This window comes from Sphingomonas faeni, assembly GCF_023195535.1.
Taxonomy (GTDB): domain Bacteria; phylum Pseudomonadota; class Alphaproteobacteria; order Sphingomonadales; family Sphingomonadaceae; genus Sphingomonas; species Sphingomonas faeni_B.
On sequence record NZ_JALPNF010000002.1, the window covers coordinates 113,299 to 170,704 of the forward strand.

The window sequence follows — 57,406 nt, forward strand, 5'->3', positions numbered from 1 at the left end:
ACATCAACGGCGCGGGGACCTTGTACAACGGGATGATCGCGCCGCTCGGACCGACGGCGCTCGCCGGGATCGCATGGTATCAGGGCGAGTCCGATACCGGCCTGCCCGGATACGAGACGCGGCTGGCCACCATGACCCGCGCATGGCGGCAACAATTCGGTCGGCCGACGATCCCGCTGGCGATCGCGCAGCTTGCCAATTACGGCACGCCCCCGATCGCGCCCGGCGAAAGCGGCTGGGCCAATGTCCGCGAGGCGCAACGCGTGATGGCACAGCGGGACGGTCATGCAGGGGTCGCGGTGACGATCGATCTCGGCGATCCGCTCGATATCCATCCCGGCGAGAAGCATGCCGTCGGACAGCGACTGGCGCGGGTCATCCGTCCGCTTGCCTATGCGGGCCGCGAGCCCGTCGGTCCGGGCATCGCGTGGGCAAGCCGCACCCCCGATGGCGGCGTGACGCTACGCTTCGCCGGGGTCACGGGCGCGCTGCATGCACGGGCGTCGGCACAGGCGATCGGCTTCGAACTGTGCGGAGCCGATGCCGGAAGCTGCCGCTATGCCAGCGCGGTCGCCCGCGGCGATCGGGTAACGCTCGCGCCCGATGGCAAGCCGGTCGTCCGCGTCCGCTATGCCTGGGCCGACAGCCCGGTGGTCAATCTGGCGGACGAGGCGCAACTACCCGTGGGACCGTTCGAGATCCCGCTTTCCTGAGGTACCGCAAGGGAGACCTGCGCTGCGGGCCTGTCAGGACTTGTGGCGCGGAAGCGTGGCGTTTGCGGCGATCGCATAGGCTTTCGCGGCGGTGGCCGGACCGACACCCGCACGACAGACGGCGCAAGCGCTTGCGCAGGATGCCGCGCATATGGACGAAATCGTTGCACGGCGCGCTTGCGCCGGCGCTCGCACCAATTTTCCGGAATCGACCCGCCACAGCGCCAACATGATCGTCTCGGCGCACGATCTGGAGCCATGAACGGCAGCGCAATCGATCTGCCCTGGGCCAAAGCCAATGCCGCGGCGATCGTCGAAGCTTGGTATCCGGGCCAGGCCGGTGGCCTTGCAATCGCGGAAATGCTCGCGGGGCCGATCAACCCTGCAGGCCGCCTGCCGCTGACCTTCTGCGATGGCGTCCTTCGCTGGCGTCACGGCGCCGATCGCGTTCGCAAAGTCGCGGCCGGGCGCTTCAAGGTCAGCGTGGGCGGCGGCCAAGCGAGGACCGGCACACCGATCCGATCGGCCGTGCTTGCCACCAAAAAGACGATCACGCTGCCGCGATGACCGACCTTGGGTGCGATCATGCTGCGGAGCTTTGGCCGAAACGTCGAATATCCCGCCAGTCGTCTTGCAAACGCGGTTGGTATGTCGGTAATGGTACCGCTACCGTTGTCAATCGGCGGAGGAGAGGACGTGCATGGTCGGTAAGCCCGGCCATAATGGAACACCGTGACGAGACAGCATGGACCGGTATGGCGTGCAAGGCATTGAAATGCCCCGCCCCCGGTCCGCCGCCGCTGCCCGTTGCTACCACCCTCCCCCGCCGCCGTCCTTTAGCCCGACCGAAACAGCCTTGCCGGAGATGTTGCCGTGACACTCGCTTTCGATACCCTCGACGCCCTTGGACCCGACTGGCGCACCGGTCGCTGGATCGGTCGAGTCGACCTCGGCAAAGGACCGACTCCCGTCATCGTATCGGACGGCACCGTCTACGATATGAGCCGGGTCGCGCCGACGGTCGCCGAACTCGTAGCGCGCGACTTGCTCGATCCGCATGCCGGGACATCGATCGGCGATCTCGACTCGCTTGGCCTGTCGACCGATGGCATGCCGCGATTGCTGAGCCCGATCGACGTTCAATGCGTTAAGGCGGCAGGCGTGACGTTTGCCGTATCCGCGCTCGAACGCGTGATCGAAGAACAGGCGCGTGGCGATGCCGGTGCCGCCACTGCGGTGCGGGCACGGCTGGAGCAGCGGATCGGGGGCGGACTGGCGCGCGTGGTTCCCGGTACGCCCGAGGCGGCCGCCTTGAAGGCCGCCTTGATCGAGGAAGGACTCTGGTCGCAATATCTCGAGGTCGCGATCGGCCCGGATGCCGAGATCTTCACCAAGGCGCCGTCTTTGTCGACGGTCGGATGGGGCGCGAAGATCGGTGTGCGATCCGATTCGACGTGGAACAACCCAGAGCCCGAGATCGTGCTGCTGGTTGCCCCCGATGCCCGCGTGGTCGGTGCGACGATCGGCAATGACGTCAACCTGCGCGACTTCGAAGGACGCTCGGCGCTGCTGCTCGGCAAGGCGAAGGACAATAACGCGTCCTGTTCGCTCGGCGCCTTCATCCGGCTATTCGACGACGACTTTACGATCGACGATGTTCGCCGTGCCGAAGTGGTGCTCCGCATCGAGGGCACCGACGGCTATGTCCTCGATGGCGCCAGCTCGATGAGCCAGATCAGCCGCGACCCCGAGGAACTGGTACGCCAGGCGCTCAGCGAGCATCAATATCCCGACGGCTTCGTCCTGTTCCTCGGCACCCTGTTCGCGCCGACCAAGGATCGCGACGATGCCAGCCGCGGCTTCACGCACAAGTCGGGCGATACCGTCTCGATCGCCGCGCCCGGCCTCGGTCGCCTCGTCAATACCGTCACCACCTCGAAGGCCGCACCGCCTTGGGAATTCGGCTTGGTAGCGCTGATGCGCAACCTCGCCGCGCGCGGGCTGTTGTCGGCATGACTTATTCGGAGAACAATGTGCTGCAGAAAACCGCCGGTCGCCACGAAGGCGCCGTCTATCCGTCGCTCAGGGACAAGCGCGTCATCATCACCGGCGGCGGATCTGGCATCGGCGCCGGGCTCGTCGAAGGCTTCGTGGCACAGGGCGCGAAGGTCGCGTTCGTCGACGTCGCGGAGGCAGACAGCCGCGCACTGATCGAGCGACTGTCGGACGGCGCCGACCACGCGCCGATCTTTCACGCGCTCGACCTGACCGATCTCGATGCGCTGAACACGGTGTTCACGACGATGATCGACCAGCTCGGCGGCGTCGATATCCTGATCAACAACGCCGCCAACGACGATCGCCATACGATCGCCGAGGTGACCCCGGCGTATTGGGATCAGCGGATGAACGTCAATCTCCGCCATCTGTTCTTCGCGGCACAGGCAGTGGTGCCTGCGATGAAGGCGGCGGGCCGCGGCGCGATCGTCAATTTCGGCTCGATCAGCTGGCACCTCGCGATGGAGGAACTGATCCTCTACCAGACCGCAAAGGCGGCGATCGAGGGCATGACACGCAGCCTGGCGCGTGACCTCGGCCGCGACGGGATCCGCGTCAACGCGATCATCCCGGGCAACGTCCAGACGCCGCGCCAGGAGAAATGGTACACTCCCGAAGGCGAGGCCGAGATCGTCGCATCTCAGTGCCTCGACGGCCGGATCCAGCCCTCGGATATCGCCGCTATGGCGTTGTTTCTGGCGTCGGACGATGCGCGGATGTGCACCGGTCATAATTATTGGGTAGATGCGGGATGGCGCTGATCGGTATCGTGGAACCGGTCCTTAGGGTCGGCGCGACCCTCGGCGAAGGGCCTTTGTGGCTCGACGATGCGCTGTGGTTCGTCGACATCAAGCAGCATCAGGTGCACCGGTTCGACCCCGTGACCGGCGACCACCAGCGCTGGACCGCGCCCGCGCAGGTCGGCTGGGTTCAGCCGCTGGCGGATGGCGGCATGCTCGCCGGTTTGCAGACCGGGCTTCACCGGTTCGATCCGGGCGACGGCAGCTTCACGCATCTCCACGTGGTCGAGCCCGACGCGCCGGGCAACCGCCTGAATGATTCGACCGTCGATGCCGCAGGTCGGCTCTGGTTCGGGTCGATGGACGATGGCGAGAGCGCCGTGTCGGGGCTGATCTACCGCGCGGATGCGGACGGCGTCGCGCCGGTGGTCGACGGGATCGTCATCACCAACGGCCCCGCGGTCTCGCCGGACGGCACGACCCTGTACCACTGCGACACGCTCGGCGGCACGATTCACGCCTGCACGATCGGCGCGGATGGCAGCCTGCTCGACACGCGCGTCTTCGCGGCGGTCGATGTCGCGACCCAGGGGTATCCCGACGGCCCGATCGTCGATGCCGACGGGTATGTCTGGGTATCGTTCTACGGCGGCTGGTGCGTGCGGCGCTATGCCCCCGGCGGCACGCAGGTCGCCGAGGTCCGGTTACCCGTCTCGAACGTCACCAAGATCGCGATCGGCGGCCCCGATGGCCGCACCGCCTATGCGACGACCGCGTCCAAGGGATTGAGCGACGAAGACCGCGCGCGACAGCCGCTCGCGGGCGACGTGTTCGCGTTCGATGCCGGGGTGGCCGGGCAACCGGCGCACCGTGTCGCGACGATTGCAGGCGATCGTATCGCCTGACCTGAGCACCACTGCAGATCAAGAAAAGGGCACCGCGGACCAATCCGCGGTGCCCTTTTTCGTGTGGCGATGTTCTGATCCTCCCCCGCCAGGGGGAGGTGGCTGGCGCTTGCCAGTCGGAGGGGGCGGTAAGGGATACGTCTGTTCCGTATCCTCCCCCTCCGTCACCTTCGGTGCCACCTCCCCCTTGCGGGGGAGGATCGAAGGTCAGCCGGTCATGTCCTCGAGTTCGCGACCGCGGGTTTCGTTGACCAGCGCCTTCACGAAGAAGAACGAGATCGCCGCGAAGAACGCGTAGCCGGCATAAGTTATGGCCAACCCCGGCGACACCGCCAGTGCGGGGAAGCTGACCGAGATCGCGGCGTTCGCGATCCACTGCGCGAAGCCCGCCACCGCGAGACCCGATCCGCGGATCTGGTTCGGGAACATCTCGCCGAGCATCACCCACATCACCGGGCCCCAGCTCGCATTGAAGAAGATGACGTACAGGTTGGCCGCGACCAGTGCGATCATGCCGTTATGACCGGGCAGCGACACCGCGCCGTCCGCGCCCGTCACTGCGGTCGAGAACGCATAAGCGACGACTGCGAGCGTGACGGCCATGCCCGCCGAGCCTACCAGCAACAGCGGCTTGCGGCCGATCTTGTCGACGGTCGCGATCGTGAACAGGCACGCCGCGATCGACAGCACGCCCGACAAGATGTTGATCTGCAGCGCGTTGTCCTCGGTGAAGCCGACCGCTTCCCACAGCACCGCGCCGTAATAGAACACGACGTTGATGCCGACGAGCTGCTGGAACACGGCGAGGCCGATACCGGCCCACAGGATCGGCCGGATCTTGCCGGTCGTCTTGTCGAGCAAATCGCTAAGCTTTGGCTTGTGATGATCCGCGGACAGCGAATTGCGGATCTCGACGACCTTGCGGTCCGCCTCTTCGCTGCCGAACAGACGCGTGAGGACGACGTGCGCCTCGGCTTCGCGACCCTTGGCGACCAGGAAACGCGGGCTTTCCGGGATCACGAGCAATGCGAAGAAATAGATCGCCGCGGGGATCGCCTGGAGCCAGAACATCCAGCGCCATGCCGGATAGCCGAGCCAGAAGTCGGCGGTCGAGCCGCCGGCATAGCGGGCGAGCGCGAAATTGGCGACGAACGCGCCGGTCAGGCCCGAGATGATCATGACCTGCTGCACGCTCGACAGGCGGCCGCGGATCGAGGCCGGCGTGACTTCGGAAATGTAGACCGGCGAGATGACACTGGCCGCCCCGACGCCAAGGCCGCCAATGATCCGTGCGAAGATGAAGATCCCCGATCCGGTCGCGGCACCGGCGAGCAGTGCGCTGAACAGGAACAGGCCTGCGGCGAGCATCATGACGTTGCGACGGCCGATCGCGTCGGCCATCCGCCCGGCGCCGAACGCACCGACCGCCGAGCCGACCAGGATCGCGCCGACATTGACGCCGATCCCGAGCCGCCCGAGACCGAACGCCGCCTCCAGGCCCTTTTGCGTGCCGTTGATGACGCCCGAATCATAGCCGAACATGAAGCCACCGATCGTCGCCACCGCAACGATCGCGGCGATGAAGCCGTGATTGACCGCGGCGCTTCCCTGTAATCCGGCCTGTAATCCCGCCCCCGGGTCTCCACTGTGCATATTCGCCATGATGTTCCTCTCCTGTACGCCGACCGTTGCGGCCTGGTGTTGTCTTTGCGTGTATTCGTCGAACCGGTCAGTGATTGTGCCGCGGCGTCCGCGCCGCGATACCGCGGTACTTCACCGCGAAGTCGAGTACCGCGCCATCGGCGAGCTGCCCCGTCTTCTCGCGGTACAGCTCCTCCCACGGCGTGTTGCTCGCCGGCACCGGTGGTGCAGGCTCGCCGCGCCGCCGCGCGATCTCGTCATCGTCGACCAGCGCATCGCACCGCCCCGCCTTCAGGTCGATGCGGATGATGTCGCCGGTCCGCAGCCATGACAAGCCGCCGCCAACCGCGCTTTCGGGGCTAGCGTTCAAGATCGACGGACTGTCCGACGTCCCCGACTGGCGCCCGTCGCCCAGCGTCGGCAGCGTCATGATGCCGCGCTGGATCAGGTGATCGGGCGGCTGCATGTTGACGACCTCGGCCGAGCCCGGCCAGCCGATCGGCCCCGCCCCGCGGATCACGAGGATGCAGTCCTCGTCGATATCGAGCGCAGGATCGTTGATCCGGTGATGATAATCGTCCGATCCCTCGAACACGATCGCCCGCGATTCGAACACGTCCTCGGCCCCCGACCGCTCCAGATAGCGCGCGCGGAACGCCGGCGAGATCACACTAGTCTTCATGATCGCGACATCGAACAGATTGCCCGACAGCACCAGGAACCCGGCCTGTTCCTTCAGCGGCGTGTCGTAGGCGCGGATGACTTCGCGGTCGGTGGCGACCCGGCCCGTGATGTTCTCCGCCAGCGTCCGGCCGGTCACGGTCAGGCAATCGCCGTCGAGCTTGCCGGCCGCGAGCAACTCGCTCAGCACCGCAGGCACGCCCCCCGCGCGGTGGAAGCGTTCGCCGAGGAACCGCCCGGCCGGCTGGACGTCGACCAGCAGCGGCAGGTCATAGCCGTGATCGGACCAGTCGGCCGCGGTGATCTCGATCCCCGCATGCTTCGCCATCGCGTGGATGTGCGGCTGCGCGTTCGACGACCCGCCGATCGCGGTCACGACGCGGATCGCGTTGAGGAAACTCTCGCGGCTGAGGATCTGCGACGGCCGCAGGTCTTCATACGCCATGTCGACAATCCGCCGCCCGGTCTCGTACGCGAACTGGCCACGCTCGCGGTAGGGCGCAGGAATCGCCGCGCAGCCGGTCAGCGACAGGCCGAGCGCCTCGGCGACCGCGTTCATCGTCGATGCGGTGCCCATCGTGTTGCAATGCCCGGCCGACGGCGCGCTGTCGGTCGCGCGCTGGAGGAATTCCTCCTCGTCGATCTCGCCGGCCGCGAGCTTGCGCCGCGAACGCCAGATGACCGTGCCCGAACCGACCAGCTCGCCCTCGTGCCAGCCATCGAGCATCGGCCCGCCAGACAGGACGATCGCGGGGATATCGACGGTCGATGCCGCCATGATCCCCGACGGCGTGGTCTTGTCGCACCCGGTGGTGAGAACCACCGCGTCGATCGGATAGCCGTACAGCGTCTCGACCAGCCCGAGATAGGCGAGGTTGCGATCGAGCGCGGCGGTCGGCCGACGGCAATTCTCAAAGATCGGATGGACCGGGAATTCCATCGCGATCCCGCCGGCGTCGCGAATGCCGTCGCGGACGCGACGCGCGAGATCGAGATGGATGCGGTTGCACGGCGAGAGATCGCTGCCGGTCTGGGCGATCCCGATGATCGGCCGTCCCGAGCGGAGTTCCGCGGGGGTCAGACCGTAGTTCATGAACCGTTCGAGGTAGAGCGCGGTCATGTCCGAGCGCGCGGGGTCCGCGAACCAGTCACGCGATCGGAAGGGCCGAACCGGTTGCCGTTGCACGCGATACTCTCCTATCGAGCCGTCGCCGATCGGCTGGCGGCATTCATTGCTGGTATCGCTACCATCTTCCCGGACGGCGTCAAGCATCTCGCGTTGCTGCCGGCCCTGCAAAAACTACGCCCCGCCGTCGCCTTTTAGCCGTGCTGCGCGCGCGGCCGCTGCCGCGGCGGCGCATCGGACTGGCGACGAATCAGCGTATAGTCGAGCAGACGATGGCGATCGCTCATAATCATGCCACTCGGGCGGCGGATCGTCGCAACCAACATCTCGACGGCGACTCGCGCCATGTCCGCGATCGGCTGGTAGATCGTCGTGAGCTCGGGCCAGATCGCGGTCGACAATGTGGTATCGTCGAATCCGCACACCGTAAGGTCCCCCGGCACGTCGAAGCCGCGACGATGCGCGACTGCGACCGTGGCAGCGGCCATGTCGTCGTTGGACGAAAAGATCGCAGTCGGCGGCTCGGGAAGCGCCAACAGCGCTTCCGCCGCGTCGAGACCCGATCGGTAGGTGTAGAGGCCGGACTGGATCAGCGTCTCGTCGAGCGCGATTCCTGCCTCTTGCAACGCGGCCCCATAGCCTTCGAGGCGACGCGCACTCGCCGAAAGATTGGGATTGCCCGTGATGAACCCGATCCGCCGATGGCCGAGCGCCATGATGTGGCGGGTCATCGTCAATGCCGCCTCGCGGTCATCGATCCGGACCGCAAGCACCTCGTCGGACGGACGGCCACTGGCGACCGAGACGGTCGGGATCCGCGCCTCGGCCAGCAGCTCGAGGATCGCATCTGCCTCGCACAACGGCGGCGGCAGGACGATGCCGTCGATGCCGCCCGCGATCAGGTGTCGCGTGACCTCGAGCTCATGCTCGCCGAGTTCGCATTTCTCGACGATGATCTGGACATCGCTACGCGCTGCCTGATCGAGACTGCCGAGCAAAAACTCGCTGAGAAATCCTGCGCTCGGATTGCTGTAAAGCAGTCCGATCCTGGTCTGCCCTGCCCCGGCGAGGCTGCGCGCGGCGGGGTTGGGCGCATAGTTCAGCGCGGTAATCGCCGCGTTGACGGCCTCGCGCGTGACCGGGCGGACGTTGCTCTCGCCGTTGATGACCCGCGAGACGGTCATCGGCGATACGCCGGCCCGACGCGCGACGTCGCTGATAGTCGGCGCGCCGCCCGCGCGGCGGGACGGTTTGGCGATAGGCGGTGGGGAAGTATCCATTGCCCTATCGTTAGCGCAACCGCCCCCTGCAGGAAATGCCTGTCGACATGGACCCGGGTCCAATCGACCTCAGTCCTGGGCCATCGTCGGTAAAGTCCGCTTGCCCGCCTCGAACGTCCTGTTATGGTAGCGCTATTTCCGCAGTGATGCGGGTTGGCAGATCTCGCAGAAGATCGCGTAATTTAGGAAGGATCGAACGGTCGTGCAGCTTCGTATATCCACCCTCGCCGCGGGCTTGCCCCTGCTGCTCGCCGGCAGCGTCGCGCTGGCCCAGACGGCTCCATCCACCGGCCCTGCCCCGACCGCCGCAAGCAAGGCGCCGCGCAGCCCCGAGGGCAAGCGCTATCTGTCGCAGCCCCTGGTCACCAGCATCTACACAGCGGACCCGTCCGCGCATGTCTTCAACGGCAAGATCTACGTCTATCCGAGCCACGATATCGACGTGAAGGTCGCCGACGACGATCTCGGCAATCAATATGCGATGCGCGACTACCGCGTCCTGAGCATGGACCGGATCGGCGGGCCGGTGAAGATCAACGGCGTTGCGCTCGATGTGAAGGATGTGCCCTGGGCGTCGCAGCAGATGTGGGCCCCCGATGCCGCCTACAAGAACGGCACCTATTATCTGTACTTCCCGGCGCGCGACAAACAGCTCGACAAGAACGGCCTCGGCACGTTCCGGATCGGCGTCGCCACCTCGAAGAGCCCGGTCGGCCCGTTCAAGGCCGATCCCAAGCCGATCGAGGGCAGCTTCTCGATGGACCCCGCGGTGTTCACCGACGCGAACGGCACCAGCTATATGTATTTCGGCGGCATTTGGGGCGGCCAGCTCCAGCGCTGGAAGGACGGCAAGTTCGACGCCAACGGCTCGGACACAGATCTCGGCAAGGACGATCAGCCCGCGCTGTCGGGCCAGATCGCCAAGCTAAACCCCGACATGAAGAGCTTCGCCGAGACCCCGCGCGACGTCCAGATCCTCGACGAGGCCGGCAAGCCCGTGCTCGGCGGCGACCATGAACGCCGCTTTTTCGAGGCGTCCTGGGTCTTCAAGCGCGGCGGCAAATATTACTACACCTACTCGACCGGCGACACGCACTTCCTGAACTACGCGACCGGCGACAATCCGTACGGCCCGTTCACGTACAAGGGTCATATCCTCAAGCCCGTGCAGGGCTGGACCAGCCACCATTCGATCATCGAATGGAACAAGAAATGGTGGCTGTTCTATGCGGATACGCAGATGAGCAACAAGAACCACCTGCGCAACGTCAAGGTGACCGAACTCAAGTTCGCGCCCGACGGCTCGATCCCGACCATCGATCCGTTCGTCAACTGATGTTCCTCGGAATCGATATCGGCACCTCGGGTGTCAAGGCCGTGGTGCTCGACGAGCATGGCAGCGTGGTGGGCCAAGGCACCGCCGCGCTGACCGTGCAGCGGCCGCATCCGCTCTGGTCCGAACAGGATCCAGACGCGTGGTGGAAGGCGACGATCGCCGCGGTCCAGGCGATCGACCCGAGCGTCCGCCGTTCGGTGCGCGGCGTCGGGCTCGCCGGCCAGATGCACGGCGCGACGTTGCTCGATGCCGACGATAAGCCGCTGCGCCCCGCGATCCTGTGGAACGACGGGCGTTGCTTTGCCGAATGCGAGGCACTCGAACGCGCCGTCCCCGATCTGCGCAAAATCTCGGGCAACATCGCGATGCCCGGCTTCACCGCGCCAAAGCTGCTCTGGGTCCGCGAGCATGAGCCTGAGGTCTTCGCGAAGATCGCCACGGTGCTGTTGCCGAAGGACTATGTCCGGCTGCTGATGACCGGCGACAAGGCGTCGGACCTGTCCGACAGCGCCGGCACCTTGTGGCTCGACGTCGGCGGCCGCTGCTGGAGCGACGAGATCCTCACCGCCTGCGGACTGACGCAGGCGCAGATGCCGGCGTTGTTCGAAGGGTCGGCGATCACCGGCGCGCTGACCGCCGAAGTCGCCGAACTCTGGGGCATGCCGCAGGTGCCGGTCGCGGCAGGCGGCAGCGACAATGCAGCAGGCGCGGTCGGCGTCGGGGTGGTCAAGGATGGCGATGCGCTGTTGTCGCTCGGCACGTCTGGCGTGATCTTCGTCGCGACCAAGGATTTCCGCCCGAATCCGGCGCGCGCGGTCCACGCCTTCTGTCATGCGCTACCCGGCATGTGGCACCAGATGTCGGTCCACCTTTCGGCCGCGTCCTGCATCGACTGGGTCGCACGGATCACCGGTGCCGCCGGTGCCGCCGACCTGTTCGCGCGCGCCGAGGCCGCCGGCCCCGCCAGTGGCCCCGAGATCTTCCTCCCCTATCTCTCGGGCGAGCGCACGCCGCACAACGATGCGGAGGTTCGCGGCGCGTTCCTGCGCCTCGACAACGACACCGACGCCGGCCGCCTCTCGCAGGCGGTGCTGGAAGGCGTGGCGTTCGCGCTCGCCGACGGTCTCGACGTATTGCGTGAGGCCGGCACGACGGTCGAGCGCCTCGCGGTGATCGGCGGCGGCGCCCGCTCGCGCTATTGGGGCCAGGTGATCGCTGCGGCGATGGAGGTCGAACTCGTCTACCTCCAGGGCGGCGAGGTCGGCCCCGCGCTCGGTGCCGCGCGGCTCGCGCAGCTCGGCGTCGACGGCGGCGATCCCGCCGACATCTGCGTCGCGCCCCCCGTCTCGCACACCATCGTCCCCGACCCTGCCCTCGTCTCGGCGCTCGCCGAGAAGAAGGCCGCGTTCCGCCAAGCCTATTCCCGCATCACCCCCAAATCGTAGGAAGCTTTGATGTCCGACTTCTTCGCCGATATCCCCCAGATCAAATATGAGGGCCCCGACAGCACCAACGAGCTGGCGTACCGCTTCTACGACAAGGACAAGTTGGTCCTCGGCAAGCGCATGGAGGATCACCTCCGCTTTGCCGCATGCTTCTGGCACACCTTCTGCTGGCCCGGCTCCGACGTGTTCGGCGGCGGCACGTTCGATCGCCCGTGGCACCGCGGCGCCAACGACAGCGCAGCGGCCGCGATGAAGCGCGAGGTCGCGTTCGAGTTCTTCAAGACGCTCGACGTGCCCTATTACTGCTTCCACGACGTCGACGTGATGGCCGACGCCGCCAACATCAGCGAGCATCGCAAGTTCTTCGCCGAAGCCGTCGACCATCTCGAACAGCTCCAGGCCGCATCGGGGCGGAAACTCCTCTGGGGCACCGCCAACCTGTTCAGCCACCCGCGCTTTGCCGCCGGCGGCGCGACCAACCCCGATCCGGAAGTGTTCGCGTTCGGCGCGATGCAGGTCCGCGATGCGCTCGAGGCGACGCATCGTCTCGGTGGCCAGAACTACGTGCTCTGGGGCGGTCGCGAGGGTTACGAGACGCTGCTCAACACCGACATGAAGCGCGAGCTCGACAATTTCGGCCGTTTCCTGAGCCTGGTGGTCGAGCACAAGCACAAGATCGGCTTCACCGGCACGATCCTGATCGAGCCGAAGCCGTTCGAGCCGACCAAGCACCAGTACGACTTCGACACCGCGACGGTGTACGGCTTCCTCAAGCGCTATGGCTTGGAGAACGAGGTCAAGGTCAACATCGAGGCGAACCACGCGACGCTCGCCAGCCACACGTTCGAGCATGAGATCGCGACCGCTGCGGCGCTTGGCATCTTCGGCTCGATCGACGCCAACCGCGGCGATCCGCAGAATGGCTGGGATACCGATCAATTCCCGAACTCGGTCGAGGAACTCACGCTCGCCAATCTCGAGATCATCCGCGCGGGCGGGTTCACCACCGGCGGCTTCAACTTCGATGCCAAGGTGCGGCGCCAGAGCATGGACCCGGCCGACCTGTTCTACGGTCATGTCGGCGCGATCGACGTCGTCGCGAAGGGCCTGCTCAACGCCGCCAAGCTGATCGAAGACGGCCGCATCGATGCGATCAAGACCAAGCGCTATGCCGGCTGGGACGGTGAATTCGGCGGCGCGATCGGCGGGCTCGACTTGGCGGGGATCGCCGACCTCGCGATCGAGCGCGGCATCGATCCGAAGCCGGTCTCCGGCCAGCAGGAGCGGATCGAAAACCTAATCAACCGCGTCCTCTAAGCGAACGCTAAACCGCACCCGTCGGGCACGTCATGCGTTGCCCGGCGGGACCTGAACCGTACCGTCCGATGGCGCGAATTGCAGGATGATCGCCGTGCCCCGGTCCGCGTCGACGAACCCGACGGTAGCGTTGAGACGCGCCGCGGCCGACTTTACGATCGCCAGGCCGAGGCCGGTGCCCTCGGGATTGCCGACGACCCCGGTCGCGGTACCGAGGCGGACGAAGCGGCCAAAGGCTTTTTCCCGGTGCTCGGGCGCGATCCCCGGCCCATCGTCGGCGACGACGATCGCCAGTCCGTCCGGTGTGTCGCGCAGCGCGATCCACACCGTCCCACCCTCGCGATTGTAGCGGATACCGTTGTCGATCAGGTTCGAGACGATCTCGAATACCAGGGTCCGATGGCCCGCCACGACGTAGCGGCGATCGTCGTCGCTCTCGAGCACGAGGTCGACGCCCGCACGGATCGCGGTGTTGATCTGGCGGGCGATGACCGCGCTCGCGACTTCACGCAGGTCAACCGCCTCGAGCGGGGCGGATACGCCGGCCTCCTCCGCACGCGCCAGCGCGAGCAACTGCGTTACCAGACGTTCGAGCCGGACCGCGACGTCGGCGATCTCGTCGAGCGCCTCGCGGCGTTCGGCGTCGGAGCCGCGGCGAGCGAGGGCGACCTGGACCTTCAGCACCGACAACGGCGTGCGCATCTGGTGCGAGGCGTCGGCGGTGAAGCGGCGGACGCCGACCGTGGCGGTGTCGAGCTGCGCCAGAAGCCGGTCGAACGCACCGGCGAGCGGGCGGAGTTCGCTGGGGAGCGGCCCCGTGTCGAGCGGCGAGAAATCGGGGCGCGCGCGCTCGTCTCGGGCCTCCACCGCGCCGCGTAGTCTGGCCAGTGGTCGCAATGACCAGCCGAGCGCAGGCCTGAGCAGCAGTGCGGCGGCCCCGACGAGAACGCATTCGCCGATCAGCAACGCGAGCATCAGCCGGCGGGTGAGCGCACCGCGGTTGTCGAGCGTCTCGGCGATCTGGACGATGACGGGCTTGTCGATCCGCGGGAGCGAGCGGCGGACTTCGGCGATGCGGATCTTCTGGTCGCGGTAGCGCGCGAAACGATAGCGCGGCACGTCGATCGCGAGCGTCGCGGGATCGGGCGCGGGCAAGTCCGCATAGCCGGTCAGCAGGTCGTTCCCCACGGCCACGCGGTAATAGACGTTGTCGCGCTCGGTGTTCTCCAGCATCCCGAACGCGGCGGCGGGCAGGTCGAGCGTCACCTCGCCGCGCTCGACCTGCACCGTCTCCGCGATCGCGCCTAGCGCCCCGCCGAGCACGCGGTCGTTGGTGCGGCGGACGACGTCGGCGATCAGCGTAGCGCCGACCACGCCGATCAGGATCGCCGCCGCCAGCAACGGTCCGAGCACCGCAACCAGCAGCCGGGTGCGCAGCGCTGGCGTACCCCGATCGGTAGCTACGGTCTCAGCCGGCATCGAGCATGTAGCCGACGCCGCGGACTGTGCGGATGCCCGGGCCGTCCGGCGCGAGCTTGGTCCGCAGGCGGGTGACATGGACCTCGATCGCATTGTCGCCGACCGGCTCGTCGAACCCGAACACCTCGCCGATCAGCAACGCGCGGGGCACCACGCGGCCTGCGCGCGTCGCGAGCGCCTCCAGCACCGCGCGCTCGCGGCGGCGCAGGTCTAGCGCGCGGCCTGCGATGTCGGCATCGCCGGTCGAGCGGTTGATCGTCAGCGTACCGACGCTGAGCACCGGCAGCGGATCGCCACCCCGCCGCCGCCCGAGTGCGCGCACCCGCGCCTCCAGTTCCTCGGGCTCGAACGGTTTGCGCAGATAGTCGTCGGCGCCGAGATCGAGCCCGCGCACCCGGTCGTCGAGCGCATCGCGCGCAGTCAGCATCAGTACGGGGACACGTTCGCCACGCCGCCGCAATGTCTCCAGCACGGCGAAACCGTCGATGCCGGGCAGGCCGACGTCGAGGATTACCAGCGCATAGGGCTCCCCCGCGACCACCGACAGCGCGTCCTCGCCGGTCGCCACGTGATCGACCGCATTGCCACCCGCGCGCAGCAACGCGCCGATGCTGCGCGCGAGCGCGGCGTCGTCCTCGATCACCAGGATGCGCATCGAAACCCGTGAAAGGTTGGTGACAGCTTCAATTCGTACTCCACCCCTGCAGTCTATCCGAACACAGAGACGGAAGGCGAGGAGAGTGATGATGGCACGAATTTTTCTGAAGATCGCATTGCTGGCTACGAGCTTCACCGCGACCGCCGTCGTGGCGCAACGCCCGGCCGGCTATCCGCGATCCTACGACCAGCTGATCGACGAGGCGCGCGCCGAGCGACAGGTGCGAATCTACGGCAATGCCGATCGCGCCGAGTTGCTGCCGGTCGTCGCGGCGTTCCGGAAGCGCTTTCCGGGGATCACCGTGCTGTACGCGGACCTCGGCTCGACCGAGATGTATCGCCGCTTCGTCACCGAGACGCGCGCCAGGAAACTCTCCGCCGATCTCGTCTGGTCGTCGGCGATGGACCTGCAGGTCAAGCTGATCAACGACGGCTTCGCGCAGGGCTATGCGAGCCCCGAAAAGCCCGCGCTGCCGCCGGTGTCGCTGTGGAAGAACATTGGCTTCGGCGTCACCGCGGAGCCGATCGGGATGGTCTATAACAAGCGTCTGGTGCCGCCTGTACAGGTGCCACGCACGCATGCCGCGCTGGAAACCTGGCTGCGGCGGAACGCGGCAACGCTGACCGGCCGCGTCACGACGTTCGACCCGGCGCGCTCCAATGTCGGCTATCTGTACCTGACGGAGGACCTAGCCATCACGCGCGACACACGCTCGTTGCTGGAGGCGATCGCCGCGACCAAGCCCGTGCTGTCGCAGACCAGCGAGCCGATGCTGCGCGGGGTCGCCGAGGGGCGGCAGGCGATCGCGTACAACGTCATCGGCTCCTACGCGCTGGAACGTGCGCGGACCGACCCGCGGATCGGCGTCGCGTTCCTCCAGGACTACACGATCGTCACGTCGCGGATCGCGTTCATCGCGCGCGAGGCGGCGCACCCGGCGGCTGCCAAGCTGTTCCTCGATTTCCTGCTGTCGCGCGAGGGCCAGTCGCTGCTCGCCAAGCGCAGCCTGTGGCCGGTCCGCACCGACGTTTCCGCCCGCCGCCTTCCCACCGCGCAGGCCCGGCCGATCCGCGTGGGCCCGCAACTTCTCGTCAACCTCGACCGCGTCAAGCGCCAGCGTTTCCTGCGCGACTGGACCGCGATTCTCGCCACCGGAGCCCAAAAATGACTCTCTTCCGTACCGGGTGCGCCGCACTCGCCTTGATTGCAGCAACCCCGGCACTCGCGCAGACTCCGAGCGACGCAGACCTCGCCGCGCTCGTACGAGCGCAGGCTGCCGAGATCGCCGCGCTGAAGTCGCGGCTGGACCGGCTGGAGAACAACGCCGCCGTCGCGCAAGCATCCGCTCCGGTCGCGCCGTTGCAGCCAGCACCGCAGGCGGTCGCGCAGACCACCGAACCGCGCCGCACGGTGCCGTTCGCGCCGCAGCTCGCGCCCCCTGGCCCGGCCGATCGCAGCGTCGCGCAGGCGGTCGCCGCGCGCGACAATCCATCGGGCGTGACCACCGAATGGGGCGCCGGCCTGCCCGTTTTCCACTCGGCGGACGGCGTCTACACGTTCAAGCCGCGCGGCCGCATCCTGACCGACGTCAGCTCCAGCTTCGGCTCCAAATACGACGGTCGCAACATCACCACGACGGGCATGCGCGCGTTGCGCCTCGGGCTCGAAGGCGGCGTCGGCACGCATTTCTTCTACCAGTTCGAGAGCGACTTCTCGGAGAACGAGGTCGACGTCGTCACCGCGTTCGTCGGCTGGCGCAACAAGATCAAGCCCGGCCTCGATTACGACGTCCGCGCCGGTCACCTGTTCAACGACCGCAGCTTCGAGGGCTCGACGGGCTCGGATTCGACGCCGTTCCTCGAACGCTCCACCGTCTCGACTGCGATCATCCCACAGCGTGGCTTCTACGGCATCGGCGTGATGCCGCGCATCTTCTGGAAGACCGGCCACGCGTCGGTGACGGTAACCGGCGACCGGATCGACGGCACGCAGACGGTCGGCGACAGCCGCACGGTGCTCGGCCGCGCCCACTGGAACCCGATCAAGTCCGATACCGGCGTGCTCCACATCGGCGCTTGGGGCTTCGACGAATCGCTGTCGTCCGTGGCCGGCACGCTGACGCGCAACACCGTGATCGGCGGCCGCTTCAACGGTGCGCTCCGCGTGTCGACCGGGCCGTTGATCGGCGGCACCGGCACGACCGGCTACGGCGTCGAGCTCGGCGGCTATCGCGGGCCGTTGTGGGTGATGGGCGAAGCGGGCCGCCGTAACGCGCGGCTCGACGGCGGGCGTCCCGATTTCGTCAGCAAGGCGTGGAGCGTCTCGGGCGGGCTGTTCCTGACCGGCGACCTGCCGCCGTACAATCCGCGGCTCGGCAGCTTCGGCCAGCCCAAGGTGTTGAAGCCCACGTTCGACGGCGGTGTCGGCGCGATCGAACTGACCGCGCGCTACGAAAGCCTCGATTTTGACAATCTGCTGACTGGCGGCGACGGTTGGGCGGCGACTGTAGGCGTCAACTGGTACCTCAACAGCTTCACCCGCTTCCAGGTGAACGCAATCCAGTGGAACACCGACAACCGCGCCGGCGACTATGTCGGCAACGACAGCGGCCAGACGGTGAGCGCCCGTGTCGGCGTGACGTTCTGATGCTGGCCGGAATGTGCTCTGCCACGGCGACCCGCCCCCAACGCTCCGTCATCCTGACGAAAGTCAGGACCCAGAGCCACGCAGCACTGCACCCTGTAATCCTGGGTCCTGACTTTCGTCAGGATGACGGCGTGTTTGTGACGACGTCCGCGATGGCGTCCGCGACGACGTCCACGACGGCGATGGCGATGGCGATGGCGACAGCGCCTGCCACCGCCCCCACCCCCCTTTTTCACGCCCTTTCCTAGGACGATGCGATGAACCTTGCCCTGCTCGGCTTCCTGATGGTGGCCACGTTCATGACGTTGATCATGACCAAGAAGATGACGCCGCTGGTCGCGCTCATCGTGATCCCGTCGCTCTTCGGCGTGTTCGCGGGCGAGGCCGCGGGCCTCGGCCCGATGATGATCGACGGCATCAAGAACCTCGCGCCGACCGGCGTCATGCTGCTGTTCGCGATCCTGTTCTTCTCGACGATGACCGACACGGGGCTCTTCGATCCGCTGGTCGGACGGCTGATCCGGATGGTCCACGGCGATCCGATGCGCATCCTGATCGGCACGGTCGTGCTGTGTGCGCTCGTCAGCCTCGATGGCGACGGCTCGACCACCTACATCATCACGATCGCCGCGCTGCTGCCGCTCTACAAGCGCTTCAACATGAACCGGCTGTACCTGGTCTGCCTGTTGATGACGACGAGCGGGATCATGAACCTGACGCCGTGGGGCGGGCCGACCGCGCGCGCAGCGAGTGCACTGAAATTTGACCCCGCCACGCTGTTCCTGCCGTTGATCCCCGGCATGATCGCGGGGCTCGCCTTCCTGATCGGCCTCGCCGTGTATTTCGGGCGTAAGGAGCGCGTCCGGATGCGTGAAGCGGGCATTACCGCAGACATCGAGTTCACCGGCATGGCCGTCTCGCAATATCCCGAAGCACGTCGTCCCAAGCTAATCTGGTTCAACGCCGCGCTCGTCGTCACGCTGCTGACGTTGCTGGTCTGGGGCATCCTGCCGCTGTCGGTGCTGATGATGCTGGCGTTCGCGATCGCGATGATCGTCAACTATCCCGGCGTCGCCGACCAGAAGGAGCGCATCTCCGCCCATGCCGGCAACGTGCTGGCGGTGGTGTCACTGATCTTCGCGGCAGGTATCTTCACCGGGATCCTCGGCGGCACCGGCATGGTCGAGGCAATGAGCAAGGCCGTCGTCGGCGTAATCCCGCCCGCGCTCGGGCCGTACATGGCGCCGATCACCGCAGTGCTGAGCATGCCGGCCACCTTCTTCATCTCGAACGACGCGTTCTATTTCGGAATGCTGCCGATCCTGGCGGAGGCCGGCGCGCATTACGGCGTCGCCCCCGAAGCGATCGCGCGCGCGTCGCTGATGGGCCAGCCGGTTCACCTGCTCAGCCCGCTGGTGCCGTCGACCTATCTGCTGGTCAGCCTGGTCGGCATCGACCTCGCCGATCACCAGCGCTTCACGCTCGTGCCGGCCATCGCCGTCTGCACTGTGATGACGCTGGTCGGGATGATCGCGCTCGCCTTCCCGTTCGTCGCCTGACGTGAGCATCCCCGCAACCCGCCGCTACCGGAGATTTCGCATGGTCCGACCGCGTACACCGTTGATGCTGCTCCCCGCGATGGGCTGCGACGGGCAATTATGGGCACGGCAGATCGTCGACCTCGCCGCCGTCGCGCAGGTCGAGTTCGGCGACCTGTCGCAGGACGATACGCTGTCGGCGATGGCCGCGCGGGTGCTCGCCGCCGCACCGCCGCGGTTCGCGGTCGCCGGCGTCAGCCTCGGCGGCTACGTCGCGATGGAGATGGTCCGCCAGGCCCCCGACCGGATCGAGCGGATCGCGCTGTTCGGGACGCGCGGGTCGATGGACGTCCGTCCGCGTACCGTCGCAGGGCAAGGCATGCTCGCCACCGCACCGCACGCCGATCCGCTGCTCAGCGCGATCGTCAGCGGTCCCGCGCAGGCGATGGCCGACCGCGTCGGGCCCGTGGTGTTCGAACGCCAGCAACGCGCGCTGCTAGCCCGGCCCGACATCAGCGAGGCGATCGCCGCGATCCACGTGCCTACGCTGGTCGCGGTCGGCGATCGCGACCGGATCTGCACCCCCGACGACGCGCTGTCGCTGAGCTTGCGGATTCCGGGCGCACGCTTCCATCTGCTGCGCGGTTGCGGCCACCTGTCTCCGCTCGAACGCCCCGGCGAGGTCACTGCAGTTCTACGCGACTGGCTCAGGCCACGCTGACCCCCGCCCCGCCTGCCGACATCTCCGAGGCCCAACCGACCCAGCCGCAACCGGACCGGCTAATAGCGACAGCAGGATCGCTCAACATGACGCGGCCCTGCAACACTTGTCCGCCATAAGGATCGCAGCGGACAACGCGCGGCCTAACCCGAGTCGCGCGCTGCCCCGGCAAAGACCGAGCGAAGGAGGCACGTGATGACCGTGATTGCAGCCAAGTCCTTGGCGCGCGGAGCCGAATACGGGTTCGGCTCGCCTTGGCTCGCACAGGTCCCGGTTACCGAGAGCGCAGTCGGAACGCCCATTTATCCGGAGCCCGACCTCGACGATCCGGTCGGAACAGCCGCCTCACCGTGGCGTGCGCCATGTTTCTACCTTGCCTTCATTGCCGGCGCGGTCTTGGTGCTCGCTGTCGGCGTGATCGTCGCGTGGCGGTCGATCGCCCGCCGCACTCGTCGGCCCGACGATACCGCGGTCGTGGCAATGGCTCCAAGTCCTGCCCAAGGTCCTGATCGCATCGCCTGCCAGATCCGGTAGTTGCTCGGTAGTTGGTTGTACGCCGTCCCGACCGACGCTAGCGGCAATCGGTCATGTCAATTCCCGCACCCCGCCCCGCCAAGTCCCTGGACTGGTTGCAACCTTTGCCAGGATTGCGGATCGTGAAGCGCGGGGAAACACCCATCGCGCGGGTCCAGATTTATGGCCAGCGGTGCAGCGGGACCAACCTCGTCACGCGCGCGATCGAGGCGAACCTGCCTGGCGTCGCGATCACCGAGGCGTTCGGGTTCAAGCATTGGTTCGTGCCGCCGCAAACGCTGTTCGTGAAGGATACGCTGGTGCTGATCGTGGCGCGCGATGCGTATGACTGGGCGCGCAGCCTGCACCGCCAGCCTTGGCATGCGCATCCCGAACTGAAGGCCAAGCCGTTCGACGCGTTCATCCGCAGCGACTGGCACAGTTATTGGGACGATCATTTCGGGCATATCGAGCCCGGACACCCGATGCACGGCGAGGAGATGCTGCACGAGCGCGATCCCGAGACCGGCGAACGGTTCGCAAACTGCATCGCCAAGCGAACCGCCAAGCTGCGCCATTGGTCGTCGCTGACCAACCGCGCGCACAACGTCGCGCTGCTGGGTTACGATGCGTTCGCGCGCGATCCGGCGGCGTTCGTGACGGCGCTGGCGGCGGCGGCCGGTCTGGAGCGGCGCGCGCCCTACGTGCCGATCACCAGCTACAAGGGACAGGGCCATGCGCCCTATGTGCCGACCGCGTATCCCGATCTGGCGGCCGAGGATGCCGCGCACATCGCCGCATGGCTCGATCCCGAGGTCGAGGCCTTGTTCGGGTTAAGCGCCGACTATGCTGATCGACATCAATCGCCTTCGCGCACGGCTCCGGTACAGCAACCGGCATGAGCCAGCCGATCACGTTCTTCATCCATCACCAGGGCCGCGGACATGCGAACCGCGCGATGGCGATCATCCGCGAACTGCCGCCCGAGCGCATGGTGACGATCCTGACCGCCAAGCCGTCGCTGTTCGACGGGTTCGAGCGGCCGATTACGATCGCGGCGCTGCCCGACATGATCGGTGCGCCGGTGCCGACGCCCGGCCTGTTCGCACAGGCCACGCCCGAGGTGATGCACTGCGTCCCGCTCGGGGTGGCGAAGACGCGGGCGACGATGCGGACGATCATCGACCATCTCGACGACGTCGATCCGGCGCTGTTCGTGGTCGACGTCTCCGCAGAGATCGCGTTGCTCGCGCGGATCGCCAGCGTCCCGGCGATCAGCATCCGGATGCACGGCGACCGGCTCGATCCGGGGCATCTCGGCGCCTATCAGGCGAGCGTCGGCCTGCTCGCACCGTTCGGCGAAGCGCTTGAGCAAGGCGACACCCCCGACTGGGTGCGCGCAAAGACATGCTACGCAGGCGGCCTTTGCACGACCGGCGATCCGGTCCCGACCAAGGCCGAAGCGCGTGCGAAACTCGGGCTTGATCCGAACCAGGAGATTATCGTCGTACTCACCGGCGGCGGTGGCGCAGGCACGCCGTATGCGCCGCTGACGATGGCGGCGCGGGCGGTGCCGGATGCGCTGTGGCTGGTGCTGGGACCAGTCCACCGCGAGGGACACGAGACCGATTTCGGCAATCTGGTCGAGCTAGGCTGGGTATCCGGCGTGACCGACCACATCGCCGCGGCGGACGTGGTGATCGCGTCGGCGGGCGACAACACGGTGCACGAGATCGCGCGCGTCGGGCGGCCTTATGTCTGTGCGCCCGAATGGCGGTATTTCGGTGAGCAGACGCGCAAGGCAGAGCGACTTGCGGAACTGGGTGCGGCGGTTGCGCTTCCGGCGTGGCCAGGCGCGCTGGCACCATGGCGCGGGATCCTCGATGCCGCCAAGGCACTCGATCCGGCGGCACTTGCCGGACTTTACGACGACGACGCGGCAAAGGTGGCGGCGGAGTATCTGGAAGGACTGGCGGTTTCGCTGTGGGCGACGGGATAAGCGCGTCCCGGCGCCAGCCCCGTCGGAAGAATATTGACGACCTACACGGGTAAGTCGGGCAGGCACCTGGCCTCAGCTGAACAGCGTCTCCGGTGGCATCTTCGACGCAATCACTTCCGCCTCGGTCGGCGGTCGCAAGGCCGTGATCGTATCCGCATCCCATGCGATCAAACCATTCTCCGCGAACTGCTCGAGCCAATATTGCATGCACCACCGCCCCCATGTCGCACGAAACAGGCGCGCATTTCGGATGATCGCGTCGAAATGCTGATAGGCCGGCGTGTGGACGATGTGGTGCTGATGATACGCGCGCGCGCCTCCAACCCACCACATCGCGACGCCCGCGCGCTCCAGTCTCGCGGCGAAGTCCGTCTCCTCCCCGCCATAGCCGACATAGCGTTCGTCCATCCCCCCGGCTCGCGTCCAATCCGCGGCGGAAATCCCAAACGACAAGCCCCAAAGTTCGCCATGGCTCGGCGTCGGACGGATCTCGTCGATAGCGATCGGCGGCTTGTCGGGGTGGCGCATGCCGATCCGGTCGAGCGCAGCGAAATCGATACCGTCCGCGATGACACCAGCAGGAAGATACAGAACCTCTCCCAACCGAATGCCGCCTGGCTCGGATCCCGTCTCGACATAGCGTTCGACCAGAGTCGGTGATGGCACGCAATCGACGTCGAGGAAGATAAGTTGCTTGCCCGACGCCGCGGCCGCGGCACGATTGCGCGCCGCGGCAAGTGGCATCGCGTCGCCTGATACGAACACCTCCCGGATCGGAAAGTCGGTCGAGGTTAGATCGATATGCGCCGCCGGCTGCATATAGGCGATCACCAGTTCGTCGGGCTTGCGCCGCGACGCGTTCAACCCGGCAATCAGGTTCGCCAGATGCGCGCGACGCCCGCGGACGAGCGTGAGGACGCTGACGCTCACGAGGCCCGCTTCCGTACCGCGGCCAGCGGCTCCGACTGTTCGGCCGCGGAGCGGAAATACGCCACGCCTTCGATCACCCCGCGCGCGTGATGGCCGACCGCGACATAGCCATGCGCGAGGTCGGCACGCGTGCCAAGGCCATCCGAGTAATTGCCGACGATGATCGCGTGGCGCGACGAGCGCAGCATCTCGATATCGTTGCCGCTATCACCCGCGACGATCACCTGGCGCGGTTCGAGGCCGAGGCGGCGACGGACATGCTCGACAGCAGTGCCCTTCGACGCAGCATGCGGCAGCACGTCGAGATAGCGGCCATGGCTATGGATGATCGAACAGCTATGACCGTGTTCCGCAAGTAGCGCGCGCACGCGCTCCGCCGCCGCCACGTCGCCGTCCGCGAAATAGCTGAGCTTGAACCGGCGTTGCTCGAGCGGACTTTGCGGGGTCAGGCCGGCATGTTGCCCGATCAGCGCGGCGACCGCCTCGCGATCCCAGCCCGCTGCGATGATGCCGTCCCACTCGGTATCGCGGTCGTACACCGCCCCGCGCACCGTCCGGTAATAGATCTCCGAACCAACCGACGTGATCAGGATCGCCGGCCTTGGCGCGTCATGCTGGCCAAGCACCGCCATCGCGCTATGAAAGCTCCGCCCGGTGGCGATCGCGAACGCGACGTCGGTCTGCGCCGCGTGCCATGCCGCGAAATCGCCGACGCCTTGCGCGCAGCCGATGAGCGTTCCGTCGATATCCGACACCAGCAGCAATGCCGGTTCGCGCTCGGCGACCGGCAGCGCGGCGGTGCCGACGACCTCATCAAGCAGGCCCACGTAAAGCTGTACGTGACGGTCCCAATCATACGCCCGGATCGCGACCGATCCCGCCGCCGAATAGCGCGACCAGAGCGCGAGATCGTCGAGGATCTTGAGGATCGCATCGGTAATCGCGGTCGACGAGCGCGGATCGACGAGGATGCCGTTGCCGCATGTCTCGACGATGTCGTTCGGACCACCGCTGTCGGTCGCGACCACCGGCAGGCCGCTCGCCGCCGCTTCGAGCAGGGTCAGACCGAACGGTTCGTTGAGCGCCGGATTGACGAAGATACCGCGTCGGGTGCGCGCGTAGGCATACACCGCAGCAATATCGTCGGGACGGTGCTGCTTCGGATAGGCGACCTTGCCGTACAGGTCGTAGCGGTCAATCAATTGCAGCAGTTCGGCGATGTTGTCGCGGATCTCCGGCTCAAGCGTCGCACTGTCGTCGCGCGTACCCGCCAGAATTACAAGGTTCGCCGCGGCCCGCAACGCGGGCGAGCGGCCATAAGCGTGGACGAGCGCGGCGAGGTTCTTCTTGGTCACAGGACGCGCGATGGCGAGGATCACCGGCTTGGAAGGATCGTCGAGGAACCGGTCGATCAACGCATCGACGCGCGCGTCGGTGCGGCAGTTCGCGAACTGCTTCAGGTCGCTGCCGGGCGCGAACACGCGGATCCTGCCGGGATCGTAGTTCGCATAATCCGCGTACTGGACCTCGGCCTCGTCGCGCGACGACGCGATGATCGCGGCGGCGGCGGCGATCGCCTCTTCCTCGATCGCGATCCGGCGATCAAGACCGGCGGTCTCCGTACAGTCGCGGTCGAACGCGGCCAGCTTCACGCGCCCCAGCGAGTGCGCGGTGAAGACATAGGGTATGCCGGTACGCGCCGAGACACGCGCTGCGATCAGCCCGGCATCGGCATAATGTGCATGCATGACATCGGGCACTTGGTCGAGCGTGGCGATGTGCGCGATGAGGGCCTCGACGAGGCTGTCATGCTCGGTCCACAGGTCTTCCTTGACAAGATATGCATCGGATGCGGTCGGCAGGCGGACGATCCGCGTGGTGCCGTCGATCGTCTCGATCGGCTCGGCATAGCATTCGGCATAGGCCATGCGCCGGAAGGCGCGGGTGACGATTTCCATCCGGTCGATCGCCGGATGGCGACCGCTGGCAGAGACGAGATCGAGCAGATAGCGGATATGCCCGCCGGTATCCGCGGTGAGTCCGTATTCGACGTCGGTTGCGCGTAAACACCCCTGTAACGCGATATGTAGTACGAACACCCTTCCCCCGTTCATCTGCGATTCACTCAAGGAACCCCCCGCGGGGTTGCCGAGTTCCGGGCCGATGACACTCGAAACCCTTGTATTGACACAGATTAGTACGTTCTATTCTGCGTTCCATCTGCCGCGTGACGGTGCATCGTGAGGATCGCTCTACTCACTTGGGCGTATCCCCCTGAAAAGAGCGGACTTACGCGCGCCGCACGGGAGATCGCGCAGTCGCTGGCGGGCGCAGGCCATGACGTCAGCGTATTTACGATGGATCGGCGCGAAGACAGCCGCGACGGCAGGGTTTCGGTGTTCGGCTGCGGTTTGCGCGAAGGGTCCTTGCCCGCGCGCCTGCGCAAGATCGCCGGGATCGGGCATCTTGTGGCGCCGTTCGCGTTCCGCCGAGCGGTTGCGCGCGAGCACCGCCGCGCACCGTTCGACATCGTCGAGGCGACCAACTGGTACGCGCCCGGTCTGGCGATCGCGCTTGCCGGCCCCGCGCGCCTGGTGACGCGCAACTCGACCCCGGCGGCAACTTCGGCGGAGACCGTGACGAGCCTGCGCGACCGGTTCGATCGCCGCGCCGCGATGCTGGCGGAACGCATCACCGCGCGCTTCAGCAAGGCTCTGATCTCGAACACGCAGCTTCACGGCGATAAGATCGCGGCGCTGTACGGCGTCGCGTCGCCCGGCGAAGGAGCGCGGCATGCGGTGATCGGCCTCAGCCTCCCGCCCGAGATCGTCGCGCGCGGCTCTGCGGCGACCTACCCGCTCGGCGAACCGATAGACCTGCTGTTCGTCGGGCGCGACGAGCACCGCAAGGGGTTCGACGCGCTGATCATGGCGCTGCGTATCCTGTCGCGCCGCGCGGATGCCGGGATGCGTGATTTCCGGCTGACGATCGTCGGCGTACGCGCGGAAGACGTCGGCGCAATCCCGGCGTCGGCGCGTGCGCGGTTGACCTGCCACCACCGCGTCGACGAGGCCATGTTGCACGACCTGATGGAGGCGGCGCACGTGATCGTCGCGCCGTCACGGTACGAGAGCTTTGGGCTGGTGTATCAGGAGGCAATGATGTTCGGCCGCCCGGTCGTCGCCTGTGCGGAGGATCCGAGCGCGCGGCTGTTCATTGGCGAGAGCGGTGCCGGATTGCTCGCGAAGACCTGCACCGGAGACGATCTCGCGACGCAGATCCAGCGGCTGGTCGAAGACCCGGTGTTACGCGCGCATTATGCCTCTGCAAGCCGCAGGGCCGCAGGGATGTTCACGCGCGACACGCTCGCCGCGCAGACGGCCGCGGTCTACCGCACCGCCACGGGATCGAAGCGGGCGAGCAACAACGCCTCGTCCTCGGGCCTGCCCGCGCCGGTCGACATCGCTTCGTAGATCCGCGTCCGCTCGCGTACCCGCTCGCCATCGAGCCGGTGATCGAGCGCGCCGGCCAGCGCCAGCGAACTTTCGACGAACGGTACGACCGGGCGTTCGTGGACCCGGCCGGCAAAGCGGATGTCGCTGCGATTGAGGCGGTACTGGATGTCCGGATAGGATGCAGATTGCACGCCGTCGACGAGGTTGCGGCGTGGTAGTCCCAGCGAACGCAGCCCATCGCGATCCGCCGCCGCGACCAACCAGCCGAGCGCACCGAGCAAGGCAGCGTCGGGGCGCTCGTCGGTGTCGATCTGCAACACCCAGCGGGTCTTCATCATGTCCTGAAGCCGATTGCGCTGTGCGGCAAAATCGCCGTCGAGTGGGTGGTGCGCGACCTCGACCCACGGAAACTGTGCGGCAAGTTCGCGCGCGTCGTCTGCTGTGGCGTCGAGGAGGACGACGATCCGGGCAAACGCGCTGCGATAGTGTGTTGCGATGTCGACGAGATCGGCGGTGTCGGCGGCACGCGCGATGATGCCGAGGCCAATTGCGTGCGGCACGGTCTGCGCAGGGACCGCCTCCGCGTGTGCAGGTCGGTAGTCGTGTGGGAAGCGGATCGCATTTGGCGCGACGGCGGTCGGTTCGACCTCGAACCCGAACCGCCACGCCACGTTGCGCAATCCTGCCGGGTCGAGCGTCCAGCGCTCGGCGGGCTCGCGTTCCAGATCGACGACACCGCTTTCGAGCCCGGCGACGATGTCGCGGGCCACTTCGCCAACCTCGCCCACGTCGCGCACCATCAGGCGGCAGTGGCTACATTCGGACCAGTCCTCATGCGGGAGCCAGTCCCAGTTGCTACAGATCGAGCATCGCAATCGCATGGGCCCGGCAACCCGTAGGGCGGGCTAGGGGTTCCGCCGAACTCGATCCTCCCCCATCGGGGGAGGTGGCAGTCCCGGAGGGACTGACGGAGGGGTATCCGCCCCAAGTTGAGGGGCGGCACCCCTCCGTCTGGCAAGAGCCAGCCACCTCCCCTCACAGGGGAGGATTTTAGAACGCTCAATACCCCAGCGTATGCGCCAGCGTCAGCAGCAGCCAGTACAGTCCGCCCGACAACAGCATCGCCACCGGCAGCGTCATCACCCACGCCAGCGCCATGTTCATCACCGTGCGCCGCTGCAGTCCGGCGCCATTGGCAACGCTCGCACCCGCGACGCCGGACGACAGGATATGCGTGGTCGACACCGGCATCCCGAAGTTCACCGCCAGCAGGATCGTCGACGCCGCGACCAGCTCGGCCGATGCGCCCATGCCATAGGTCAGATGCGTCTTGCCGATCCGCTCGCCCACCGTGACGACGATCCGCTTCCACCCGACCATCGTGCCCAGCCCGAGCGCCAGCGCGACGGTCACCTTCACCCAGGTCGGGATATAGCGCGTGCCCTGCTCGAGCCCGCTATCATAGCTCTTGAGCGTGGTGATCTCCTGCGCGGTAAACCGACCCTGCGCGGCCTTGTCGGCGGCGATCAGCTTGGTGGTATCGAGCACCAGATACATGTCGTTGCGCAAGTTCGGCGTCGCCGCGGCGGGCACTTTCCCGAGCGACCCATAGCCCGCGATCCGGCTCGACACGTCGTCCGACAACGTCGCGAGCGCGCCATAGACGACCGGGTCCGCGACATGCTTGCTCTTCAGCGCCTGCGTGACCTGCGCGCGCGCCGCGCCGACGTCGGTCGGTGCGCCATCGGCATGCGCGCGGTACGCCGCCGACGCCGCCTGCGCGGTCTGGACGAACGCCGGCGTCGCGCTCTCGGGCATCGTCCGGTTGAGCGCATAGGCAGTCGGCGCGCAGCCGATCAGGATGAGCATGATCAGCCCCATCCCCTTCTGCCCGTCGTTGCTGCCATGCGCGAAGCTGACCGCGGTGCACGTGCCGATCAGCAGCGCGCGGATGCCGCGTGGCGGCGGCGTCTGGCCCTCGGGGGCCTCGTACAGCGCCTTGTCGCGCAGGAAGCGCTTCATCACGAGCAGCAGCAACAGCGCGCCGACGAACCCGACGATCGGGCTGAACGCGAGCGCGGAAAGAACCTTCCAGACCTGCGCCATATCGACGCCGGACGTACCGTCCGCCCCGCCGCCGCTGATGAGCTGATTGGCGAGCCCGACGCCAAGGATCGAGCCGATCAGCGCATGGCTCGACGAATTGGGCAGCCCGACCGCCCAGGTCGCGAGGTTCCACACGATCGCCGCGAGCAGCAGCGCGAAGATCATCGCGAACCCGCCGACGCTACCGACGTTGAGGATCAGGTCGACCGGCAGTAGCGTGACGATCGAATACGCCACTGCGCCCGACGACAACATCACGCCAAGGAAGTTGAAGAACCCCGACCACACGACCGCAAGCGGCGCGGGCATCGAATGCGTGTAGATGACGGTGGCGACCGCATTGGCGGTATCGTGGAAGCCGTTCACGAACTCGAACCCGAGCGCGATCAGCAGCGCGAGCGCGAGGAACGCGAAGGCGCCGCCCGCCAGGCTCTCGCCGACCTGCGCGGTGTCGAAGGCGATGCTGAACCCGGCATAGGCGAGCCCACCGATCAGCACGGCGAGGAACAGCCAGCGCCCCGCCGGGTGCAGCGCATGGTCGAGCCTGGGACCAGTGTGCGGTGCCGACGCCGCAGCGCTCGAATCAGCCGTTAGCGCGTCGGGTGCAAATGTGGAGGTTGCCATGGGAATGTGCAGTCGGCCCTTACGATGACAATCTTATGACAGATGCAGATCAAGCGATGGCTCGGCCTGATTTGGGAGCCGCCTTAACCATCCTCCCCGCCAGGGGGAGGTGGCACCGGAGGTGACGGAGGGGGAGGACACACAACCGACGTGTCGCTTACCTCCCCCTCCGTCTGGCATGCGCCAGCCACCTCCCCCTTGCGGGGGAGGATCAATAAAAACCGACGTCCTTCCCCGATCAGCGCGCTAGTTCAGCGCACCGCGTCGATGCTGGCGAGCTGCGTCCCGCTATTCAGCAACGCGGCCAGCTTCACGCTCGCATCCGTGGTCATCTCCTTGCGACACTGGTGCGAATCGGCGAGCGCGTCGAGGCCACCGGTACGCGGCTGGCAGGCGCTGGCGATCGCCGAGCGCAACCGGCGCTGGAACGCGGTTCGTCCGGCGTCGCTGGTGAGGTCGAGTCCGGCTCGCGATACGCGCACCGACACCGGTTCGCGCACGGAACTGGCCGATGCGCCCGCCGAGAACAGGCACGCGCCGACGATCGCCGCCGAAGCGACGCTGATGAAAAGCTTCATGATGATGTTCCTCGATTGGTCCTGCGGTCCGCAGGCCCCGGCCTGCGGGCGACGGCGCCAGTGCGTCGGGACGCCTTTCTGGTTGCGGCATCTCCGACGACGAACCTCGTCGCTGCGCATCCCCTAGACGTGCTTCGTGACGTCCGCGCGACGGTTCAGCGACGTTTCAAAGGTTGCCCGATCGCCCCCCGTTCCCTACCTGTTCACCGGTGAACCAGATCGCCCAAACGTCCGCGCCGCAAGCAGAGCCTCCCTATCTCCGCGGTCTCAATCCGCCGCAGCGCGAGGCGGTGCTGACCACCGATGGCCCCGTCCTGATCATCGCCGGCGCGGGTACCGGCAAGACTGCGGCGCTCACCGCCCGGCTCGCGCACCTGATCTTCACCAGGAAGGCGTGGCCGTCGGAAATCCTGAGCGTCACCTTCACCAACAAGGCCGCGCGCGAGATGCGCGAGCGGGTCGGCCGGCTCGTCGGCGATGCGGTCGAGGGGATGCCGTGGCTCGGCACGTTCCACGCGATCGCCGCGAAGATGCTGCGTCGCCACGCCGAGCTCGTCGGGCTGCAATCGAACTTCACGATCCTCGATACCGACGACCAGCTGCGGCTGCTGAAGCAACTCATTCTCGCCGCGGACATCGACGAGAAGCGCTTTCCGACGCGCAGCCTCGCCGGGCTGATCGACCAGTGGAAGAACAAGGGGCTCGTCCCCGCCGATATCGATGCGGGCGAATCCGAACGCTACGCCAACGGCCGCGGCGGCGAGTTGTACCAGCAATACCAGACCCGGCTGATCGCGCTGAACGCGTGCGATTTCGGCGATCTGCTGCTCCACATGCTCGTCATTCTGAAGACGCACCGCGATGTGCTGGCGCAGTATCAGCAGCGCTTCAAATACATCATGGTCGACGAGTATCAGGACACCAACTCGTCGCAATATCTCTGGCTGCGGCTGCTAGCGCAGGAGCGCAAGAACATCGCCTGCGTCGGCGACGACGACCAGTCGATCTATTCGTGGCGCGGCGCGCAGGTCGAGAACATCCTGAAGTTCGAGCGCGATTTTCCGGGCGCGAAGGTCATCCGCCTCGAACAGAATTACCGCAGCACGCCGCACATCCTCGGCGCCGCATCGGGCGTGATCGCGAACAATGGCGGGCGGCTGGGCAAGCAGCTGTGGACTGAGCGCGACGTCGGCGAAAAGGTCAAGGTCATCGGCGTCTGGGACGGCCCGGAGGAAGCGCGCCGCGTCGGCGAGGAGATCGACATCGTCCGCCGCTCGGGCAAGTCGCTCGACGAGGTCGCGATCCTGGTCCGCGCGCAGCACCAGACGCGCGAGTTCGAGGACCGCTTCATCGCGATCGGCATGCCGTACAAGATCGTCGGCGGCTTCCGCTTCTACGAACGCGCCGAAATCCGCGATGCGCTCGCCTATCTGCGCGTCGTCAACCAGCCGGCGGACGACCTCGCCTTCGAACGCATCGTCAACGTCCCCAAGCGCGGTCTCGGCGACAAGGCGGTCGCGCGCATCCACCAGCTCGCGCGCGCCACCGGCACGCCGCTGACCACCGCCGCCGCGCGCATCCTCGACACCGACGAACTGACCGGCGCTGCGAAAAAGTCGCTCGGCCGGCTGGTCGGCGATATCGCCCGCTGGCGCGACATGGCGACCAGCCTGCCGCACGCCGAACTCGCGCGACAGTTGCTCGACGAGAGCGGCTACACCGCGATGTACCAGGCCGAGAAATCGGTCGAGGCCACCGGGCGGCTTGAAAACCTCAGCGAACTCGTCCGCGCGATGGAGGAATACGACTCGCTCGGCGCGTTCCTCGAACACGTCTCGCTCGTGATGGACAACGAAGGCGGCGCGCAGGACCCGCAGGTCACGATCATGACCATCCACGCCGCGAAGGGCCTCGAATACGACACGGTGTTCCTGGTCGGCTGGGAGGAAGGCCTGTTCCCGTCGCAGCGCTCGCTCGACGAGGGCGGCGTGAAGAGCCTCGAGGAGGAACGCCGCCTCGCCTATGTCGCGATCACCCGCGCCCGACGTCTGGCCGTGATCCTCCACGCCGCCAACCGCCGCATCTACGGCCAGTGGAACTCGTCGATCCCCTCGCGCTTCGTCGCCGAACTCCCGCCTGAGCATATCGACTCGGAAACCACGATGTCGGGCGGCGCAAGTCTCTGGCAAGCCAACTGGTCCGATCGCGCCGATCCTTTCGCCGACGTCGCGCGCGGCACCGGCCGCGGCCCGGGCTGGCAGCGTGCCGCGGGAACGGGAAGCACCTTCACCGCCAAACCCGCCCGCGTCGTCGAAAGCCGCGCCAGCGCGATCAGCCTCGGCAATAAAGGCCGCGACGACCTGTCGCTCGGTATGCGCGTGTTCCACCAGAAGTTCGGCTACGGCACGATCGCCGAAATCGAAGGCAACAAGCTGGAAATCGACTTCGAACAGTCGGGACGAAAGCGGGTAATGGATAGCTTCGTCACGCTGGGGTGAGCAAATGGAAGACGATTCACGACTGAAACGCGTTTGGAACCAGCAGAGCGTACCAGTCTTGCTTCGGCGGGAAATCGGCAAGCTGCGAGTACGAGTTCCCTATATCCAAAACGATGCTTTGTGGATGGGCCGCACCCAATACTGGCTTAGATCCGGACGCCATACGATTCCGAACTGGTTCCCCCATGAGCGGTTTTGGGAAGTCCCCTCAAGCTGGTTTAACGACCTCGTCAAACAGATGATCGATAAACACGGCAGCGTATATGTCATTCAGCCTTATCGAGAGCAGGAAGTTTGTGCACGGCAATGTTGGGACGCGAAAGCGCATGAATGCCAATGCTCATGCATGGGCGAGAATCACGGACAGGGTGAGCACGGCGGTTGGCTGGAAATATCCGATACGTTCGCAACTCGATGGGGCTCGGTCGAAATGGCCTGCCGTTTAATGCAAAAAAGACCGAACGCTTAAGCCGCTACTCGTTCAACCTCGATCTCACCCTCTCGCACACGCGCCTGTGCCAGATCATACGTCGCCTGCATCCGCATCAGCGTATCCGCCTGCAAGCCGAACGCCTTCTCGAAGCGGATCGCCATTTCCGCCGACAAACCGGCCCTGCCGCCGAGGAGATTGCTCATCGCCTGCCGCGTCACACGCAGTTTGGCAGCGGTGTCCGTCACGCTCAGGCCATGCGGCGCGACGATTTCCGCGCGCAACCATGCACCCGGATGAACCGCAAAGCTCGCGTGCAATTTGATCGCCATCAGTGATAATCCTCCAGATCGAGATCCTCGACGCCGCCTGCGTCGTTGATCCGAAACGTCATCCGCCAGTTCTTCGTCACCGTCAGCGACCGTTGATCGGCACGATCACCGGCAGGGCGGTGTGCACCGAAATTCGGTGGTGCCGTCAGTTCGTCCGCGGTCTCGATCGCGCCGATATACGCCAGCATGTTTCGCAGACGAACCACGAGGTTACCCGGCAGGCCCCTCGGTCGCCCCGTCTCTGCGGAAGACCGTAGCGCCTTGTGACGGATGCTTTCGATGAGCATCCTGAACGATAGAACTTCCGAAATACGCATGTCAACCGTCGCTTGACACTTTACGCTTTGGTGACCGGGGCTTATCCTCAAGCTTCGCCCCGAACCTGTACCGCAGCCGACAACCTCGTTCAGGAACCATGCCTCTCGACAGCCGTATCAACGGCGCATCCCGATCGTCGGGTTCGAGAGGACATCTCATGAAGTTTACGCATCTCATCGCGGCCGGGTTGGCCTTCGCAACGCTCGGCCTCGGTGCCGCCGCTCCTGCCGAGGCGCAGCGCGATCGCGGGCATAGCCAGCAGTATCGCGACAACGATCATCATGGGGATCACCGCGGGGACCATCGTGGCGATCGGCGCGATTTCCGCGGCAACGATCATCGTGGCGATCGCCATGACGACCGGCGCTATCGCGGCCGTGGCAACGATCGTCGCAACTGGAACAACAATCGCCGTTGCCGCACCGAATGGCGCAACCATCGCCGCGTGCAGATTTGCCGCTGATGTAAGCCGAGCCGGCGCGTACTATGGTGCGTCGGCGACAGGCGGGCGGTGGCGTGGTGCCGCCGTCCGTCACTGCATGTGACCCTTTGACGAGGATTTGGATCATGAAGCGTTTCTTCGGTACGGCTGCGGTGATTGCGGCGACGTGCCTTTCCGTTGCCACACCGGCGCTCGCGCAGTCGCAGGCCGACGACGCTCGCTTTGCCGCCGCGCAGGCGCGGCTCGACAGCGAACTGGAGATCTTCCGCACGGAATTCGATCGCTACCAGTCGGTCCGCGGCAATCGCGGCGGTTATCCGCCGCAGACCGGCTATCGTACCGCGCCCGATCGCAGCGGCGGCTATCAGGAGGCGTATCCGGACGAGCGCGACGAGGGCAATTACGATCCCTCGCGCTATTACCGTGCGGGTCCGAACTACCAGGAGCGCACGCTGGCGACCAACGACCGCGTCTATGCGGGGCAGGATGGCCGTTATTACTGCAAGCGCAACGACGGCACGACCGGGCTGATCATCGGTGCGGCCGGTGGTGGCATCCTCGGCAACGTGATCGACGGTGGCCGTTCGCGGATCGTCGGTTCGCTACTGGGCGCGGCCGCGGGTGGCCTTGCCGGGCGTGCGGTTGAGCAGAGCAACAACCAGGTCCGCTGCCGCTGATGGCTTGATCCTCCCCCGCCAGGGGGAGGTGTCGCCGGAGGTGACGGAGGGGGAGGACACGGAACGCAGGTGGTCGCGCCCTCCCCCTCCGTCAGGCTGACGCCTGCCACCTCCCCCTGGCGGGGGAGGATTGCAGAACCTTCTGGCCCCATCCCTACTTTGCCGGCCCGACGAGCTTCTGCGTGAAGTAGGTCATCTGCAGTGCCTGCAACCGGGCCCCCTGCTCGATGTCCGCATCGCCCGAATGACCGCCCGCGGTATCCTCGTAGTAGAGATACGGCAGGCCGTACTCCTTCAGCCGCGCCGCGAACTTGCGCGCATGTTGCGGCCCGACGCGGTCGTCCTTGGTGGTCGTCCAGATATACGGCTCCGGATACGCGACGCCCTTCCTGATGTTCTGATACGGCGAGATCTTTTCGAGAAACGCCTTCTCCTCGGGCACGCTGACCGAGCCATATTCGTCGACCCACGACGCCCCTGCGGCGATCCCCTCGTAGCGAATCATGTCGAGCAGCGGCACCTGGATCGTCACTGCCTTCCACAGGTCGGGATGCTGGTTGAACTCGACCCCCATCAGCAGCCCGCCATTCGACCCACCGTAGATGCCGAGCTTGGCCGGGCTCGTCAGTTTCCGCGCGAACAGGTCCTTCGCCACCGCGGCGAAGTCGTCGTAGATCACCTGCCGCTTGGTTTTCCGCCCGGCGTCATGCCACTTGGGCCCGAACTCGCCGCCGCCACGGATGTTGGCGAGCACATAACTGCCGCCGCGCTCCAGCCACAGCTTGCCGGTGCTCCCCGAATAGCTCGGCGTCATCGACACTTCGAACCCCCCATAGGCGGTCATGATCGTCGGCGTGGTCCCGTCGAGCGCGATGCCCTTCTTGTGAACCACGAAATACGGCACTTTCGTCCCGTCGGTGGAGATCGCCTCGAACTGCTCGACGACGTCGTTCGACGCGTCGAACTTCGGCGGCAGAGTCTTGATTGGCTTCGGCGCAGCGGAAGAGGCCGCATCGAGCGAATAGAGCGAGGTGGGCGTCAGGAACCCCGTCACCGTCAGATAGGCGTCGTCGCTGCGATCGGTCGTACTCGCCACATCGATCGAGGCATTGTCGGGCAGCGCGATCGGCTTGGCGGTCCAGCCGCTCGCGCCATGCGAATAGACCGACGCGCGGCCCCGTACATTGTCCGAGACGACCAGCACCAGCTTCGATTTCGTCAGCCCCATGCCGTCGACCGACTGGCGCGGTCCCGGCGCGAACACGATCGTCGGGTTGATCGCCCCCTTTTCCACCTCGGCGAGCGGTGCCGACGCGATCGCGCCTTCGGGAATCTTGCCCCACGGGTCGCTGGTCGAGAAGATCACCTGGCCGTCGATCATGCCTGCCGGGAAGGTCCGGTCGGGCAATGCAAGCGGTCGCGCACCCGCCGGCGTCCATACCAGCTTGTCCGCGCCGAAGAACGTCTTGCGGCGCTGGATCACGATCAGGCGGTTGCCCTTCTCGTCGGTCAGCACGTTCGCCGCGGTGCCGCCCTGATCGGTCGCGGCGCCACGATAGACCTCGGTTGCAGCGTCGAGCGGCTGGCCGCGCTTCAGCTGCTTCATCACGAACGCATAGCCCGACTGGGTCGTCGTCCCCGCGCCCCAGTCGCGCGCGACCAGCAGCGTATCCTTGTCGACCCAGGTCGCATCCTGCTTCGACTTGGGCAGCATGAAGCCGTTCGCGACGAACGCACCGGTCTGCAGATCGAACTCTCGATACGTCACCGCATCCTCGCCGCCCTCGGACAGCGCGACCAGGCACAGCCGCTGCTCGGGCTCGAGGCAGGTCGAGCCCTTCCAGACCCATTGCTTACCCTCGGCCTTGCCAAGCGCATCCAGATCGAGCGCGGTCGTCCACTTAGGCGTCGCCGATGCGTAATCCGCCGCGCTGGTCCAGCGCCAAAGCCCGTGCGGATGATCGGCATCGCGCCAGAAATTGTAGATCCGCCCGAACATCTGGCTCGGCATCGGGATGCGATCCTTGGCCGACGCGATCGCCAGTGCCTCGGCGTAGAATGTCTTGTAGCGCGGATCGTTCTGGAGCCGCGGGAGCGTCTTCGCATTCTCCGCCTCGACCCAGGCGAGCGGCTTCGCGCCGTCCTTGTCCTCTAACCAGATGTAGGGGTCGGCGGCAGTGTCGGTTTTCGTCATCGGTGCGACTTGGGCAAGCGCGGCGCCGCCTGCAAGCCCGGTCGTCCCGCTCAATATCGTCGCCGCAAGCATCGAAGCCAGAACCCGCATCACCGTATCTCCCTGATTTGCTTGGCGCGATACATGCCGGGGTCTATCGCGGTCCGCAATGCAACCGGACCAGATATCGGCCGCCGACGGCCTGCCCAAGCCCCGCCGCTTCATGGCGATCGCCGCGATTTCGGCGGGAACGGCGCTGACGATCATCGACGGCGGCATCGCCACGGTCGCGCTGCCGACGATCGCGCGCGACCTGAACGTCGGCAGCAGCGCGGTGGTGACCGTGGTCACGGTGTACCAGCTGATCCTGGCGATGGCGCTGCTCCCGTTCTCGGGACTCGGCGACCGGATCGGGCTGAAGCGGATGTACCAATATGGCCAGCTGCTGTTCACGGTCGCGACGCTGCTATTTTTCTTCGCGAAGAGCCTGCCGTTCCTGCTCGTCGTCCGCGCGGCGCAAGCGTTGGGCGCAGCGGCGGCGCTCAGCGTCTCGTCGGCGCTGATCCGCTCGATCTATCCGACCAAGCAGCTTGGCCGCGGGCTCGGGATCAACTCGGTCGTGGTGTCGAGTTCGGCGGCGCTGGCTCCGACGATCGGCGGACTGGTGCTCGCGATCGCACCGTGGCCCTGGGTGTTCGCGAGCGCGGTGCCGTTCGCGATCGCGTCGCTGCTACTTGGCCGCGCGCTGCCCGAGCCGCACCGGCGTGACGAGCCGTTCGACGTGCTTGGCGCGGTGATGTGCGCGGCGATGATCGGGCTCGTGATCGGCGGCGCGGAGAGCGCGGTCCACGGCGACAGTCCGATCGTCTCGGCCGCGATCGTATTGACCGGCGCGGTGATCGGCTGGTTCTTCGTGAAGCGCGAACAGGGCGAGACCAAGCCGATCCTGCCGATCGATCTGCTCGCCCGGCCGGTGCTCGCGCTGTCGGCGATCGGTGCGTACACCGCGTTCATCGCGCAGATGACGTTGTTGCTGTCGACGCCGTTCCGGTTGACGCATGCGTATGGGTTCTCGGCCGCCGAAGTCGGCGCGGCAATCGCGCCGTGGCCGCTGGCGAACATGGTCGTGGCGCCGCTGTCGGGGTGGTTGTCGGATCGGTATCCGGCGGGGCTGCTCGGCGGGATCGGGATGAGCGTCTCGATCTGCGCGCTGCTGTTGCTCGCCTACATGCCGGCGGATCCGGGGTATTTCGATATCGCGTGGCGGATGGCGTTGTGCGGGTCTGGGTTCGGGATGTTCATGGCGCCGAATGCGCGGTTGATCATCGGGAGTGCGCCGAGGGAGCGGGCGGCGGCGGCGGGTGGCCTCGTCTCGACCGTCCGGCTGGTCGGCCAGACGACCGGCGCCACCTTGGTCGCCGCGCTGCTGGCCATGGGCGTAGGTGCCGGCATGACCCCGCCTTTGGTTGCCGCAGGTCTCGCGCTGGTGGCAGGCCTATGCAGCCTGAGCCGACTCCGTCCCTCGATCCGCAACCCGCCGAGCGAGGAAACGCAGGACGTGCAACCAGCGTCCCAGGCGCGGTGACCTACTCCCTCTCACCGCAGGGGAGCCGAAGGATGATTGTTCACCCGCGAAGGCGGGTGCCCGGTCTGGGTCCCCGCCTTCGCGGGGACACCCATCCTCCCCGGCACGGGGAGGGGGACCGCCGCTCGCAGAGCGGGGGTGGAGGGGGATCACCCGGAGCGTACCGCCTCGAAGAGCGAACTCGGCAACCGCTTTAGCAGACCTCAACCTGGAGCATCCACAACCTTATCTCGCGGGGAAAGCCCCCTCCACCAGCTTCGCTGGTCCCCCTCCCCGTTCCGGGGAGGATCAGCCCTCAACTCAAAACGCCGCGCTCGCCTTAGCCTCCCCCAGCATCGCGGCCCTAACCAGCGGAATCGGCGGCCCGCCAAAACTCAGGAGCTGGTCGTGGAACGCCTTCCAAGCCTTCCGGCCGCCCCGCGTCGCGGTCCAGTCGCTGCGCAGCTTGCGGATCATCAGCTTGCCCATCGTGTAGTTCAGATACGCCGGATCATACGTCCCACGCGCCGCCTGCTGCTTCGCATTCCCCTCGTCCTGGTAACATTCGTCGACGAACATCCGGAACGACTGCTCCTGCGTCATCCCCTTCGCGTGCATGCGGATCGCGGACAGGTACCGGCAATCGCGCAGCAGAGCGTTAGAGATCTGCCCGACATGCGTCTCGGGATCACCGTTATTCAGCCCAGCCTCGAACATCATCTCCTCGGCATAATGCGCCCACCCCTCGGCGAACGCATATCCCACGAACAACCGCCCGAAGAGCGACGGCGAGCGGTTCGCATGCAGGAACTGGACGAAATGCCCCGGCATCACCTCGTGCACCGACGTGAACAGCAGGTCGTTCTTGCCCGGCACGAACGCGTCCTGCACCGCCTTGCTCCAGCTCGGATCGGGCGGCGAGATGTAGTAGATCGACGGCACGCCCTTCTCGAACGGCCCCGGCGGATCGATATAGGCCGAGTTCTGCCGGTTGTACGGCGGCGATTCCTCGACCAGCGCCTGCTCGGTCCCCGGAATCGTCAGCAGGTCGTGATCGACCACAAACTTGCGCAAGGTCGGGATCTGCCGCCGCGCCTCCGCGACCGGGCCGCCGACCGGCTTGTTCGCGTTCATCTTGTCCATGCACGCCGTGATCGACAGCCCCTTGGCGAACACCCCGCACGCCTGCGCCAGCGCCGTCTGGTTGCGTTTCAGATCGGCAACACCCGCCGCCTCCAGTTGGTCGAGCGGCGTATCGACGCCCTCGGTCATCGCCACCATCCGCGAGAACTTGTCCGCCCCGAGCGCAAAATCCTGCGTCGCGGTGGCACGCTGGCCCTCGGTCCACGTCCCCAGATCGCGCATCGCCGCCGCTGCCGCCTTCGCCGCATCGGTCAGCTGCTTCTGCGCCGCCGCATCCTTGACGCTTGCGAATGCCTTCACCGCGTCGCCCGCATAATAGTCGGCAAAACCGTTGAACGCCGCCGTCCCGTAATTGACATAGCTCAGCGGCATCGGGGCCTTCAGGTTCGCCTTGATGTTGCCCGCCGCCGCCGGGATCTTCTGGAAAAACGCGGTCAGCGCCTTCATCCGCGTCGGCGCATCGGCATAGTTGCGCGCGATATACGTGTTCGGATCGAGCCCCGCGCTCACATACCAGGCGGGGTTATGATGCGGTTGGTCGGCATCCTCGAGCCAGAACAACTTGCCCTTGGCTACCTGCACCAGATAATCGCGCTCGAACGCCTCGGCAGGCTTCAAATCCTTGAACGCCCCCGCCTTGTCGATCGCGGCGTGCAGGAAGTCCGCCTGTCGCTTCAGCCCCGCAGCACTCCAATCGCCGAGCCCGCCATCATACTCGTGCTTGCCCTGATAGACCGCGTTGGCCGGATCGATCTTGAACCAGCCATCGATGAAGCCGTCGCGGAACCCGGCCCAGTCGTTCTTCGCAGCAGGGGTCGGCGCAGGTGCCGCAGCCTGTGTGTTCGAGGTAGTCTGTGCAGGCCCGCACGCGCTCAGCGTCAGCGCAGCCGCCGCCACCGTGGCCAGAAGTCCGATCCGCATCTCGTCTCCAATTCCGATTCGTGACGCCATGCTGCCAGTCGAAGCGCCGCTGCGCCAGTGCGCGGAACGGCGCCCAGGCTGAGCCGTTGATTGCGCACCTGTTTCGACCGACTGGAGACACCGATGCCCTATATAAAAACCCGTGACGGTACAGATATCTACGTCAAGGACTGGGGCACCGGCCGCCCGGTGATCCTCACGCATGGCTGGCCGCTCAACGCCGACAGCTGGGACGCGCAGGCGATGGCGCTCGCACAGGCCGGTTTCCGCGCGATCGCCTATGACCGTCGCGGGTTCGGTCGCTCGGGCCAGCCCTGGAGTGGCTACGACTACGACACGCTCACCGACGATCTCGCCGACGTGATGGAAGCGACCGGCGCGAACACCGACGCGACGATCGTCGGCTTCTCGATGGGTGGTGGCGAGATCGCGCGCTACATGAGCCGCTACGACGGCAAGGGCGTGGTCGCCGCCGGGCTGATCGCGTCGGTGGTGCCGTACATGCTCAAGACCGACGACAATCCCGATGGCGTCGACGCGGAGACGTTGGCGAGCATCGGCGCCGGCATCGAAGACGACCGCCCGGCGTTCTTCAAGACCTTCCTCCAGCAGTTCCTCGGCGTCGGGTTCATCACCTCGCCGGTCAGCGACGAGGTCGTCGACTGGGCCTGGAGTCTGGCGATGCAGGCAGGTCTGCATCCGACGCTGCGCTGTGCGGAGGCGTTCGGCCACACCGACTTCCGCGGTGACTTGGCCGCGTTCCGCGTGCCGACACTCATCGTGCACGGGACGAGCGACAAGACAGTGCCGATCGACGCCACCGGGCGCGCCGCAGCCAAGGGCATCGCCGGCTCGCAGCTCGTCGAATATGATGGTGCACCGCACGGCCTGACGATCACGGAGAGCGATCGCTTTACCAACGATCTGCTGACGTTCCTGGGCAAGTAACGCTTTCCGGGTCTCCACATCGTACTGATCCAGGGTTCTGGCGCTCGCCAGTAACCCTGGATTAGGGTGGAACCGGGAACGAGGGTCGGAAACCAGCCTCGGTCGCGCTCAATTAACTTGTTTACAGTTTCCCAGCTACGACATCCGCGTGGCCCTCTCGTACCAAACTCGCGCGCCTCGTCGCGTCTTGCCGACACGCCAAGCCTATCGAGCCGCCATTGGTGTTTCCGTTGCGGCTTTCCTCGGCTGGGTCGTCACGATCAACGCCACCTCGACGATCGTCGTCTCACCCATCAACATCTGGTTCGTCACCGCGATCAGCGTGCTCGGCGGTATGGCGGGGCTTCGGACCGGCATCGTGATCGGTGTGGTCGAAGGCGCGGTCGGCCGCCACAAAGCGAAGGCGCGACCTTGGGTGGTCCGCTGTCTGATGGCGACGATCGGCTTTGTCTTTGGCGTGATCGTCGGCGCGACGGTCGCCTATCGAATGGTCGACGTCGCCCTTTTCTGGCGATCCGACGAGCCGGTCGTCACCACCATTTTCCCCATCCACGCGGTGGGCCTTGCCAAGGCGACGCCCTTCCTATCGATCGGATCGGAGGGTGAGCGCGACGATATTCGCATCTCCAAACGCGACTATGACGTACTGAGGACCGGGGCCCCCCTCCGCCGGCCGTGGCGCTATTGCATCGCCCTCAAGCGCCAGGCGAATTACGAGGCGGTTCGCGTATGGCGACCCCGTTCACGCCGTTCCGGGCCACAAACGGTATTCCCGTGCCCGTCCTATGCGCAGTGGTGGTAAGCCGTCGTCAATTACCGAGCGGGACGATCACCTCGTCCGGATGCGCCACGTTCAGTTCCTTTCGGACCATCTCGTCGACCATGTCCGGATTGGCATGATCCGGGTTTAGCAACGCGACCCGGTTTTTCAGCACCTCGCGCTTGCGATCGAGCGCGGCATAGTCCTGCTCGCGCTTCGCAAGCTGGCGCTTATAGTCGCCATAGGCGAACATCCCGTTCGGTCCGAGCACGGCATACGCGCCGAAGAACGCCATCAGCGTCAGCCCCAACGCCGGCCACGCGGCCTTGCGCATCGTCTTCCGCAGCTTGCTGGTCTTCGTCGTCACGCGTGCCATGCTCGTCCTCCGGTAGTTCTCCGTCACCCCGGACTTGTTCCGGGGTCCACCGCTCCGCACACTCGAGTCTCTCGATATGCGGGACCGTGGATGCCGGAACAAGCCCGGCATGACGGATGGGGTGGGTCAATCAGCCGCCGATCAGGATGTCGCGGCCCGCATAGCGCGCGGCGTCGCCCAGCTCTTCCTCGATCCGGATCAGCTGGTTGTACTTCGCCAACCGGTCCGACCGCGCAAGGCTGCCCGTCTTGATCTGACCGCAGTTGGTCGCGACCGCCAGATCGGCGATCGTCGAATCCTCGGTCTCGCCCGAGCGATGCGACATCACCGCGGTATACTTCGCGCGCTGGGCCATCGACACCGCCTCGAGCGTCTCGGTCAGCGTGCCGATCTGGTTGACCTTCACCAGCAGCGAGTTCGCATAGCCGCCCTCGATCCCGCGCTTCAAGCGCTTCGGGTTGGTCACGAACAGATCGTCGCCGACCAGCTGGACCTTGTCGCCGATCAGGTCGGTGAGCGTCTTCCAGCCCTCCCAATCGTCCTCGCCCATGCCGTCCTCGATCGAGAAGATCGGGTAACGCCGCGTGAGGTCCGCAAGATACTCCGCCATCTCGCCACTCTCGAGGATCCGGCCCTCGCCCGAGATGTCGTACTTGCCGTTCTTGTAGAACTCGGTCGCCGCGCAATCGAGCGCGAGCATCACGTCCTCGCCGGGCTTGTACCCAGCCTTCTCGATGCTCGACATGATGAAGTCGAGCGCTTCGGTCGTGCTGCCGATGTTTGGCGCGAAGCCACCCTCGTCGCCGACGCTGGTCGACAGGCCCTTCTCGCTCAGGCCCTTCTTCAGCGTATGGAAGATCTCCGAGCCGCAGCGGACCGCCTCGAGGATGTTCGACGCGCCGACCGGCACGACCATGAACTCCTGGAAATCGATCGGGTTGTCGGCATGCTCGCCGCCGTTGATGATGTTCATCATCGGCACCGGCAGCAGATGTGCCTGCACGCCGCCGACATAGCGGTACAGCGGCAGGCCACGCGCTTCGGCCGCGGCCTTGGCGACCGCGAGGCTGACGCCCAGGATCGCGTTCGCGCCCAGCCGGCCCTTGTTCTCGGTGCCGTCGAGTTCGATCATCGCGCGATCGAGGTCGGACTGGTCCTCCGCGTCCATGCCGAGCACGGTGTCGGTGATCTCGTCATTGACCGCGTCGACCGCGCCATCGACGCCCTTGCCACCCCAGCGAGACTTGTCGCCGTCGCGCCGCTCGACCGCCTCGTGCGCGCCGGTCGACGCGCCCGACGGCACGGCGGCACGGCCGAAGCTGCCGTCTTCGAGCAGCACGTCGACCTCGACGGTCGGATTGCCGCGGCTGTCGAGGATCTGGCGTGCATGAAGGTCGATGATTGCGGTCACGTAACGATGCTCCTACAAATCCCGGTGCCGGGTCGTTCGCGCCGCCTCTACCGTCTCGCGCCATTGCGGGCAATCGCGCGGACACCCGAGAACAGTGTCGTGCAATCGCGCGACGGTTCGGGAACCGTGCTCCGGCGGCGGTGTTGAGGGCGTAACAATTCTGAAAGGGACCGTCATGGCCGACTCCAGCGTAAACGATACCGTCAAAGACCTGAAAACGACCGCGAACGAGGTTGGTACCGAGGTGAGCAAGACGATCGATAACAAGATGGGCGACAACGGCACCAGCGATCTCTCGGCCAAGACCGCCGACGCCAAGCAGGCGATCAAGGAAGGCGCGAGCAAGTACAGCGCGCAGGCCGCCGACAAGGCGCGCACCTTCGCCGAGGACGGCAAGGCCCGTGCAAGCGGCGCGCTCGAGCAGATCGCGCAGCTTCTCAACGACGCCGCCGGCCAGGTCGACGAGAAGCTCGGCTCGCAATACGGTGGCTATGCCCGCAGCGCTGCCGACAGCGTCTCGGGTTTCGCCGACCAAGTGAAGGCGAAGGACATCGACGAGTTGGTCGACGACGCCCGTGAACTCGTACGGAAGTCGCCGGCGATCGCAGTCGGCGCAGCATCGGCCATCGGTTTCGTCATCGCGCGACTGGTCCAGTCGGGCGTCGACGCCAACCCGAAGGCCTGACGCCTTGTCCGATCCCGTGATGCTGACCGGCGAAGACGAGAGCCTTTCGTCGATCGTCGGTCGGCTGGCGACCGAGACGAAGAGTCTCGCGACCGCGGAAGTCGCTGTCTACAAGGCGAAGTTCGGCGAGACGGCCAGCGCGTACAAGTCCGCGGCGATGTTCTTCGCAGTCGCCGGCGTGCTGGCGCTGGCCGCGCTGATCGCACTGCTGGTCGGTGCGATCTTGACGCTGGCAACGCTGGTAGGGCCTGGATGGTCGACCGTGATCGTCGTCGTTGCGGTGCTGGCGCTGGCCGGCATCCTGGCGATGATCGGCAAGTCGAAGCTTCAGACTAAAAGCGAGCCCGTATCATGACATCCGCCAAAGTCGCCGCCGCAGAGATCGAAGCTGCCCTCGCCCGCCAGCGCGTCATGATGACCGTTGGGCAGCTCCAGGACCGGCTCAATCCGCGTCGGCTCGCGCTCAACGCCAGCCGCGACGTCGCCGATGCCGGCACCGCCGCGCTGACCGCGAGCGTCGAGACGGTGAAGCGTAATCCGGGCCCCACCGCCGGCTTCGCTGCGGTCGCCGGGCTGTTTCTCGCGCGGCACCGGATCGTCGGACTCTTCCGCCGCGGGCGCTGACTGCGGTCACCGCATTGAAACCTTAAAGTCCCGGCTCGCGTTGAACCCCCATTGAATTGAACGGCGAGCAGCTTGCCACCAGAAGGACATTTCCATGACCGACGCAAAGACCACCGCCAACGAAGCCGACCGCGAGACCGAGAGCCGTCTCCGCGAAGGTCTCGACACCGCCCGCGAGACCGCATCGAAGGTCTATCACGACGCTGGCGACAAGGCTTCCGAGGTTCTTGAAGTCTCGCGCGAAAAGACCAAGCGCGTCGTCAACAACCTTGAATCCAACCCGCTCGGCATTCTGGTCGGCGGCCTCGCCGTCGGTGCGCTCGCCGGCGCGCTGATCCCGCGTTCGGCACGCGAGAAGGAATTGCTCGCGCCGGTCGGCAAGCGTCTCAGCGAGACCGTCGTTGCCGCCACCGCCGCCGCCAAGGCTGCGGGCCAATCGGAACTCGGCGAACTCGGCCTCACCAAGGACAATGCACGCGGCCAGGCCAAGGGTTTGCTCGAAGGCGTCGTCAAGGCGCTGACCACCGCGGGTACTGCAGGTGCGAAGGCCGTTTCGCAAAAGCCAGCTGTCTAAATAGAGACCGCTAAGGGTTCAAAGCGCGGGTCGAACACGCTAGGGCATCTGCAACCTCCCTCCCAAGGACAAGCAGCGCATGAGCAAGCTCCACCTCGTATTCGGCGGCCGCGTCAGCGACCCGCGCACCCTGAATTTCAACGATCTGAGCAAGATCGAATTCGTCGGCGTTTTCCCGGATTATGCCAGTGCCGAAAAGGCTTGGCGTGCTGCAGCGCAGCGGACCGTGGACGATGCGGAGATGAAGTTCGTCGTGGTGCATCTGCACCGGATGCTCGAGCCTAACCTGTCTGGTTCGACCGCGGCCTGAACCGAGTACCGACCGTCATTCCCGCGGAGGCGGGAACCCATATTGGCTGACGTCGCGACTTGCTCGCAAACGATATAGGCTATGGATCCCCGCCTTCGCGGGGATGACGATGTTGAGCGACAGCACATCTGCCTTCGTCGACTTTAGCTGGTGCTCAAGACCCAGCGAAACTGGCGTAGCTCAAAACAACTTGCCCTCACCCTTCCCACTGCAAAGAAGCCGCGGGCCCCTTCCCTCTCCCGTTGGGAGAGGGAGAGACGCCGAAGGCGGCGATAGGTGAGGGCACGCCCAGCAGTGCTCCCGGCACCCGTTGCGCTGGCTTGTTGACGGACGAATTCCGTTCACGCGCTGCCCCCCCGCCCAAAGAGGGTAGAGATACGCCGGCACAGCCGACCAAGGCGCACAAGCGCGACCTTCCCTCCACCCGTTCGTGCTGAGTAGAGACCGAGTAGGCTCGAAGAGCCGTATCGAGGGCTCGTATCGAAGCACAGGCCCCGAGTGCCAACCCATCCTTCGATACGCCGCTTCGACAAGCTAAGCAGCTACTCAGGACGAACGGTATGGGGAATCAAGCCGCCCGGTAATGCCAGAGCAACAACGGCCGGGCCAACACCAGCCCCGCCAGGAACCCACCGATATGCGCGCCAATCGCAATCGGCCCGCTAGCCCCGACCGAAGCGCCAAACCCGGCCAGCCCCATCAGCAACTGGATCCCGATCCACGCCGCCGCCAGCCACACCACATGCACGACCCCAGCCGGCACCGGCCCGATCGCCTGCGCCCGCCGCTCGCCATACAACAGCGCATAAGCCCCAACGACCGCCGAAATCGCACCCGAAGCACCAATCATCGGCGCAGTGGACTCAGGCCCGAACGCCCAATGCCCCGCCGCCGCCGCATACGCGCCCAGCACGTACAGCACGACCAACCCGACCGTCCCCAGCGCCCGCTCGACGAACTGCCCGCAATACACCAGCATCACGAGGTTCAGCGCGATATGCGCCCAGCCGCCATGGATCAACGTCGCGGTCAGCGGCGTCGCCCAGGACGGCACGATAAACATATGGTCGCTGGGAATACCGATATCGGTCATCCGCAACGGGATGAACCCGGCGTTCACCGCCCAATACCCGAGCGACCCGCTCAGGACCAGAAACCCCGAGACGATGACCGTCACGATCGTGATGATCGCCGTCGCCCGCGTCTCGAAAAACGTCATGGGGTCAGATGAACTCGATCTTGGAGACGACGTAATAGCGCTCGCCGGCCGGCACCGTAACCTCGACCTCTTCGTCGAGCTTCCGCCCGATCAGCCCACGCCCGAGCGGCGAGTTGTACGAGATCCGCCCGGTCTTGGCATTCGCCTCGGTCTGGCCGACGATCTGATACTTCACCGGCTTGTCGTTCTCGTCGAGCAACGTCACCGTCGCGCCGAACACGACCTTGTCGCCCGACAAATCCTTCGGGTCGATGATCTGCGCGCGGGACAGCTTGTCCTCGATGTCGGAGATCGATGCCTCGACCTGGCCCTGACGCTCCTTCGCGGCATGATATTCCGCGTTCTCGCTCAGGTCGCCATGCGCGCGCGCCTCCTCGATCGCGTCGACGATCGTCGGACGTTCGGCCTTCAGGCGCTTGAGATCCGCGCTGAGCGTCTCATAGCCTTCCTGCAGCATCGGCATCTTTTCGACGGTCGCCATCATCTCGTCCCCAAATTCATTTCCCCGTGCGGGGCGCCATAACGGCCCCGCCCACACATCACGCTCATGTCGGGATCAGTTGTGCGACTGCGAATAATAGGATTGCAGGGGCCGTACTTCAAGGCTGTGCGTCGAAAGCTTGGCAATCGCCTTCGCCGCCTCGAGCGAAGCCGGTGCCGTCGTGAAGTACGGAATGCGTTGCCCCAGCGCCGAAGCACGGATCGGCTGCGAGTCCTTCAGGCTCTGCCACCCCTCGGTGGTGTTGAAGATCAGCGCGATATCGCCGTCCTTGATCCGGTCGACGATATGCGGCCGACCTTGGGCCACCTTGTTGACCTTCTCGACCGGCAGACCGGCAAGCGCGAGATGATCCGCGGTGCCGCCGGTCGCGACGATCGAGAAGCCGGTGTCGACCAACGCCTTCACCGCCTCGACGATCATCGCCTTGTCGCCGTCCTTCACGCTGACGAAGACATTGCCCTTGGTCGGTAGGATCGTCCCCGCGCCAAGCTGAGCCTTGGCGAACGCAATCGTGAAATCGGGATCGATTCCCATGACTTCGCCGGTCGACTTCATTTCCGGTGACAACACCGGATCGACACCGGGGAACTTGTTGAAGGGGAACACCGCCTCCTTGACCGCATAATAGTCGATATGCCGGTCGATCTTCGGTAGGTTCGCCAGCTTCTCGCCCGCCATCACCCGTGCAGCGATCTTGGCGATGGGCGCGCCGATCGCCTTGGCGACGAACGGCACGGTGCGCGATGCGCGCGGGTTGACCTCGATGAGGTAGACCAGGCCATCCTTCACCGCGAACTGGATGTTCATCAGTCCGACCACCGACAGGGCATGCGCAAGCGCCACCGTCTGCCGCTCGATCTCGGCGATGATCTCCGCCGACAGCGAGTAAGGCGGGATCGAGCACGCCGAGTCACCCGAATGGACGCCCGCCTCCTCGATATGCTGCAACACGCCCGCAACGACCACGTCGGTCCCGTCGCAGATCGCATCGACATCGACCTCGATCGCATCGCGCAGATACTGGTCGATCAGCACCGGCGAGTCCCCCGACACCTGCACCGCAGTCGCGATATAATGTTCGAGCTGCCCCAGCGTATCGACGATCTCCATCGCCCGGCCGCCCAACACATACGAAGGCCGCATCAGCACCGGATACCCGATCCGCTCCGCCGCCGCGACCGCCTCGTCCCGGCTCCGCGCCAGGCCATTGGCCGGCTGAAGCAGCCCGAGCTTGGTGATCAGCGCCGCGAACCGCTCGCGGTCCTCCGCCAGATCGATAGCATCCGGCGTAGTCCCGAGGATCGGAATGCCGGCAGCCTCAAGCGCCCGCGCAAGGTTCAGCGGAGTCTGCCCGCCGAACTGCACGATCACGCCCACCAGCGTACCGTTTTGCTGCTCGACATGCAGGATCTCCAGCACGTCCTCGGCGGTCAGCGGCTCGAAATACAGCCGGTCCGACGTGTCGTAATCGGTCGACACCGTCTCCGGGTTGCAGTTGACCATGATCGTCTCATAGCCCGCATCCGCCAGCGCGAAGCACGCGTGGCAGCAGCAATAATCGAACTCGATCCCCTGCCCGATCCGGTTCGGCCCGCCGCCGAGAATGACGATCTTCTTCCGGTCGGTCGGCTCGGACTCGTTCTCGGGCTCGCCGAAGCTCGGCGCCTCGTAGGTCGAATACATATACGGCGTCTTCGCATCGAATTCAGCCGCGCACGTATCGATCCGCTTGAACACCGGCCGCACGCCCAGCTTCAGGCGATGCTGGCGCACCTCCTCCTCGGTCACGCCGCCGGTCATCGCCTTGACGACCTCGTGGATCAGGCCCGAACCACGCGCGATCCCGCGGTTCATGCCGCGCAGATTGGCGGATTGCAGCGCCAGCCATGCGAGCCGCTTGTCGCTGAACCCCATGCTTTTCAGGCGGCGCATGCCCGTCGCGTCGATCGGCAGCCCGTCCTTCATCACCTCGGCCTCGGCCGCGATGATCTCGGCGATCCGCTCGAGGAACCACGGATCGTACTTGGCGATCGCATGCACCTCGGCGACCGTGAAGCCTTCGCGCAGAGCCTGTGCAGCCACCAGCAACCGGTCCGGCGTCGCCATCGCCAGCGCCGCCTCGATCTCCGCGCGCGGCGCGCCGACGAGATGGTCGACCTGGTTGAAGCCCGACAGCCCGGTCTCGAGCCCGCGCAACGCCTTCTGCATCGATTCATGGATGTTGCGGCCGATCGCCATCACCTCCCCGACCGACTTCATCGCGGTGCCCAGCGTGCTCGACGCGCCCTTGAACTTCTCGAACGCAAAGCGCGGGATCTTCGTCACGACGTAATCGATCGTCGGCTCGAAGCTCGCGGGCGTAGCCCCCGTAATGTCGTTCTCGATCTCGTCGAGCGTGTAGCCGACCGCGAGCTTGGCCGCGACCTTGGCGATCGGGAAGCCCGTCGCCTTTGATGCCAGCGCCGACGAGCGCGACACGCGCGGGTTCATCTCGATGACGATCAGCCGGCCGTCCTTCGGATTGACTGCGAACTGGACGTTCGAACCGCCTGTTTCGACACCGATTTCACGCAACACCGCGATCGATGCGTTGCGCATGATCTGGTATTCCTTGTCGGTCAGCGTCAGCGCCGGCGCGACCGTGATCGAGTCGCCGGTGTGGACGCCCATCGGATCGACATTCTCGATCGAGCAGATGATGATCGCGTTGTCGTTGCGATCGCGCACCACCTCCATCTCATACTCTTTCCAGCCGAGCAGCGATTCCTCGATCAGCACCTCGGTGGTCGGCGACAAGTCGAGCCCGTTGCGGACGATCGCGATGAATTCCTCGCGATTATACGCGATCCCGCCGCCAGAGCCCCCCATCGTGAAGCTCGGCCGGATGATCGACGGAAGTCCCGTCTTCTCAAGGCCTTCGAGTGCTTCTTCAACAGTATGTGCGATCACCGAGCGCGCGCTCTCGAGGCCGATCCGGTCCATCGCGTCGCGGAACTTCAGCCGGTCCTCCGCCATGTCGATCGCATCGGCATCCGCGCCGATCATCGTCACGCCGAACTTCTCGAGCGTGCCGTCATGGAACAGCGCGAGCGCGGTGTTCAGCGCGGTCTGCCCGCCCATCGTCGGCAGGATCGCGTCAGGGCGCTCCTTCTCGATGATTTTGGCGACGATCGCGGGGGTGATCGGCTCGACATAGGTCGCGTCGGCCAACTCGGGATCGGTCATGATCGTGGCGGGGTTCGAATTGACGAGGACGATGCGATAGCCCTCCTCCTTCAACGCCTTGATCGCCTGCGTGCCCGAATAATCGAACTCGCACGCCTGGCCGATGACGATGGGTCCTGCGCCGATGACGAGGATCGAGGAGATGTCGGTGCGTTTTGGCATTAGAAATGCTTGCTTCCAAGTTCGACGAGCTTCTCAAAAGCGGCCTTATCTAGCCGCGTTGTCTGGGACAGCTTTCTTGGCTGCTCCCGCGTTTCCCGCCCGTAGGTGTCTATCTGAATGAATTTTTCGAGACCGCAATTAACTAGGCGAACCACAGCCATTTCCACTTCGTCATGGGGCCTGGCGTTGTCCAACTGCTCTACTTCGAACTTCCGGACTGTTGCCATCACTGGACTCCTAACATTCCAACGAACCGCTCGAAGAGGTACAAGCTATCCTGTGGCCCCGGGCTCGCCTCGGGATGATACTGCACCGAGAACGCGGGCTTGTCGGTCAGCTCGAGCCCCGCATTCGACCCGTCGAACAGCGACACATGAGTCTCGCGGACGTTGGCCGGCAGGCTGTCGCGCTCGACCGCGAAGCCATGGTTCATGCTGGTGATCTCGACCGCGCCGTCGCTCAGCCGCTTGACCGGATGGTTGGCGCCGCGGTGGCCCTGGAACATCTTGTTCGTGGTCGCGCCGACCGCGAGGCCGAGCAGCTGGTGGCCGAGGCAGATGCCGAACAGCGGCTTGCCCGTCTCCAGCAGCTCGCGGATCACCGGCACCGCATAGTCGCCGGTCGCGGCGGGGTCGCCAGGGCCGTTCGACAGGAAGATGCCGTCGGGGGCGAGCGCCATCACCTGCTCGAAGCTCGCAGTGGCGGGCACGACGGACACCTTCGCGCCCGCCGCGACGAGGTTGCGGAAGATGTTGCGCTTCGACCCGTAATCGATCGCGACGACATGCGGGCGGGCCTCCCTCGAGTCCCCCCCTCCCGCAAGCGGGAGGGGGTTGGGGGTGGGCGCGCGCTCGCCTGCCGCGGTGCCGGTCGAAGCGTGATCGACCGCGCCGGTACCTGTCGAGGATGGCGCGAGCCCACCCCCGGCCCCTCCCGCTTGCGGGAGGGGGGAAGAAGATTCGTAGCCAAACCCCAGCCGCCACGTGCCGCCGGGCGCCTTCTCACCCCAGCCATAATGCATCTCGGTCGACACGTCCTTGGCGAGGTCCATGCCCTCTAACCCCGGCCAGCCCTGCGCCATCGCGAGCAGCGCGGGCACGTCGAACTCGCCGTTCGCCGAATGCGCGATCACCCCGTTTGGCGCCCCCGCCACGCGGATCCGCCGCGTCAGCGCGCGCGTGTCGATCCCCGACAGGCCGATCCGCGCATGCCGCTTCATCCAGCCATCGAGCCCCTCGACCGCGCGGAAGCTCGACGGCTCGGTCACGTCCTCGCGGACGATGATGCCGAGCGCGTGCGGGTCGTCCGCCTCGATATCGTCGGGGTTCGCACCGACATTGCCAATATGCGGGAAGGTGAAGCAGATCATCTGCCCGGCGAAGGACGGATCGGTCAGCACCTCCTGATAGCCGGTCATCGCGGTGTGGAAGCACACTTCGCCGACCGCCTGGCCCTCCGCGCCGAACCCGCGACCCCAGATCACGTCGCCATTGGCGAGGACGAGCACGCCGGTGGCGCCGGCAGGCTTTGCCGAAGACATGGGTGTAGGCTGGGCGTCGGCCATCAGGCTGGGCACTCTCTTTACGTTGACGATGTCGCTAAGTGGTGTCCGCTAAGGCCGGCGTGCCGCAGCGTCAATCTGTTAAACGGGCGGCGGACGCGCTATCCCGTCGGGCTATCCCGAACCGCCTGAAAGACCAGTACATGATTCGCGACGACATCAAGGCTGCGCAGCTGACCGCCATGAAGGCCGGCGACAAGCAGAGCCGCAACGCTATCTCGTTGATCCAGGCCGCGATCAAGAACCGCGACATCGAGGCGCGCACCGGCAAGGCCCCCGAGAGCGACGACGCGCTGGTCGTCGAAGTGCTCCAGAAGATGGTCAAGCAGCGCCGCGAGTCGATCGAAATGTTTTCGAACGGCGGCCGCCAGGAACTCGCCGACGCGGAGTCGGCCGAGGTCGCCGTGATCGAACGCTTCCTCCCTGCGCAGCTGAGCGAGGCGGAAACGACCGCCGCGATCCTCAAGATCAAGGACGAACTCGGCGCGACCGGCATGAAGGACATGGGCCGCGTGATGGCCGAACTAAAGGCGCGCCACGCAAGCGAGCTCGACATGAGCAAGGCGAGCGGGCTGGTGAAGGCGGCGCTCTCGTAAATGAACGAGGCGGAGCCCCTTCTTCCTCCCCTCCCGCAAGCGGGAGGGGACCGAGGGGTGGGCCCGCGCCATCGACTGGACCGACCGACCGAGAGAGCCCGCAACCTCCGCAACGACGCGACAGATGCCGAGCAGATGTTATGGCGGCAACTCAAGGGCTCCAGGCTCCAGAACCTCAAATTCAGCCGCCAGCTTCCCATCGCCGGCTATTTCGCCGACTTCGTCTGCCGCTCGCACAAGCTGATCGTCGAACTCGATGGCAGCCAGCACGGCGAACACCACTCCTATGACGAGGCGCGAACCCGCGACCTCGCAGCAGCAGGCTACCGCGTCATCCGATTCTGGAACAACGATCTGACGAGCAACATGGCGGGCGTGCTGGAGACCCTTCTGGCCGCCGCGATCGGAACCGAGCGCGTGCCCACCCCCCAGCCCCCTCCCGCAAGCGGGCGGGGGGGCTCTGTCGTAGCTGGGGCGAACTAATGGCCCTGACCCCGCAATTCCTCGACGAACTCCGCGGCCGCACGTCGCTGTCCGCGCTGGTCGGCAAGACCACCAAGCTCACCAAGGCCGGGCGCGAGCACAAGGGCTGCTGCCCGTTCCACAACGAGAAGACGCCCAGCTTCTACGTCAACGACGACAAGGGCTTCTACCACTGCTTCGGCTGCTCCGCCCACGGCGACGCGATCAAGTGGATGACCGACCAGCGCGGCCTCCCCTTCATGGATGCCGTCAAGGAGCTCGCCCAGGCCGCCGGGATGGACATGCCCGCGATGGACCGCCAGTCCGCCGCCAAGGCCGAACGCGCCAAGGGCCTGCACGAGGTCATGTCCGACGCCGCCGACTGGTTCACCGAACAGTTGAACGGCCTCCCCGGCTCCGACGCCCGCGCGCTGCTCGACCGCCGCGGCATCACGCCCGACACCGCCCGCGCGTTCGGCATGGGGTTCGCCCCCGACAGCCGCGGCAAGCTGAAAGCCGCGCTGAAAACATACGGCGACCCGATGCTGGTCGAATCCGGCATGCTCATCAACGTCGAGGGCAAGGACCCGTACGACCGGTTCCGCGGCCGGCTGATGATCCCGATCCGCGATCCGCGCGGCCGGACGATCGCGTTCGGCGGGCGCGTGCTCGACGGTGGCGAGCCCAAATATCTCAACTCCCCCGACACCCCGCTCTTCGACAAGGGCCGCACGCTCTACAACCTCGACAAGGCCGCCCCCGCCTCGCGCAAATCGGGCCGCGTCCTCGTGGTCGAAGGCTATATGGACGTCATCGCGCTCGCCCAGGCCGGGTTCGGCGAGGCCGTCGCCCCGCTCGGCACCGCGCTCACCGAAGCGCAGCTCGAACGCCTGTGGCGGATGGTCGACGTCCCCCTCCTCTGCTTCGACGGCGACAGCGCAGGCCAGAAGGCAGCTCTCCGCGCGGCGCACCGCGCGCTCCCCCTGCTCGCCCCCGGCCGCAGCCTCGCCTTCGTCACGCTCCCGCAAGGCCAGGACCCCGACGACCTCGTCCGCTCGGGCGGCCCCGCCGCGTTCGAGGCGCTGCTCAAGACCCCCGAACCGCTCGTCGAGCGCCTCTGGGCCTCCGAAGTCGCCGCCGAGGCACTCGACACCCCCGAACAGCGCGCCGGCCTCAAGCGCCGCCTGCACGAGCTTGCCGAGGGCATCGCCGACGCATCGGTGAAGCAGGAATACCAGTCCGAGTTCAAGGACCGCTTCTACAAGCACTTCAAACCCGTCCGCGCCCCCTTCGTCCCCCGCGGCGAACGCCCCAAAGGCGGCTGGAAGCCCCCCGCCGCCCCCGTCACCGAGGACGCAAAAGCGTTTCTCGCGACCGGAATCGACCGCGTGCTGGCGAAGGCGGTGCTCGCCGGTCTGATCCGCCATCCCGTTGAGATCGCGCGGCACATGGAGGTGCTCGGCCCCCTGCAACTCATCGACGGTGCGCTCGGCCGGTTGTTCGAAGCGGTCGTGGATGTTGCACTTGAGGACCAGAAGCTTGATAGCGGGCGACTTCTCACCATATTGGCGAGGTCCGGTTTCAATTCAGTCGCGAGTGACCTGTTGAGAGCCGATACGATGCCCTACTCGTTCACGCAGACCACGGCCGATCCAGCCCGCGTCCGCGCCGACCTAGACGAGGCGATCGCGATCATGGTCGCACGCCCGGAAGTCGACGCGGCGCTGAAACAGGCGACCGCGGCGATGCAGACGCACTTCACCGAAGATGCGTTTGAACGACAAGTGGCTATGGTAAGAGAGAAACAGGCGTTGGAAGTCCGACTTGCAAATCTTGTACAGTCGAACGAAGACGCCCGAGCGTTGGGTACCGAGGGCGATTGATGGCTAAGGCGAACATGGCGGAACCCGCCGAGACGAACGAAACCGGCGATGCGCCGCTGATCGACATGAACGATGCGTCGATCAAGAAGGTCATCGCGCGCGCCAAGAAGCGCGGCTACATCACCTATGAGCAGCTCAACGAGGCGCTGCCGCAGGGCGAGATGTCGTCCGACCAGATCGAGGACATCAGCGCCGCGCTGAGCGAGATGGGCATCAACATCGTCGAGAACGACGAAGCCGGCGAGGACGGAGAGACCGAGCCCGCCAAGGACGACGAGGACGAGCCGGAGGCCGCCGACGCGGATGCCGACACAGGCCCCGCGATCGAGAAGAAGAAAGAGACCATCGATCGCACCGACGATCCGGTCCGCATGTACCTGCGCGAGATGGGCGCGGTCGAGCTGCTCAGCCGCGAGGGCGAGATCGCGATCGCCAAGCGCATCGAGGCGGGCCGCGACACGATGATCCTGGGTCTCTGCGAATCGCCGATTACCTTCAACGCGATCATCGACTGGTCGACCGCGCTCAACGAGGGCACGATGCAGCTGCGCGAGATCATGGATCTCGACGCGATGCTGTCGAAGGACCCGGCGCCGGAAGCTATGGCCGAGGACGGCGAAGCCGACGACGGCGAGATCAGCGAAAAGAACGCCGGCCCTTCGTTCAAGGAAGAGGCCGAGCCCGAAGAGCCGTCCGCCGACGAGGACGAGGACGGCGAGCGCCGGACTCCGCGTGCGTCGGACGACGAGGAGGAGGACAACACCCTCAGCCTCGCGCAGATGGAAGAGCAGCTGAAACCGATCGCGCTCGAGCGGTTCGCCAGCATCACCGCGCTCTACAAGAAGTTCAGCAAGATCCAGCAGTCGCGCGTCGACGCGATGGGCATCGGCGGCGATTTCTCGGCTGCCGACGAGCGCAAGTACCAGAAGCTGCGCGAGGAACTCACGGCGGAAGTCGAGAGCGTCCAGTTCCACAACGCCAAGATCGAATATCTGGTCGATCAGCTCTATGCCTATAACCGTCGCCTGACCGCGCTGGGTGGCCAGATGCTGCGCCTCGCCGAGCGCCACAAGGTGCCGCGCAAGGACTTCCTCGACCGGTATATCGGCCACGAGATCGAC

The 57,406-nt window shown here is 66.0% G+C and carries 52 protein-coding genes and 1 pseudogene (2 of these 53 running past the window's edge); 32 read left to right on the forward strand and 21 right to left on the reverse strand.

From position 1 onward, the window contains the following. The 5 genes and pseudogenes from SPHN_RS04950 to SPHN_RS04970 form a co-directional block, all read left to right on the forward strand. On the forward strand, positions 1-713 hold the end of the coding sequence (locus SPHN_RS04950; RefSeq protein ID WP_248521672.1) for a sialate O-acetylesterase. 1,264 nt of this gene lie to the left of the window's left edge; only the last 713 of its 1,977 coding nucleotides appear in the window; its start codon lies beyond the left edge, outside the window; it ends in the stop codon at positions 711-713. Between the two features lie 255 nt (positions 714-968). Next, positions 969-1,121, forward strand: a pseudogene (locus SPHN_RS04955) (glycoside hydrolase family 3 C-terminal domain-containing protein); the annotation flags it as partial. A 465-nt stretch (positions 1,122-1,586) separates the two neighbouring features. Beyond that, positions 1,587-2,729 (forward strand): fumarylacetoacetate hydrolase family protein, encoded by a 1,143-nt coding sequence (locus SPHN_RS04960; protein ID WP_248521674.1) that lies wholly within the window; start codon positions 1,587-1,589, stop codon positions 2,727-2,729. After that, the gene (locus SPHN_RS04965) at positions 2,726-3,532 is read left to right on the forward strand and encodes an SDR family NAD(P)-dependent oxidoreductase (protein WP_248521676.1); all 807 of its coding nucleotides are present in this window, start codon (positions 2,726-2,728) and stop codon (positions 3,530-3,532) included. The genes SPHN_RS04960 and SPHN_RS04965 overlap by 4 nt, the downstream gene beginning before the upstream one ends. Next, the gene (locus SPHN_RS04970; RefSeq protein WP_248521678.1) at positions 3,523-4,416 is read left to right on the forward strand and encodes an SMP-30/gluconolactonase/LRE family protein; all 894 of its coding nucleotides are present in this window, start codon (positions 3,523-3,525) and stop codon (positions 4,414-4,416) included. Before SPHN_RS04965 ends, SPHN_RS04970 begins: the two co-directional genes overlap by 10 nt. A 207-nt stretch (positions 4,417-4,623) precedes the next feature. On the opposite strand, the gene SPHN_RS04975 is transcribed toward SPHN_RS04970, so the two are convergent. The 3 genes from SPHN_RS04975 to SPHN_RS04985 form a co-directional block, all read right to left on the reverse strand. Beyond that, positions 4,624-6,069, reverse strand: a complete 1,446-nt coding sequence (locus tag SPHN_RS04975) for a sugar porter family MFS transporter (protein WP_248522375.1) — start codon at positions 6,067-6,069, stop codon at positions 4,624-4,626. A 76-nt stretch (positions 6,070-6,145) separates the two neighbouring features. After that, complete coding sequence (locus SPHN_RS04980) at positions 6,146-7,924, reverse strand: IlvD/Edd family dehydratase (RefSeq protein WP_132738615.1); 1,779 nt, start codon at positions 7,922-7,924, stop codon at positions 6,146-6,148. 134 nt (positions 7,925-8,058) lie between these two features. After that, entirely contained in the window at positions 8,059-9,144 is a 1,086-nt protein-coding gene (locus tag SPHN_RS04985; RefSeq protein WP_248521680.1) for a LacI family DNA-binding transcriptional regulator, read from the reverse strand. 202 nt (positions 9,145-9,346) lie between these two features. On the opposite strand from SPHN_RS04985, the gene SPHN_RS04990 reads away from it, so the two are divergent. From SPHN_RS04990 to xylA, 3 genes are read left to right on the forward strand one after another with little or no spacing between them, the layout of a single operon-like run. Continuing rightward, positions 9,347-10,480 carry a glycoside hydrolase family 43 protein gene (locus tag SPHN_RS04990; RefSeq protein ID WP_432715054.1) on the forward strand — a complete coding sequence of 378 codons (1,134 nt, stop codon included), beginning with the start codon at positions 9,347-9,349 and terminating at the stop codon, positions 10,478-10,480. Continuing rightward, positions 10,480-11,925 carry a xylulokinase gene (gene xylB / locus SPHN_RS04995; protein ID WP_248521682.1) on the forward strand — a complete coding sequence of 482 codons (1,446 nt, stop codon included), beginning with the start codon at positions 10,480-10,482 and terminating at the stop codon, positions 11,923-11,925. The genes SPHN_RS04990 and xylB overlap by 1 nt, the downstream gene beginning before the upstream one ends. 6 nt (positions 11,926-11,931) lie before the next feature. Beyond that, positions 11,932-13,242, forward strand: coding sequence for a xylose isomerase (gene xylA, locus SPHN_RS05000; RefSeq protein WP_349238465.1), 1,311 nt, complete (start codon positions 11,932-11,934; stop codon positions 13,240-13,242). Positions 13,243-13,272: 30 nt separating this feature from the next. On the opposite strand, the gene SPHN_RS05005 is transcribed toward xylA, so the two are convergent. Then, positions 13,273-14,721 carry a sensor histidine kinase gene (locus SPHN_RS05005; protein WP_248521686.1) on the reverse strand — a complete coding sequence of 483 codons (1,449 nt, stop codon included), beginning with the start codon at positions 14,719-14,721 and terminating at the stop codon, positions 13,273-13,275. Further along, entirely contained in the window at positions 14,711-15,376 is a 666-nt protein-coding gene (locus SPHN_RS05010; RefSeq protein WP_248521687.1) for a response regulator transcription factor, read from the reverse strand. Before SPHN_RS05010 ends, SPHN_RS05005 begins: the two co-directional genes overlap by 11 nt. A 91-nt stretch (positions 15,377-15,467) precedes the next feature. On the opposite strand from SPHN_RS05010, the gene SPHN_RS05015 reads away from it, so the two are divergent. The 7 genes from SPHN_RS05015 (at position 15,468) to SPHN_RS05045 (ending at position 22,796) form a co-directional block, all read left to right on the forward strand. Then, on the forward strand, positions 15,468-16,547 hold the full coding sequence (locus SPHN_RS05015; RefSeq protein WP_248521689.1) for an ABC transporter substrate-binding protein: 1,080 nt from the start codon (positions 15,468-15,470) through the stop codon (positions 16,545-16,547). Next, positions 16,544-18,025, forward strand: a complete 1,482-nt coding sequence (locus tag SPHN_RS05020; protein WP_248521690.1) for an OprO/OprP family phosphate-selective porin — start codon at positions 16,544-16,546, stop codon at positions 18,023-18,025. Before SPHN_RS05015 ends, SPHN_RS05020 begins: the two co-directional genes overlap by 4 nt. 257 nt (positions 18,026-18,282) lie before the next feature. Continuing rightward, positions 18,283-19,584, forward strand: coding sequence for a CitMHS family transporter (locus tag SPHN_RS05025; RefSeq protein ID WP_248521691.1), 1,302 nt, complete (start codon positions 18,283-18,285; stop codon positions 19,582-19,584). 40 nt (positions 19,585-19,624) lie between these two features. Continuing rightward, the gene (locus SPHN_RS05030) at positions 19,625-20,284 is read left to right on the forward strand and encodes an alpha/beta fold hydrolase (RefSeq protein WP_248521692.1); all 660 of its coding nucleotides are present in this window, start codon (positions 19,625-19,627) and stop codon (positions 20,282-20,284) included. Positions 20,285-20,479: 195 nt separating this feature from the next. Next, positions 20,480-20,818, forward strand: a complete 339-nt coding sequence (locus SPHN_RS05035; RefSeq protein ID WP_248521693.1) for a hypothetical protein — start codon at positions 20,480-20,482, stop codon at positions 20,816-20,818. A 122-nt stretch (positions 20,819-20,940) separates the two neighbouring features. Next, positions 20,941-21,699, forward strand: a complete 759-nt coding sequence (locus SPHN_RS05040) for a hypothetical protein (protein WP_248521694.1) — start codon at positions 20,941-20,943, stop codon at positions 21,697-21,699. Beyond that, entirely contained in the window at positions 21,696-22,796 is a 1,101-nt protein-coding gene (locus SPHN_RS05045; protein WP_248521695.1) for a glycosyltransferase, read from the forward strand. The genes SPHN_RS05040 and SPHN_RS05045 overlap by 4 nt, the downstream gene beginning before the upstream one ends. 72 nt (positions 22,797-22,868) lie before the next feature. Here SPHN_RS05045 and SPHN_RS05050 read toward each other — a convergent pair whose 3' ends face one another. Both SPHN_RS05050 and SPHN_RS05055 read right to left on the reverse strand, forming a co-directional pair. Continuing rightward, the gene (locus SPHN_RS05050) at positions 22,869-23,726 is read right to left on the reverse strand and encodes a glycosyltransferase family 2 protein (protein ID WP_248521696.1); all 858 of its coding nucleotides are present in this window, start codon (positions 23,724-23,726) and stop codon (positions 22,869-22,871) included. Beyond that, complete coding sequence (locus tag SPHN_RS05055; RefSeq protein WP_248521698.1) at positions 23,723-25,825, reverse strand: HAD-IIB family hydrolase; 2,103 nt, start codon at positions 25,823-25,825, stop codon at positions 23,723-23,725. Before SPHN_RS05055 ends, SPHN_RS05050 begins: the two co-directional genes overlap by 4 nt. Positions 25,826-25,966: 141 nt before the next feature. Between SPHN_RS05055 and SPHN_RS18500 the strand changes: the two genes are divergently transcribed. Continuing rightward, positions 25,967-27,199, forward strand: a complete 1,233-nt coding sequence (locus tag SPHN_RS18500) for a glycosyltransferase family 4 protein (protein WP_248521700.1) — start codon at positions 25,967-25,969, stop codon at positions 27,197-27,199. Here the strand turns inward: SPHN_RS18500 and SPHN_RS05065 are convergent. The 3 genes from SPHN_RS05065 to SPHN_RS05075 all read right to left on the reverse strand — a co-directional run bounded on the left by SPHN_RS05065 (position 27,115) and on the right by SPHN_RS05075 (position 30,489). After that, a complete protein-coding gene (locus tag SPHN_RS05065) occupies positions 27,115-27,981 on the reverse strand; it encodes a hypothetical protein (RefSeq protein WP_248521702.1) in 867 nt (288 codons plus the stop codon). The two genes, SPHN_RS18500 and SPHN_RS05065, sit on opposite strands and share 85 nt — an antisense overlap. Positions 27,982-28,240: 259 nt before the next feature. Continuing rightward, complete coding sequence (locus SPHN_RS05070) at positions 28,241-29,911, reverse strand: inorganic phosphate transporter (RefSeq protein ID WP_248521704.1); 1,671 nt, start codon at positions 29,909-29,911, stop codon at positions 28,241-28,243. A 251-nt stretch (positions 29,912-30,162) separates the two neighbouring features. Beyond that, complete coding sequence (locus tag SPHN_RS05075) at positions 30,163-30,489, reverse strand: UrcA family protein (RefSeq protein ID WP_248521705.1); 327 nt, start codon at positions 30,487-30,489, stop codon at positions 30,163-30,165. 218 nt (positions 30,490-30,707) lie between these two features. Here SPHN_RS05075 and SPHN_RS05080 point away from each other — a divergent pair, with 218 nt between their 5' ends. Further along, a complete protein-coding gene (locus tag SPHN_RS05080) occupies positions 30,708-32,987 on the forward strand; it encodes an ATP-dependent helicase (RefSeq protein WP_248522379.1) in 2,280 nt (759 codons plus the stop codon). A gap of 4 nt (positions 32,988-32,991) precedes the next feature. Further along, complete coding sequence (locus tag SPHN_RS05085; RefSeq protein WP_248521706.1) at positions 32,992-33,456, forward strand: hypothetical protein; 465 nt, start codon at positions 32,992-32,994, stop codon at positions 33,454-33,456. Here the strand turns inward: SPHN_RS05085 and SPHN_RS05090 are convergent. Together SPHN_RS05090 and SPHN_RS05095 are read right to left on the reverse strand one after the other, a co-directional pair. Then, positions 33,453-33,749 carry a HigA family addiction module antitoxin gene (locus SPHN_RS05090; protein WP_248521707.1) on the reverse strand — a complete coding sequence of 99 codons (297 nt, stop codon included), beginning with the start codon at positions 33,747-33,749 and terminating at the stop codon, positions 33,453-33,455. The genes SPHN_RS05085 and SPHN_RS05090 overlap by 4 nt on opposite strands. Then, entirely contained in the window at positions 33,749-34,066 is a 318-nt protein-coding gene (locus SPHN_RS05095; RefSeq protein WP_349238466.1) for a type II toxin-antitoxin system RelE/ParE family toxin, read from the reverse strand. Before SPHN_RS05095 ends, SPHN_RS05090 begins: the two co-directional genes overlap by 1 nt. A 158-nt stretch (positions 34,067-34,224) precedes the next feature. Here SPHN_RS05095 and SPHN_RS05100 point away from each other — a divergent pair, with 158 nt between their 5' ends. Both SPHN_RS05100 and SPHN_RS05105 read left to right on the forward strand, forming a co-directional pair. Continuing rightward, the gene (locus SPHN_RS05100; protein ID WP_248521708.1) at positions 34,225-34,530 is read left to right on the forward strand and encodes a hypothetical protein; all 306 of its coding nucleotides are present in this window, start codon (positions 34,225-34,227) and stop codon (positions 34,528-34,530) included. 104 nt (positions 34,531-34,634) lie between these two features. Further along, positions 34,635-35,186 carry a glycine zipper 2TM domain-containing protein gene (locus tag SPHN_RS05105; protein ID WP_248521709.1) on the forward strand — a complete coding sequence of 184 codons (552 nt, stop codon included), beginning with the start codon at positions 34,635-34,637 and terminating at the stop codon, positions 35,184-35,186. Positions 35,187-35,340: 154 nt separating this feature from the next. Here SPHN_RS05105 and SPHN_RS05110 read toward each other — a convergent pair whose 3' ends face one another. Then, positions 35,341-37,470, reverse strand: coding sequence for a prolyl oligopeptidase family serine peptidase (locus SPHN_RS05110; protein ID WP_248521710.1), 2,130 nt, complete (start codon positions 37,468-37,470; stop codon positions 35,341-35,343). Positions 37,471-37,528: 58 nt separating this feature from the next. On the opposite strand from SPHN_RS05110, the gene SPHN_RS05115 reads away from it, so the two are divergent. After that, positions 37,529-38,944, forward strand: a complete 1,416-nt coding sequence (locus SPHN_RS05115) for an MFS transporter (protein WP_248521711.1) — start codon at positions 37,529-37,531, stop codon at positions 38,942-38,944. Between the two features lie 300 nt (positions 38,945-39,244). Here the strand turns inward: SPHN_RS05115 and SPHN_RS05120 are convergent, their stop codons facing one another. Further along, on the reverse strand, positions 39,245-40,987 hold the full coding sequence (locus SPHN_RS05120) for a DUF885 domain-containing protein (protein ID WP_248521712.1): 1,743 nt from the start codon (positions 40,985-40,987) through the stop codon (positions 39,245-39,247). Positions 40,988-41,110: 123 nt separating this feature from the next. Here SPHN_RS05120 and SPHN_RS05125 point away from each other — a divergent pair, with 123 nt between their 5' ends. Beyond that, positions 41,111-41,935 carry an alpha/beta fold hydrolase gene (locus tag SPHN_RS05125; protein ID WP_248521713.1) on the forward strand — a complete coding sequence of 275 codons (825 nt, stop codon included), beginning with the start codon at positions 41,111-41,113 and terminating at the stop codon, positions 41,933-41,935. A 148-nt stretch (positions 41,936-42,083) separates the two neighbouring features. Beyond that, a complete protein-coding gene (locus tag SPHN_RS05130; RefSeq protein WP_248521715.1) occupies positions 42,084-42,737 on the forward strand; it encodes a hypothetical protein in 654 nt (217 codons plus the stop codon). A 7-nt stretch (positions 42,738-42,744) separates the two neighbouring features. Here the strand turns inward: SPHN_RS05130 and SPHN_RS05135 are convergent, their stop codons facing one another. Both SPHN_RS05135 and eno read right to left on the reverse strand, forming a co-directional pair. Then, positions 42,745-43,071: an FtsB family cell division protein gene (locus tag SPHN_RS05135; RefSeq protein WP_055878455.1), complete on the reverse strand. Its 327-nt coding sequence runs from the start codon at positions 43,069-43,071 to the stop codon at positions 42,745-42,747. A gap of 130 nt (positions 43,072-43,201) precedes the next feature. Next, positions 43,202-44,482: a phosphopyruvate hydratase gene (gene eno, locus SPHN_RS05140; protein WP_248521717.1), complete on the reverse strand. Its 1,281-nt coding sequence runs from the start codon at positions 44,480-44,482 to the stop codon at positions 43,202-43,204. Between the two features lie 175 nt (positions 44,483-44,657). Here eno and SPHN_RS05145 point away from each other — a divergent pair, with 175 nt between their 5' ends. From SPHN_RS05145 to SPHN_RS05165, 5 genes are all read left to right on the forward strand, one after another. Beyond that, positions 44,658-45,167 (forward strand): hypothetical protein, encoded by a 510-nt coding sequence (locus tag SPHN_RS05145; RefSeq protein WP_248521719.1) that lies wholly within the window; start codon positions 44,658-44,660, stop codon positions 45,165-45,167. Between the two features lie 4 nt (positions 45,168-45,171). Then, complete coding sequence (locus SPHN_RS05150) at positions 45,172-45,522, forward strand: phage holin family protein (RefSeq protein ID WP_248521721.1); 351 nt, start codon at positions 45,172-45,174, stop codon at positions 45,520-45,522. After that, positions 45,519-45,791 carry a phosphatase gene (locus SPHN_RS05155; protein WP_248521723.1) on the forward strand — a complete coding sequence of 91 codons (273 nt, stop codon included), beginning with the start codon at positions 45,519-45,521 and terminating at the stop codon, positions 45,789-45,791. The genes SPHN_RS05150 and SPHN_RS05155 overlap by 4 nt, the downstream gene beginning before the upstream one ends. Positions 45,792-45,885: 94 nt before the next feature. Continuing rightward, entirely contained in the window at positions 45,886-46,365 is a 480-nt protein-coding gene (locus SPHN_RS05160) for a hypothetical protein (protein ID WP_248521725.1), read from the forward strand. Positions 46,366-46,444: 79 nt separating this feature from the next. Then, complete coding sequence (locus SPHN_RS05165) at positions 46,445-46,675, forward strand: DUF4170 domain-containing protein (RefSeq protein ID WP_248521727.1); 231 nt, start codon at positions 46,445-46,447, stop codon at positions 46,673-46,675. Positions 46,676-47,243: 568 nt separating this feature from the next. Here the strand turns inward: SPHN_RS05165 and SPHN_RS05170 are convergent. The 5 genes from SPHN_RS05170 to SPHN_RS05190 form a co-directional block, all read right to left on the reverse strand. Next, positions 47,244-47,894, reverse strand: coding sequence for a rhomboid family intramembrane serine protease (locus SPHN_RS05170; protein WP_248521729.1), 651 nt, complete (start codon positions 47,892-47,894; stop codon positions 47,244-47,246). Positions 47,895-47,898: 4 nt separating this feature from the next. Beyond that, positions 47,899-48,375 carry a transcription elongation factor GreA gene (gene greA / locus SPHN_RS05175; protein ID WP_056052861.1) on the reverse strand — a complete coding sequence of 159 codons (477 nt, stop codon included), beginning with the start codon at positions 48,373-48,375 and terminating at the stop codon, positions 47,899-47,901. Positions 48,376-48,450: 75 nt separating this feature from the next. After that, positions 48,451-51,783, reverse strand: coding sequence for a carbamoyl-phosphate synthase large subunit (gene carB, locus SPHN_RS05180; RefSeq protein ID WP_248521731.1), 3,333 nt, complete (start codon positions 51,781-51,783; stop codon positions 48,451-48,453). Next, positions 51,783-52,010, reverse strand: a complete 228-nt coding sequence (locus tag SPHN_RS05185; RefSeq protein ID WP_248521733.1) for a hypothetical protein — start codon at positions 52,008-52,010, stop codon at positions 51,783-51,785. The genes carB and SPHN_RS05185 overlap by 1 nt, the downstream gene beginning before the upstream one ends. Beyond that, complete coding sequence (locus SPHN_RS05190) at positions 52,010-53,347, reverse strand: carbamoyl phosphate synthase small subunit (protein WP_248521735.1); 1,338 nt, start codon at positions 53,345-53,347, stop codon at positions 52,010-52,012. The genes SPHN_RS05185 and SPHN_RS05190 overlap by 1 nt, the downstream gene beginning before the upstream one ends. Positions 53,348-53,487: 140 nt before the next feature. Here SPHN_RS05190 and SPHN_RS05195 point away from each other — a divergent pair, with 140 nt between their 5' ends. The 4 genes in view from SPHN_RS05195 to rpoD are tightly spaced (at most 57 nt apart) and all read left to right on the forward strand, a layout consistent with a single transcriptional unit that may run on beyond the window. Beyond that, positions 53,488-53,940 carry a GatB/YqeY domain-containing protein gene (locus SPHN_RS05195; protein ID WP_055878482.1) on the forward strand — a complete coding sequence of 151 codons (453 nt, stop codon included), beginning with the start codon at positions 53,488-53,490 and terminating at the stop codon, positions 53,938-53,940. Positions 53,941-53,997: 57 nt separating this feature from the next. After that, on the forward strand, positions 53,998-54,423 hold the full coding sequence (locus tag SPHN_RS05200) for an endonuclease domain-containing protein (protein ID WP_248521736.1): 426 nt from the start codon (positions 53,998-54,000) through the stop codon (positions 54,421-54,423). After that, a complete protein-coding gene (gene dnaG / locus SPHN_RS05205) occupies positions 54,423-56,285 on the forward strand; it encodes a DNA primase (RefSeq protein WP_248521738.1) in 1,863 nt (620 codons plus the stop codon). The genes SPHN_RS05200 and dnaG overlap by 1 nt, the downstream gene beginning before the upstream one ends. Next, positions 56,285-57,406, forward strand: partial view of an RNA polymerase sigma factor RpoD gene (gene rpoD / locus SPHN_RS05210; protein ID WP_248521739.1) — the 5' portion only. The gene runs 906 nt beyond the window's last position; only the first 1,122 of its 2,028 coding nucleotides appear in the window; it begins with the start codon at positions 56,285-56,287; its stop codon lies off the right edge, out of view. Before dnaG ends, rpoD begins: the two co-directional genes overlap by 1 nt.

Bases quoted from the DNA above. Each gene is read 5' to 3' on its own strand.
- SPHN_RS04965 (WP_248521676.1), top strand. From the start codon at position 2,726: ATGACTTATTCGGAGAACAATGTGCTGCAGAAAACCGCCGGTCGCCAC.
- SPHN_RS04970 (WP_248521678.1), top strand. From the start codon at position 3,523: ATGGCGCTGATCGGTATCGTGGAACCGGTCCTTAGGGTCGGCGCGACC.
- SPHN_RS04975 (WP_248522375.1), bottom strand. From the start codon at position 6,069: ATGCACAGTGGAGACCCGGGGGCGGGATTACAGGCCGGATTACAGGGA.
- SPHN_RS04985 (WP_248521680.1), bottom strand. From the start codon at position 9,144: ATGGATACTTCCCCACCGCCTATCGCCAAACCGTCCCGCCGCGCGGGC.
- xylB (WP_248521682.1), top strand. From the start codon at position 10,480: ATGTTCCTCGGAATCGATATCGGCACCTCGGGTGTCAAGGCCGTGGTG.
- SPHN_RS05005 (WP_248521686.1), bottom strand. From the start codon at position 14,721: ATGCCGGCTGAGACCGTAGCTACCGATCGGGGTACGCCAGCGCTGCGC.
- SPHN_RS05010 (WP_248521687.1), bottom strand. From the start codon at position 15,376: ATGCGCATCCTGGTGATCGAGGACGACGCCGCGCTCGCGCGCAGCATC.
- SPHN_RS05015 (WP_248521689.1), top strand. From the start codon at position 15,468: ATGGCACGAATTTTTCTGAAGATCGCATTGCTGGCTACGAGCTTCACC.
- SPHN_RS05020 (WP_248521690.1), top strand. From the start codon at position 16,544: ATGACTCTCTTCCGTACCGGGTGCGCCGCACTCGCCTTGATTGCAGCA.
- SPHN_RS05025 (WP_248521691.1), top strand. From the start codon at position 18,283: ATGAACCTTGCCCTGCTCGGCTTCCTGATGGTGGCCACGTTCATGACG.
- SPHN_RS05030 (WP_248521692.1), top strand. From the start codon at position 19,625: ATGGTCCGACCGCGTACACCGTTGATGCTGCTCCCCGCGATGGGCTGC.
- SPHN_RS05035 (WP_248521693.1), top strand. From the start codon at position 20,480: ATGACCGTGATTGCAGCCAAGTCCTTGGCGCGCGGAGCCGAATACGGG.
- SPHN_RS05045 (WP_248521695.1), top strand. From the start codon at position 21,696: ATGAGCCAGCCGATCACGTTCTTCATCCATCACCAGGGCCGCGGACAT.
- SPHN_RS05065 (WP_248521702.1), bottom strand. From the start codon at position 27,981: ATGGTGCGCGACGTGGGCGAGGTTGGCGAAGTGGCCCGCGACATCGTC.
- SPHN_RS05070 (WP_248521704.1), bottom strand. From the start codon at position 29,911: ATGGCAACCTCCACATTTGCACCCGACGCGCTAACGGCTGATTCGAGC.
- SPHN_RS05075 (WP_248521705.1), bottom strand. From the start codon at position 30,489: ATGAAGCTTTTCATCAGCGTCGCTTCGGCGGCGATCGTCGGCGCGTGC.
- SPHN_RS05085 (WP_248521706.1), top strand. From the start codon at position 32,992: ATGGAAGACGATTCACGACTGAAACGCGTTTGGAACCAGCAGAGCGTA.
- SPHN_RS05090 (WP_248521707.1), bottom strand. From the start codon at position 33,749: ATGGCGATCAAATTGCACGCGAGCTTTGCGGTTCATCCGGGTGCATGG.
- SPHN_RS05095 (WP_349238466.1), bottom strand. From the start codon at position 34,066: ATGCGTATTTCGGAAGTTCTATCGTTCAGGATGCTCATCGAAAGCATC.
- SPHN_RS05100 (WP_248521708.1), top strand. From the start codon at position 34,225: ATGAAGTTTACGCATCTCATCGCGGCCGGGTTGGCCTTCGCAACGCTC.
- SPHN_RS05105 (WP_248521709.1), top strand. From the start codon at position 34,635: ATGAAGCGTTTCTTCGGTACGGCTGCGGTGATTGCGGCGACGTGCCTT.
- SPHN_RS05110 (WP_248521710.1), bottom strand. From the start codon at position 37,470: ATGCGGGTTCTGGCTTCGATGCTTGCGGCGACGATATTGAGCGGGACG.
- SPHN_RS05115 (WP_248521711.1), top strand. From the start codon at position 37,529: ATGCAACCGGACCAGATATCGGCCGCCGACGGCCTGCCCAAGCCCCGC.
- SPHN_RS05120 (WP_248521712.1), bottom strand. From the start codon at position 40,987: ATGCGGATCGGACTTCTGGCCACGGTGGCGGCGGCTGCGCTGACGCTG.
- SPHN_RS05125 (WP_248521713.1), top strand. From the start codon at position 41,111: ATGCCCTATATAAAAACCCGTGACGGTACAGATATCTACGTCAAGGAC.
- SPHN_RS05135 (WP_055878455.1), bottom strand. From the start codon at position 43,071: ATGGCACGCGTGACGACGAAGACCAGCAAGCTGCGGAAGACGATGCGC.
- SPHN_RS05145 (WP_248521719.1), top strand. From the start codon at position 44,658: ATGGCCGACTCCAGCGTAAACGATACCGTCAAAGACCTGAAAACGACC.
- SPHN_RS05155 (WP_248521723.1), top strand. From the start codon at position 45,519: ATGACATCCGCCAAAGTCGCCGCCGCAGAGATCGAAGCTGCCCTCGCC.
- SPHN_RS05160 (WP_248521725.1), top strand. From the start codon at position 45,886: ATGACCGACGCAAAGACCACCGCCAACGAAGCCGACCGCGAGACCGAG.
- SPHN_RS05165 (WP_248521727.1), top strand. From the start codon at position 46,445: ATGAGCAAGCTCCACCTCGTATTCGGCGGCCGCGTCAGCGACCCGCGC.
- SPHN_RS05170 (WP_248521729.1), bottom strand. From the start codon at position 47,894: ATGACGTTTTTCGAGACGCGGGCGACGGCGATCATCACGATCGTGACG.
- greA (WP_056052861.1), bottom strand. From the start codon at position 48,375: ATGGCGACCGTCGAAAAGATGCCGATGCTGCAGGAAGGCTATGAGACG.
- carB (WP_248521731.1), bottom strand. From the start codon at position 51,783: ATGCCAAAACGCACCGACATCTCCTCGATCCTCGTCATCGGCGCAGGA.
- SPHN_RS05185 (WP_248521733.1), bottom strand. From the start codon at position 52,010: ATGGCAACAGTCCGGAAGTTCGAAGTAGAGCAGTTGGACAACGCCAGG.
- SPHN_RS05190 (WP_248521735.1), bottom strand. From the start codon at position 53,347: ATGGCCGACGCCCAGCCTACACCCATGTCTTCGGCAAAGCCTGCCGGC.
- SPHN_RS05195 (WP_055878482.1), top strand. From the start codon at position 53,488: ATGATTCGCGACGACATCAAGGCTGCGCAGCTGACCGCCATGAAGGCC.
- dnaG (WP_248521738.1), top strand. From the start codon at position 54,423: ATGGCCCTGACCCCGCAATTCCTCGACGAACTCCGCGGCCGCACGTCG.